Origin of the sequence: Actinotalea caeni, from assembly GCF_009733795.1 — a bacterium.
GTDB classification, from domain to species: Bacteria; Actinomycetota; Actinomycetes; order Actinomycetales; family Beutenbergiaceae; genus Pseudactinotalea; species Pseudactinotalea caeni.
Map to the genome: position 1 here is coordinate 1 of NZ_WNXX01000024.1, position 48,631 is coordinate 48,631.

General features: G+C 74.0%; 50 protein-coding genes. 12 read left to right on the plus strand and 38 right to left on the minus strand.

Going from position 1 to position 48,631, the window contains the following annotated elements; all coding sequences use genetic code 11:
* The 18 genes from GPA02_RS18855 to GPA02_RS16095 all read right to left on the minus strand — a co-directional run.
* The coding region (locus GPA02_RS18855) for a hypothetical protein (protein WP_420809367.1) at positions 1-839 on the minus strand (839 nt) is incomplete at its 3' end.
* Positions 840-924: 85 nt separating this feature from the next.
* Positions 925-2,457, minus strand: a complete 1,533-nt coding sequence (locus GPA02_RS16015) for an ATP-dependent DNA ligase (protein WP_240134095.1) — start codon at positions 2,455-2,457, stop codon at positions 925-927.
* Positions 2,458-2,763: 306 nt separating this feature from the next.
* Positions 2,764-3,759, minus strand: a complete 996-nt coding sequence (locus GPA02_RS16020; protein WP_156201447.1) for a polyprenyl synthetase family protein — start codon at positions 3,757-3,759, stop codon at positions 2,764-2,766.
* Complete coding sequence (gene nuoN / locus GPA02_RS16025) at positions 3,756-5,324, minus strand: NADH-quinone oxidoreductase subunit NuoN (RefSeq protein ID WP_156201448.1); 1,569 nt, start codon at positions 5,322-5,324, stop codon at positions 3,756-3,758. The genes GPA02_RS16020 and nuoN overlap by 4 nt, the downstream gene beginning before the upstream one ends.
* Positions 5,324-6,877, minus strand: coding sequence for an NADH-quinone oxidoreductase subunit M (locus GPA02_RS16030; RefSeq protein WP_156201449.1), 1,554 nt, complete (start codon positions 6,875-6,877; stop codon positions 5,324-5,326). Before GPA02_RS16030 ends, nuoN begins: the two co-directional genes overlap by 1 nt.
* A 29-nt stretch (positions 6,878-6,906) precedes the next feature.
* Complete coding sequence (gene nuoL / locus GPA02_RS16035) at positions 6,907-8,817, minus strand: NADH-quinone oxidoreductase subunit L (protein WP_156201450.1); 1,911 nt, start codon at positions 8,815-8,817, stop codon at positions 6,907-6,909.
* Between the two features lie 9 nt (positions 8,818-8,826).
* Positions 8,827-9,126 (minus strand): NADH-quinone oxidoreductase subunit NuoK, encoded by a 300-nt coding sequence (gene nuoK / locus GPA02_RS16040; protein WP_156201451.1) that lies wholly within the window; start codon positions 9,124-9,126, stop codon positions 8,827-8,829.
* On the minus strand, positions 9,123-9,953 hold the full coding sequence (locus tag GPA02_RS16045; RefSeq protein ID WP_156201452.1) for an NADH-quinone oxidoreductase subunit J: 831 nt from the start codon (positions 9,951-9,953) through the stop codon (positions 9,123-9,125). Before GPA02_RS16045 ends, nuoK begins: the two co-directional genes overlap by 4 nt.
* Entirely contained in the window at positions 9,950-10,714 is a 765-nt protein-coding gene (nuoI, locus tag GPA02_RS16050; RefSeq protein WP_460361411.1) for an NADH-quinone oxidoreductase subunit NuoI, read from the minus strand. Before nuoI ends, GPA02_RS16045 begins: the two co-directional genes overlap by 4 nt.
* Entirely contained in the window at positions 10,711-12,144 is a 1,434-nt protein-coding gene (gene nuoH, locus GPA02_RS16055; RefSeq protein WP_420809368.1) for an NADH-quinone oxidoreductase subunit NuoH, read from the minus strand. The genes nuoI and nuoH overlap by 4 nt, the downstream gene beginning before the upstream one ends.
* A gap of 5 nt (positions 12,145-12,149) precedes the next feature.
* Positions 12,150-14,807, minus strand: a complete 2,658-nt coding sequence (locus GPA02_RS16060; protein WP_156201454.1) for an NADH-quinone oxidoreductase subunit G — start codon at positions 14,805-14,807, stop codon at positions 12,150-12,152.
* Positions 14,804-16,126, minus strand: coding sequence for an NADH-quinone oxidoreductase subunit NuoF (gene nuoF / locus GPA02_RS16065; RefSeq protein ID WP_156201455.1), 1,323 nt, complete (start codon positions 16,124-16,126; stop codon positions 14,804-14,806). Before nuoF ends, GPA02_RS16060 begins: the two co-directional genes overlap by 4 nt.
* Positions 16,123-17,049, minus strand: coding sequence for an NADH-quinone oxidoreductase subunit NuoE (nuoE, locus tag GPA02_RS16070; RefSeq protein ID WP_156201456.1), 927 nt, complete (start codon positions 17,047-17,049; stop codon positions 16,123-16,125). The genes nuoF and nuoE overlap by 4 nt, the downstream gene beginning before the upstream one ends.
* Entirely contained in the window at positions 17,046-18,407 is a 1,362-nt protein-coding gene (locus GPA02_RS16075; RefSeq protein ID WP_156201457.1) for an NADH-quinone oxidoreductase subunit D, read from the minus strand. Before GPA02_RS16075 ends, nuoE begins: the two co-directional genes overlap by 4 nt.
* Positions 18,404-19,147 (minus strand): NADH-quinone oxidoreductase subunit C, encoded by a 744-nt coding sequence (locus tag GPA02_RS16080; RefSeq protein ID WP_156201458.1) that lies wholly within the window; start codon positions 19,145-19,147, stop codon positions 18,404-18,406. The genes GPA02_RS16075 and GPA02_RS16080 overlap by 4 nt, the downstream gene beginning before the upstream one ends.
* Positions 19,144-19,701 (minus strand): NADH-quinone oxidoreductase subunit B, encoded by a 558-nt coding sequence (locus GPA02_RS16085; RefSeq protein WP_156201459.1) that lies wholly within the window; start codon positions 19,699-19,701, stop codon positions 19,144-19,146. Before GPA02_RS16085 ends, GPA02_RS16080 begins: the two co-directional genes overlap by 4 nt.
* 10 nt (positions 19,702-19,711) lie before the next feature.
* Complete coding sequence (locus GPA02_RS16090; protein ID WP_156201460.1) at positions 19,712-20,074, minus strand: NADH-quinone oxidoreductase subunit A; 363 nt, start codon at positions 20,072-20,074, stop codon at positions 19,712-19,714.
* A gap of 31 nt (positions 20,075-20,105) precedes the next feature.
* The gene (locus GPA02_RS16095) at positions 20,106-21,425 is read right to left on the minus strand and encodes a geranylgeranyl reductase family protein (protein WP_156201461.1); all 1,320 of its coding nucleotides are present in this window, start codon (positions 21,423-21,425) and stop codon (positions 20,106-20,108) included.
* Between the two features lie 330 nt (positions 21,426-21,755).
* Between GPA02_RS16095 and GPA02_RS16100 the strand changes: the two genes are divergently transcribed.
* Together GPA02_RS16100 and GPA02_RS16105 are read left to right on the plus strand one after the other, a co-directional pair.
* Complete coding sequence (locus tag GPA02_RS16100; RefSeq protein WP_156201462.1) at positions 21,756-22,337, plus strand: AAA family ATPase; 582 nt, start codon at positions 21,756-21,758, stop codon at positions 22,335-22,337.
* Entirely contained in the window at positions 22,334-23,134 is an 801-nt protein-coding gene (locus tag GPA02_RS16105; RefSeq protein ID WP_156201463.1) for a CPBP family glutamic-type intramembrane protease, read from the plus strand. The genes GPA02_RS16100 and GPA02_RS16105 overlap by 4 nt, the downstream gene beginning before the upstream one ends.
* On the opposite strand, the gene GPA02_RS16110 is transcribed toward GPA02_RS16105, so the two are convergent.
* Positions 23,074-23,772: a demethylmenaquinone methyltransferase gene (locus GPA02_RS16110; RefSeq protein ID WP_156201464.1), complete on the minus strand. Its 699-nt coding sequence runs from the start codon at positions 23,770-23,772 to the stop codon at positions 23,074-23,076. The genes GPA02_RS16105 and GPA02_RS16110 overlap by 61 nt on opposite strands.
* Positions 23,773-23,868: 96 nt before the next feature.
* Between GPA02_RS16110 and GPA02_RS16115 the strand changes: the two genes are divergently transcribed.
* The 3 genes from GPA02_RS16115 to GPA02_RS16125 all read left to right on the plus strand — a co-directional run bounded on the left by GPA02_RS16115 (position 23,869) and on the right by GPA02_RS16125 (position 27,250).
* Positions 23,869-24,774 (plus strand): transglutaminase-like domain-containing protein, encoded by a 906-nt coding sequence (locus GPA02_RS16115; protein WP_156201465.1) that lies wholly within the window; start codon positions 23,869-23,871, stop codon positions 24,772-24,774.
* Between the two features lie 77 nt (positions 24,775-24,851).
* The gene (locus tag GPA02_RS16120; RefSeq protein WP_156201466.1) at positions 24,852-25,901 is read left to right on the plus strand and encodes an alpha-hydroxy acid oxidase; all 1,050 of its coding nucleotides are present in this window, start codon (positions 24,852-24,854) and stop codon (positions 25,899-25,901) included.
* Between the two features lie 80 nt (positions 25,902-25,981).
* Complete coding sequence (locus GPA02_RS16125) at positions 25,982-27,250, plus strand: isochorismate synthase (RefSeq protein WP_156201467.1); 1,269 nt, start codon at positions 25,982-25,984, stop codon at positions 27,248-27,250.
* A 138-nt stretch (positions 27,251-27,388) separates the two neighbouring features.
* On the opposite strand, the gene GPA02_RS16130 is transcribed toward GPA02_RS16125, so the two are convergent.
* A complete protein-coding gene (locus tag GPA02_RS16130) occupies positions 27,389-28,744 on the minus strand; it encodes a S1C family serine protease (protein WP_204986653.1) in 1,356 nt (451 codons plus the stop codon).
* Between the two features lie 378 nt (positions 28,745-29,122).
* Between GPA02_RS16130 and GPA02_RS16135 the strand changes: the two genes are divergently transcribed.
* Complete coding sequence (locus GPA02_RS16135) at positions 29,123-30,025, plus strand: hypothetical protein (protein WP_156201468.1); 903 nt, start codon at positions 29,123-29,125, stop codon at positions 30,023-30,025.
* Positions 30,026-30,028: 3 nt separating this feature from the next.
* Here GPA02_RS16135 and menD read toward each other — a convergent pair whose 3' ends face one another.
* Together menD and GPA02_RS16145 are read right to left on the minus strand one after the other, a co-directional pair.
* Positions 30,029-31,621, minus strand: coding sequence for a 2-succinyl-5-enolpyruvyl-6-hydroxy-3-cyclohexene-1-carboxylic-acid synthase (gene menD / locus GPA02_RS16140; RefSeq protein WP_240134097.1), 1,593 nt, complete (start codon positions 31,619-31,621; stop codon positions 30,029-30,031).
* The gene (locus tag GPA02_RS16145; RefSeq protein WP_156201469.1) at positions 31,618-32,580 is read right to left on the minus strand and encodes an o-succinylbenzoate synthase; all 963 of its coding nucleotides are present in this window, start codon (positions 32,578-32,580) and stop codon (positions 31,618-31,620) included. The genes menD and GPA02_RS16145 overlap by 4 nt, the downstream gene beginning before the upstream one ends.
* Before the next feature lie 126 nt (positions 32,581-32,706).
* Here GPA02_RS16145 and GPA02_RS16150 point away from each other — a divergent pair, with 126 nt between their 5' ends.
* Complete coding sequence (locus GPA02_RS16150) at positions 32,707-32,967, plus strand: DUF6458 family protein (RefSeq protein WP_156201470.1); 261 nt, start codon at positions 32,707-32,709, stop codon at positions 32,965-32,967.
* Here the strand turns inward: GPA02_RS16150 and GPA02_RS16155 are convergent.
* Together GPA02_RS16155 and GPA02_RS16160 are read right to left on the minus strand one after the other, a co-directional pair.
* On the minus strand, positions 32,943-33,707 hold the full coding sequence (locus GPA02_RS16155) for a metallophosphoesterase family protein (RefSeq protein ID WP_156201471.1): 765 nt from the start codon (positions 33,705-33,707) through the stop codon (positions 32,943-32,945). The two genes, GPA02_RS16150 and GPA02_RS16155, sit on opposite strands and share 25 nt — an antisense overlap.
* Positions 33,708-33,747: 40 nt before the next feature.
* On the minus strand, positions 33,748-34,065 hold the full coding sequence (locus GPA02_RS16160; RefSeq protein WP_156201472.1) for a hypothetical protein: 318 nt from the start codon (positions 34,063-34,065) through the stop codon (positions 33,748-33,750).
* 32 nt (positions 34,066-34,097) lie between these two features.
* Here GPA02_RS16160 and GPA02_RS16165 point away from each other — a divergent pair, with 32 nt between their 5' ends.
* Positions 34,098-35,054, plus strand: a complete 957-nt coding sequence (locus GPA02_RS16165) for a 1,4-dihydroxy-2-naphthoyl-CoA synthase (RefSeq protein ID WP_156201473.1) — start codon at positions 34,098-34,100, stop codon at positions 35,052-35,054.
* Here the strand turns inward: GPA02_RS16165 and GPA02_RS16170 are convergent.
* From GPA02_RS16170 to GPA02_RS16190, 6 genes are all read right to left on the minus strand, one after another.
* Entirely contained in the window at positions 35,045-35,566 is a 522-nt protein-coding gene (locus GPA02_RS16170) for a carboxymuconolactone decarboxylase family protein (RefSeq protein ID WP_156201474.1), read from the minus strand. The genes GPA02_RS16165 and GPA02_RS16170 overlap by 10 nt on opposite strands.
* 115 nt (positions 35,567-35,681) lie before the next feature.
* Positions 35,682-36,227 carry a sigma factor-like helix-turn-helix DNA-binding protein gene (locus GPA02_RS19150; RefSeq protein ID WP_204986654.1) on the minus strand — a complete coding sequence of 182 codons (546 nt, stop codon included), beginning with the start codon at positions 36,225-36,227 and terminating at the stop codon, positions 35,682-35,684.
* Between the two features lie 2 nt (positions 36,228-36,229).
* Positions 36,230-36,634 (minus strand): sigma factor, encoded by a 405-nt coding sequence (locus GPA02_RS19610; protein ID WP_420809369.1) that lies wholly within the window; start codon positions 36,632-36,634, stop codon positions 36,230-36,232.
* Between the two features lie 56 nt (positions 36,635-36,690).
* Complete coding sequence (locus GPA02_RS16180; RefSeq protein ID WP_156201475.1) at positions 36,691-36,939, minus strand: hypothetical protein; 249 nt, start codon at positions 36,937-36,939, stop codon at positions 36,691-36,693.
* Positions 36,940-37,077: 138 nt separating this feature from the next.
* Positions 37,078-37,851 (minus strand): LLM class F420-dependent oxidoreductase, encoded by a 774-nt coding sequence (locus tag GPA02_RS16185; RefSeq protein WP_156201476.1) that lies wholly within the window; start codon positions 37,849-37,851, stop codon positions 37,078-37,080.
* A gap of 42 nt (positions 37,852-37,893) precedes the next feature.
* Positions 37,894-38,961: a DUF3048 domain-containing protein gene (locus GPA02_RS16190; RefSeq protein WP_240134098.1), complete on the minus strand. Its 1,068-nt coding sequence runs from the start codon at positions 38,959-38,961 to the stop codon at positions 37,894-37,896.
* Positions 38,962-39,387: 426 nt separating this feature from the next.
* On the opposite strand from GPA02_RS16190, the gene GPA02_RS16195 reads away from it, so the two are divergent.
* Both GPA02_RS16195 and GPA02_RS16200 read left to right on the plus strand, forming a co-directional pair.
* Positions 39,388-40,500 (plus strand): AMP-binding protein, encoded by a 1,113-nt coding sequence (locus GPA02_RS16195; RefSeq protein ID WP_156201478.1) that lies wholly within the window; start codon positions 39,388-39,390, stop codon positions 40,498-40,500.
* A gap of 31 nt (positions 40,501-40,531) precedes the next feature.
* Positions 40,532-41,440, plus strand: a complete 909-nt coding sequence (locus GPA02_RS16200) for a 1,4-dihydroxy-2-naphthoate polyprenyltransferase (RefSeq protein ID WP_420809370.1) — start codon at positions 40,532-40,534, stop codon at positions 41,438-41,440.
* Here the strand turns inward: GPA02_RS16200 and GPA02_RS16205 are convergent.
* Positions 41,396-41,692, minus strand: a complete 297-nt coding sequence (locus GPA02_RS16205) for a DUF4229 domain-containing protein (RefSeq protein ID WP_156201480.1) — start codon at positions 41,690-41,692, stop codon at positions 41,396-41,398. The genes GPA02_RS16200 and GPA02_RS16205 overlap by 45 nt on opposite strands.
* Before the next feature lie 41 nt (positions 41,693-41,733).
* Between GPA02_RS16205 and GPA02_RS16210 the strand changes: the two genes are divergently transcribed.
* Complete coding sequence (locus tag GPA02_RS16210; RefSeq protein ID WP_156201481.1) at positions 41,734-42,108, plus strand: PLD nuclease N-terminal domain-containing protein; 375 nt, start codon at positions 41,734-41,736, stop codon at positions 42,106-42,108.
* A 139-nt stretch (positions 42,109-42,247) separates the two neighbouring features.
* Here the strand turns inward: GPA02_RS16210 and ccsB are convergent, their stop codons facing one another.
* The 6 genes from ccsB to GPA02_RS16240 are packed head-to-tail and all read right to left on the minus strand — an operon-like array spanning position 42,248 to position 47,491.
* Positions 42,248-43,261: a c-type cytochrome biogenesis protein CcsB gene (gene ccsB, locus GPA02_RS16215; RefSeq protein ID WP_156201482.1), complete on the minus strand. Its 1,014-nt coding sequence runs from the start codon at positions 43,259-43,261 to the stop codon at positions 42,248-42,250.
* On the minus strand, positions 43,254-44,963 hold the full coding sequence (gene resB / locus GPA02_RS16220; protein ID WP_156201483.1) for a cytochrome c biogenesis protein ResB: 1,710 nt from the start codon (positions 44,961-44,963) through the stop codon (positions 43,254-43,256). The genes ccsB and resB overlap by 8 nt, the downstream gene beginning before the upstream one ends.
* Positions 44,963-45,670, minus strand: a complete 708-nt coding sequence (locus tag GPA02_RS16225; RefSeq protein ID WP_156201493.1) for a cytochrome c biogenesis CcdA family protein — start codon at positions 45,668-45,670, stop codon at positions 44,963-44,965. Before GPA02_RS16225 ends, resB begins: the two co-directional genes overlap by 1 nt.
* Positions 45,671-45,723: 53 nt before the next feature.
* The gene (locus tag GPA02_RS16230; protein ID WP_156201484.1) at positions 45,724-46,350 is read right to left on the minus strand and encodes a TlpA family protein disulfide reductase; all 627 of its coding nucleotides are present in this window, start codon (positions 46,348-46,350) and stop codon (positions 45,724-45,726) included.
* Complete coding sequence (locus tag GPA02_RS16235) at positions 46,347-46,985, minus strand: histidine phosphatase family protein (RefSeq protein ID WP_156201485.1); 639 nt, start codon at positions 46,983-46,985, stop codon at positions 46,347-46,349. The genes GPA02_RS16230 and GPA02_RS16235 overlap by 4 nt, the downstream gene beginning before the upstream one ends.
* A 38-nt stretch (positions 46,986-47,023) precedes the next feature.
* Positions 47,024-47,491 (minus strand): MarR family winged helix-turn-helix transcriptional regulator, encoded by a 468-nt coding sequence (locus GPA02_RS16240; RefSeq protein ID WP_156201486.1) that lies wholly within the window; start codon positions 47,489-47,491, stop codon positions 47,024-47,026.
* A gap of 89 nt (positions 47,492-47,580) precedes the next feature.
* Between GPA02_RS16240 and GPA02_RS16245 the strand changes: the two genes are divergently transcribed.
* Positions 47,581-48,114, plus strand: coding sequence for a YceI family protein (locus tag GPA02_RS16245; RefSeq protein WP_156201487.1), 534 nt, complete (start codon positions 47,581-47,583; stop codon positions 48,112-48,114).
* A gap of 150 nt (positions 48,115-48,264) precedes the next feature.
* On the opposite strand, the gene GPA02_RS16250 is transcribed toward GPA02_RS16245, so the two are convergent.
* Positions 48,265-48,501, minus strand: coding sequence for a glutaredoxin family protein (locus GPA02_RS16250; RefSeq protein ID WP_156201488.1), 237 nt, complete (start codon positions 48,499-48,501; stop codon positions 48,265-48,267).
* Positions 48,502-48,631: the final 130 nt, after the last annotated feature.

Consider the following 48,631-nt stretch of genomic DNA (forward strand, 5'->3'; position numbering starts at 1 on the left):
GGCCGGGAGCGCGCCCGCGCGAGGCCCTGGGTGAGCGCGACGCCCGCCTCCGCCCACGCCGCGGCGGCCTCCGGCAGCCCGGCCGGCCGGTCCACGAGGTGCAGGCACCGCCGCAGCGCCGACGCGTGGTCGCGCAGCGCGGGGCCGGCGACCGCCTGGCTGCTCACGGGCAGCGCGAGGGCCGTGGTCGTGACGTCGTGCACCCGTTCGACGGCGGCGAGTACCGAGTGCCGCATGAAGGGCGGCAGCGCCGCAGCAGCCGCGGCGAGCGTGTCGTGGCCGCGTCCCTGCAGCCCGACGACGTCGCCGAGCCCCGCCGCGGCCACGGGGCCCGGGCCGCCGGCAGCGGTCCGGACGGCGGCGAGCACCGCGTCGCGCACGGCGTCGCCGTCGGCGTCGGCCGCCCACCCCGGTGCGATCCTGACCACGCAGCCGGCGGGCCCGGGCGCGACGGCGACCGGCCGGGAGGTGTCGCCGTCGGCCGGCACGACGAGGGGGCCCGCCGCCGGCGGCGTGGGTCGCACGGGGCTCGCCGCGTCGGGACGCGGCAGCGCGGAAGCCCAGTCCCCCGTGCGGATCTCCGCGGCGCGCGCGAGCGCGTCGGTGACGGCGGCGCCGAGACGCTCCGGCGGCAGCGCGTCACGCCAGTGCGCGTCGAGGTCGAGCCGGACGACGTCGCCCTCCCGGTCGATGCCGACGTGGACCACGCCCTCGTCGTCGCTGCCCATCGCCAGCCGCGGCAGCGCCGCCCGGCCTGCGGCGAGGTCGCTCACGACGGTCTCGGCGACGGCGCCGAGCCTCCGGAGGGTGGACGTCGTCGTCTCTCGTCTCGAGCTCACACCCCGGTCCTCCACGCACGCCGCGACTTCCCGGTCACGGTAGGTCCGGCGGTCCGCGCGGTCGAGGGCAGACGTGCCCATCGGCTCAGCGCAGCAGCGCCCGCAGCGTGTCGATCGTGTCGGCCTCCTCGGCGGGCTTGGCGTCGGCGCCGGTGCGGTAGCGCTTGACGCGCGCGAAGCGCAGCGCGACGCCGCCCGGGTAGCGCGTGGAGCGCTGCACGCCGTCGATCGCGATCTCGACGACGGTGGTCGGCTGCAGCCACACGACGCCGGGCGTCTCGTGCGTCGCGATCGTCGGGAAGTGCTCGGTCTGCCACCGCAGCAACGCGTCGGTGAGGCCCTTGAAGGTCTTGCCGACCATGACGAAGCCGCCGGGAGGGCCGAAGGCGCCCTCGGGGTCGCGCGCGCCGAGGTGCAGGTTGGACAGCCACCCGGTCCGGCGCCCGTACCCCCACTCCGCGGCGAGCACCACGAGGTCGTAGGTGAGCACCGGCTTGACCTTCAGCCACCGCTTGCCGCGGCGACCGGCCTCGTAGGGGCTCTCGATCGCCTTGACGACGACGCCCTCGTGGCCGGCGGCCAGCGCCTCGTCGAGCACCCGTTGCCCGACCGCGGGGTCGGCGGTGACCTCGCCCGGCACCAGGTGCGGCCCGACGCGCTCGGCGAGGAGCTGCCGGCGGCGCCGCAGCGGCACGTCGAGCAGGTCCTCGCCGTCGGCGTGCAGCAGGTCGAAGAAGAACGTGGACAGCCCGGTCTGCGCGGGGTGCTCGCCGAGCCGGCCGAACCGGCTCATCGTCTCGGCGAACGGCTTGGCGCGGCCGTCCTCGTCCAGCCGCAGCGTCTCGCCGTCGAGGACGAGGTCGCCGCCGGGCAGCCCCGCGACCAGCTCGACGACCTCGGGCACCCGGGGCGTGATGTCGGCGAGGCTGCGCGTGTAGGCGCGCACGACGCCGTCGACCCGGTGCACCTGCAGGCGGGCGCCGTCGAGCTTCGCCTCGACCGACGCCTCGCCGGTCACCTCGACCGCCTCCCCCGCGCTCGCCGCGGTCCCGGCGAGCATCGGCAGCACCGGCGTGCCGGGCGTGAGCCCGATCGCGGTGAGGTCGGCGCCGGTGAGCGCCAGCCGGGCGGTCTCGCCCGGGTCGCCGGTGAGCATCGCGGCCCGGCGCACGACGGCCGCGGGGACGCCGGCCGCGGCCGCGACGGCGTCGAGCACGACCGCCTCGAGCGCACCGGTGCGCACGTCGCCCAGGATGACCCGGCTGAGGAAGTCCTGCTCGGGCGCGGTCGCGGCACCCAGCAGCGCGCCCAGCGTCGTGGCGCGGGCGGCGGTGGAGCCTGCGCCTGCGGCGGCCGCGAGGGCCTCGAGGGCGGCGTCGACGTCACCGACGGTCAGTGTCGGCGCCGGGCTCGGCGCAGGCCGCACCGACCGCAGCGTCTGCACCCCCACGCCCGTGCGCCCCTGCCTCGGCTTGCCGACCAGCATGCCGACGGCAGGGACGACCTCGGCGGGGTCGAGCTCGCCCAGCAGCCCCGCGAGCGCCGTCACCTTCGCGCGCCGCCCCGACGTCGCGGCGACCTCCTCCGCGACCTCGACCACCCGCGCCAACGCCGTCACGGCCCTACTGTCGCATCCCCCACCCACACAGGGTTTCAACCCACTCCTGCCCCCAGAAGTAGTTTCAACCCACTCCTGCCCCCAGAAGTAGTTTCAACCCACTCCTGCCCCCAGACGAGGTTTCAACCCAGTCTCGCCACCGGACGGGTTCAACCTGCTGTCGGCCACCTTCCCGGGACTCGTGCCCCTCGCTGCGAGAGGCGCTCGGCCGCTGAGACCACCCCAGCGCCGGCACAGAAGCGAGACGCTAGAAAGGGGCAGAACTGGGTTGAAACCCTTCCCGGGGGCAGAAGTGGGTTGAAACCGTCAGGCGAGGCGGTCGACGAGGAGGTCGGCGAAGGCGGTCAGGGCCTGCTTGGCGGCGGACTCGGGCAGCGGGTCGAGCTCGGCGACGGCGTCGGCGGCCCAGCCGCGGGCCATCGAGCGGGCCTCGTCGAGCACGGGGTGGCTGCGCAGCCGGTCGAGGGTCGAGGCGCGCACGTCCTCGTCGTCGGAGTCGAGGTCGCGCAGCACGCTCGCGCCGACCTCGTCGAGGGTGCCCGCGGCCGCGCGGGCGCGTAGCAGCAGCACCGGCATCGTCGCGACGCCGGCGCGCAGGTCGGTGCCCGGCTCCTTGCCGAGCGTCGAGGCGTCCGACACGAGGTCGATGACGTCGTCGGCGAGCTGGAACGCGACACCGACCTTCTCGCCGTAGGCGATCGACGCCGTGACGGCGGCCTCGTCGGCCCCCGAGAACAGCGTGCCGTAGTGCGCGGCCGCCGAGATCAGCGACCCCGTCTTGTCGGCCAGCACCCGCAGGTAGTGGTCGACCGGCTCCTCGCCCTCGCGCGGGCCGATCGTCTCGTGCAGCTGGCCGAGCACCAGCCGCTCGAACGCCTCCGCCTGGATCCGCACCGCGACCGGCCCCAGCTCCGAGACCATCCGGGACGCCTTCGCGAACAGCAGGTCGCCGGTGAGGATCGCGATCGAGTTGCCCCACAGGTGCTGCGCGCTCGGGGCGCCGCGCCGCAGCGGCGCGTCGTCCATGACGTCGTCGTGGTACAGCGTCGCCAGGTGCGTCAGCTCGGTGGCGACGGCGGCCGTGCGCACCTGCTCGTTGATGCCGCTGCCGAAGTGGGCGGTGAGCATGACGAGCACCGGGCGCAGCCGCTTGCCGCCCGCGTCCATGAGGTGACGCGACGGCGTCTGCACGAGCGGGTCCGCGTTCGACGCGGCATCGGTCAGCCGCCGCTCGACGTCGTCGAGCTCGCCGAGCACGACCTCCTCGAGGCCGGCGTCGCCGAGATCCAGGGTCGAGGTCACAGCAAGAACTTAGACGCCTGCGCCGTGATCGCAAGAATCGCGCTCGGGACCACACCCAGCAGGACGGTGCCGACGGCGCACACGACGACCGCGACCGCGGTCAGGCCCTCGGTCCGCACGACCGTCGTCGACGAGCCGTCCTCGGCGACCGGCGGCTCCGTGAAGAACATCAGGACGATGATCCGCACGTAGAAGAACGCCGCCGCAGCCGAGGCGAGCACGGCCACCACCACGAGCGGCCAGGCACCTCCTGCGACCGCCGCCGAGAACACCGCGAACTTGCCGGTGAAGCCCGCCGTCAGCGGGATGCCCGCGAACGACAGCAGGAACAGCGCGAACGAGACCGCGAGCACCGGGCTGCGGCGGCCGAGGCCGGCCCACTCCGACAGGTGCCCCGCCTCGGAGGTGACGTTGCCGTCGGCGTCCTTGGTGCGCACCAGCGACACCAGCCCGAAGGAGCCGACCGTCGCGAGGCCGTAGGCGAGCAGGTAGAAGATCACGCCGCCGATGCCGCGCTCGTCGAGCGCGATCACGCCCAGCAGCAGGAAGCCCGCGTGCGCGACCGAGGAGTAGGCGAGCGTCCGCTTCATGTCGGTCTGCACGATCGCCAGCACGGTGCCGACCACCATCGTGAGGATCGCGACCGTCCACAGGAAGGGCGCGAGATCCCAGGTCAGCCCCGGGGTGACGACGTAGACGAACCGCAGCAGCGCCGCGAACGCCGCGACCTTGGTGCACGCCGCCATGAAGCCGGTGACCGACGTCGGGGCGCCCTGGTAGACGTCCGGCGTCCAGGCGTGGAACGGCACGGCGCCGACCTTGAACAGCAGCCCGACGATGACGAGCGCGCTGCCCGCGAGCAGCAGCCCGTCCATGCCCGCCATGGCCGGCACCGCGACCGCGAGCTCGTCCAGCCGCACCGAGCCGGCGTAGCCGTACAGCAGCGCCAGCCCCATGAGGAAGAACGCCGAGGAGAAGGCGCCGAGCAGGAAGTACTTCAGCGACGCCTCCTGCGACAGCAGGCGGCGGTAGCGCGCCAGCCCCGCGAGCAGGTACAGCGGCAGCGAGAGCACCTCGAGCGCGATGAACATCGTCAGCAGGTCCGCGGCCGCCGGGAACACCAGCATGCCGGTGACGGCGAACATCGTCAGCGGGAAGACCTCGGTCTGGGCCAGCCCCGCACGGCGGGCCTGGTCCTCGTACTCCGAGCCCGGGACGGCGGCGGCGGTCGGTGCGAAGCCGTCCTCGCCGCGGGAGCGGTCCGCGATGACGAGCAGCGCGAGCAGCGACAGCACGAGCAGCACGGCCTGCGCGAGCAGCGCGGGGCCGTCCTCGCGCAGCGCGCCGGCGACGAGCTCGCGCGGCCCGCTGCTCTGGACGACGGTCCAGCGCCACGTCACGGCGACGAGGGCGCCGGCGACCGCGAGCGCGGACAGCGCGAGCTGCACGAGCCGGCGGGACGCCCGCGGCACGAAGGCCTCGACGAGCACGCCGATCACCGCCGCGCCCAGCAGGATGAGGACGGGGGTGAGAGCGGCCCACTCGATGTGCGGCGCGACGAACATCAGGCGACCCCTCCGACGAAGAAGGTAGAGACGGCGTCAGCGACCGGCGTCAGCGCGTCGAGCACCGGGGCCGGGTAGAAGCCGAGGAACAGCATGGCGGCGACGAGGACACCCATGACGACCTTCTCGCGGCCGCCGAGATCGGGCATCCCCGCGTGGGTGGTCGACGGCGGTCCCGTGAACACCCGCTGGTAGGCCAGCAGGATGTACAGCGCCGCGAGCACGACGCCGAAGACCGCGACGATCGCCATCCACGGGGCGTGCTGGAAGGTGCCGAGCAGCACCAGGTACTCCGGCACGAACCCGGACAGGCCGGGCAGCGCGAGCGACGCGAGACCGGAGACCAGGAAGGTGCCGGCGATCAGCGGGGTGACGCGCTGCATGCCGCCGTAGGCGGACATGTCCTGGGTGCCGCCGCGCTGGGTGAGGAACCCGCCGACGAGGAACATCGCGGCGGTCGAGACGCCGTGGGCGACCATGTAGATCATCGCGCCGGTCATCGCCGTCGACGTGCCGACGAAGATGCCGAGCACGATGAAGCCGAAGTGCGACACCGACGTGAACGCGATCATCCGCATGAGGTCGTTCTGCCCGATCGCGAGCAGGCCGCCGTAGATGATCGAGACCAGCGCGAGCACGATGATCACCGGCGCCGCGGCCCGCGAGGCCTCCGGGAACAGCGGCAGGCAGAGCGCGATCATGCCGAAGGTGCCGACCTTGTCGAGCACGCCGACGAGCAGCGTCGAGGTGCCCGGCGGGGCCTGCTGGGCGGCGTCCGGCAGCCACGTGTGCACCGGCCACATCGGTGCCTTGACGGCGAACGCGACGAAGAAGCCGAGGAACAGCGCCAGCTCGGTGCCGTACGGCATCGCGAGCGGCTGGGCGCCGTCGAGCAGGAACGCCTGCGGGCCCTGGTCGGTGCCGACGAAGAAGTACCCGACGACCGCGGCCAGCATCAGCAGACCACCGGCGAGGGAGTACAGCAGGAACTTGATCGCGGCGTAGCGGCGGTTGGGCCCGCCGTAGACCCCGATGAGGAAGTACACCGGGATCAGCATCGCCTCGAAGAGGACGTAGAACAGGAAGACGTCGCGGGCGGCGAAGACCGCGATCATGAGCGCCTCCAGCACCAGCACGAGCGCGACCCAGCCGGCCTGCCGGTAGGCGAGGGCCTTGGCGGCGGCCGACTCGTCGTCGTCGGCGACGCCGGCGGGCAGCGTCACCTCCTTCCAGCCGGCGACGATCACCAGCGGCACCAGGAGGGTGGCCAGCAGGATCATCGTCAGCCCGAGGCCGTTGACGCCGACGGCGTAGCTCGCCCCGAACGCAGGGATCCAGCCGTTGGTCTGCAGGTACTGGGTCTCGGAGGCGGCTCCGAGGTCGAAGCCGGCCGCCAGCGCGACGGCACCGGCGAGGACGACGAGGCTGGTCGCGAGACCGATGGGTCGCGCGAGCCGCCGCAGCGGCGGCACCAGCCACACGACCGCGGCCACGAGGGCCGGGACCAGGACGAGGACGGTCAGCGGGGACTGTCCGAGGATGTCTTGAGGCATCTGTTCTCTTCTCTGCGCTTCCCGCTGGCTCAGATCCGCGTCGCGAGCACGGCGACGAGGACAAGGACGACACCGACGGCCATGAGCGCGCCGTAGCTGCGGACGAAGCCGTTCTGGACCTTCCGCAGCCGCTCGCCCCAGCCGACGGCCCCGGCCCCGAGGCCGTTGACGGCGCCGTCGACGACGGCGGTGTCGGCGTAGGTCATGGTGCGCACCAGGTGCGTGCCCGGGCGGGCGAAGACCGCCTCGTTGACGACGTCCTGGTACAGGTCGCGACGTGCGGCCCGGGTGAGCACCGACCCGGCGGGGGCGGTGACCGGCACGCGCGCGGCCCAGTACTGGCGCCAGGCGAGGAAGACGCCCAGCGCGACGAGGACGAGGGTCGCGGCGATCAGGACCGGCACCGGCACGACCGGCTCGTGGTGCTCGACGTGCCCGGTGACCGGCTCCAGCCAGTGGAAGAACGACTCCCCCACCATCAGCACGCCACCGAGGGCGGCCGAGCCGAGCGCGAGGACGATCATCGGGACGGTCATGAGCGCGGGCGACTCGTGGGGGTGCTGCTCCGGGCCCGGCTGGTCGTTCTTCCCGTCGTTGAACCGCGGCTCGCCGTGGAAGGTCATGAAGAACAGCCGCGACATGTAGAACGCGGTGATCCCGGCGCCGATCAGCGCCGCGCCGCCGAGGACCCAGGGCTGCCAGCCCTCGCCCACGAACGCGGCCTCGATGATCTTGTCCTTGCTCCAGAAGCCGGAGAACGGCGGGATGCCGAGGATCGCGAGCCAGCCGAGGCCGAACGTGATCCACGTGACCCGCATGTACCTGCTCAGCCCGCCGAAGCCGCGCATGTTGACCTCGTCGTTCATGCCGTGCATGACCGACCCGGCGCCGAGGAACATCCCGGCCTTGAAGAACCCGTGCGTGAACAGGTGGAAGATCGCGAACGCGTACCCGATCGGGCCGAGCCCCGCGGCGAGCATCATGTAGCCGATCTGCGACATCGTCGACGCCGCCAGCGCCTTCTTGATGTCGTCCTTGGCGCAGCCGACGATCGCACCGAAGAGCAGGGTCACGGCACCGACGACGGCGACGACGAGCTGCGCGGTCGGGGCCGCCTCGAAGATCGGGCCGGAGCGCACGATGAGGTAGACGCCGGCGGTGACCATCGTCGCGGCGTGGATGAGCGCCGAGACCGGGGTCGGGCCCGCCATCGCGTCGCCGAGCCAGGCCTGCAGCGGGAACTGCGCCGACTTGCCGCACGCGCCGAGCAGCAGCGCCAGCCCGATCGCGGTGAGCCAGCCCTCGCTGAGGCCGGGCACCGCGGCGAACACCTCGTCGAACTCGACCGAGCCGACGGTCGCGAACAGGGCGCCCATCCCGATGAGCAGACCCATGTCGCCGACGCGGTTCATGACGAACGCCTTCTTGGCGGCGACCGCGTAGTCGGTGCGCTGGTTCCAGAACCCGATGAGCAGGTAGGACGCCAGACCGACGCCCTCCCAGCCGACGAACAGCAGCGCGTAGGAGTCCGCGAGCACCAGGATCAGCATCGCGGCGACGAACAGGTTCAGGTAGGCGAAGAACCGGCGCCGGTCGTCGTCGTGCTCCATGTACGCGACCGCGTACACGTGGATGAGCGTGCCGACGAAGGTGATGAGGATGAGGAACGTCACCGACAGCGGGTCCACGAGGAACCCGGCGTCGACGCTCAGCTCACCGGCGGGGATCCACGAGAACAGGTGCACGCCCACCGAGCGGTCCTCGGCCGGGGAGCCGAGCAGCGAGAGCAGCAGCAGCACCGACAGCACGCAGGACGCGGCGGAGGCCGCCACCCCCAGCCAGTGGCCGAAGCCGTCGGAACGACGGCCCAGGAGCAGCAGCACACCCGCGCTGAGCAGCGGGATCGCGACGACGAGAGTCGCGGCCAGATCGACGGACATCCGAGCGCCTCAGCTCTTCAGCAGGCTGGCGTCGTCGAGGGACGCCGACCCGCGGGTTCGGAAGATGGACACGATGATCGCGAGCCCGATGACGACCTCCGCCGCGGCGACCACCATCACGAAGAAGGCGATCACCTGCCCGCTGAGGTCGCCGTGCATGCGGGCGAAGGTCACGAGGGTCAGGTTCGCGGCGTTGAGCATGAGCTCGACGCCCATGAAGGCGACGATCGAGTTGCGGCGCACGAGCACCGCGGCCGACCCGATCGCGAACAGGATCCCCGCGAGGACCAGGTAGTTGACGAGGCTCACGCGTCGATCTCCTTCGCCTGAGTGCCGGTCGGGGCCTCGACCGCCGGGCTGCCGTAGGGGTGACCGGCGTCGGCCAGCTCCTCCGCGCTGGGGAGCTCACGCTCCTGCCCGCGCACCCGCAGCACCGTGGTGATCGACTCCTCGACCGGGTTGCCTGCGGCGTCGACGGCGGGCATGTCGGCCGAGTTGTGGCGCGCGTAGACGCCCGGGCCGGGCCGGTTGACGACGAGCGTCGCGTCGCCGCCGGCGCCGTAGCGCTTGAGCTTGGCCTCGGCGAGCGTGCGCTGGTCGACCTTGATGCCCAGCCGCACCCGGTGGGTCAGCGACAGCGCGCCGACCGCGGCGGTGATGAGGAGGGCGCCCGTCAGCTCGAACGCGAACACGAAGTCGCTGAACACCAGCCGTGCGACGGCGACCGGGTTCGAGTCGGCGTTGGCCGCGGCCAGCCCGACGGGCTCCGGGAGCACCGCGCGCGTCACGACCGCGCCGAGCAGGATCGCGAGGCCGAGCGCCGACAGCGCCGCGAGCCAGCGCTGCCCGCGCAGCGTCTCGGTGAGCGACTCGGTCGAGTCGACACCGACCAGCATGATGACGAAGACGAACAGCATCATGACCGCGCCGGTGTAGACGACGACCTGCGCGACCCCGAGGAACGTCGCCTCGTTCGCGATGTACATGACCGCCAGGCCGACCATGACACCGGCGATCGAGACCGCGATGTGCACGGTGCGGCGGGCGAACAGCAGCGACAGCGCGCCCAGCACCATCAGCGGGGCGAGGATCCAGAAGAGGACCCCCTCGCCCGCGGAGATCGTCAGCCCGGTCACTGCTCGCCTCCCTGCGCGGCGCCGGCGCGGACCGAGCCCCGCTCGGCAGCGGCGGCGGCCGAGTCCAGCGTCGGGTCGTCGGGGCGGTGGCGCCGCACCCACTCGACCTGCTCGGGCGTGGGGCGGGTGACCTCGCCGCGGTAGTAGTCGCCGTCGGTGGTGCCCTCGACCATCGGGTGCGGGGCCGCGAGCATGCCCTCACGCAGCGGCGCGAGCAGATCCTCCTTGGTGAAGATCAGGTCGGCGCGCGAGCGGTCGGCGAGCTCGAACTCGTTGGTCATCGTCAGCGCGCGGGTCGGGCACGCCTCGATGCACAGCCCGCAGAAGATGCACCGCAGGTAGTTGATCTGGTACACGCGGCCGTAGCGCTCGCCGGGCGAGTACTGCGCCTCGGGGCTGTTGCTGGCGCCCTCGACGTAGATCGCGTCCGCCGGGCACGCCCACGCGCACAGCTCGCAGCCGATGCACTTCTCCAGGCCGTCCGGGTGCCGGTTGAGCTGGTGCCGGCCGTGGAACCGCGGCTCCACCGGCGCCTTCTCGCGCGGGTACTGCTCGGTGACGACCGGCCGGAACAGCGTGGCCATCGTGACGCCGAACCCCGCGACGGGCGCGACGAGCGCCTCGACCGCGTTGGCCGGCTCCGGCAGCAGGTCGGCCGCCGGGGTGCCGGGGATGTCGAGGGCACCCTGGCCCCGCACCGGCTCCCGCCGCTCGACCTCGCCGCCCTCGGGCGTCGGGGTGGTGGTCTCGTCGTCGCTCACTTCTCGTCCTCCCCTGCGCCGACCGTCGTCTCGCTCGACGACGGTGCGGCCGCTGGTGTGGTGACCCGCGCCTTGCGCGGCGACGGGGGCAGCTTCTGGCCGGGCAGCGGCGGCACCGGGTAGCCGCCGGCGAACGGGTCGAACGGCTCGGCGTCCGCCGCGGAGCCGGTGCCCGCCTTCGCGGTGCCGGCGGCGCGCTTCGTGCCCGTGGCGTCCTTGGCGTCCTTGGCGTCCTTGGCGTCGTCCTCACCCGGGAACAGCAGCATCAGCACCGCCGCGACCACGAGGCCGCCGACGACGCCGAGCAGCAGCTGGCGCCACTCGATCGTGAGCACGGTGCCGCCGAACGACAGCAGCGCGTCGGGACCGGTCGACAGACCCTTGAGGACCGCGTAGAACACGACGGTCGCGAGGCCGGCCGGGATCAGCACCTTCCAGCCGAAGTTCATGAACTGGTCGTAGCGGAACCGCAGCAGCGTGCCGCGGACCCACACGAAGAACGCCATCAGCAGCCACAGCTTGGCCAGGAACCACAGCACGCCCCACCAGCCGGTGTCGAGCGCGCCGTCGAACAGCAGGCCGATGCCGAACGGCGCCCGGTAGCCGCCGAGGAACAGCGTCGTGGCGACCGCGGAGACGTTGAGCATGTTGATGTACTCGGCGAGGAAGAACCAGGCGAACTTCATCGAGGAGTACTCGGTGTGGAAGCCACCGACCAGCTCGCCCTCGGCCTCCGGGAGGTCGAACGGGAGCCGGTTGGTCTCGCCGACCATCGAGATGATGTAGATGATGAACGCCGGCAGCAGCGTGAACGCCCACCAGGTGTTCTCCTGCGAGGCCACGATCTGCGACGTCGACATCGAGCCGGCCCACAGGAACACGCTGACGAGCGCGAGGCTCATCGCGAGCTCGTAGGAGATCACCTGCGCGGTCGAGCGGACCGCACCGAGCAGCGGGTAGGTGGAGCCGGAGGCCCAGCCGCCCAGCACGATGCCGTACACGCCGAGCGCCGTGATGCCCAGGATGTAGAGGACCGCGACCGGGAAGTCGGTCATCTGCAGCGGCGTCACGACGCCGAAGATGCTGACCTCGGGGCCGAACGGGATCACCGCGAACACCATGAACGCGCAGAACACCGAGATGATCGGCGCGACCAGGTAGATGATCTTGTCGGCCGCCTTGACGGTGATGTCCTCCTTGAGCAGGAGCTTCATCGCGTCGGCCAGCGACTGCAGCAGACCCTGCGGGCCGTTCCAGTTCGGGCCGATGCGCTGCTGGAAGCGAGCCACGAGACGGCGCTCGAACCAGATCGCGAACAGCACCGACAGCAGCAGGAACACGAGGATGGCGGCGCCCTTGAGGATCGTCACCAGGATCGTGTCGTTGCTGAAGTCGGCCGCGGTCGCGGACTGGGCCAGCACCGGCGCCATGCCGTTCATCGGGTGACCTCCGCGTCGGTCGGGTGGGCGGCGGCCTCGAGGCGGACGGCGTCGCCCGCGCCCGCGCCGAGCATCCGGTACAGCGAGGAGCCCGGCGAGTGCAGCGGCAGCCAGGCCACGTGGTCGGGCATCGGCGTCACGAGCGCCGGCAGCGTGACCGAGCCGAGCGGGCCGCGCACGGTGACCCGCTCGCCGTCGCGCACGCCGAGACCGGCGGCGGTCGCCGGCGAGATGCGCGCGACCGGGCGGTGCGCGGTGCCGGCCAGGTACGGCTCGCCGTCCTGGCAGCGCGCGGCGTCGATCATCATCCGCCAGGTCGCGAGCGTGTGCTCGCCCTCGCGGCGCTCGACACGACGACCCTCGACCTGCGGGGCGGGCACCCGGGCGCCGTCCCAGCCGGAGAGCTCGTCGACCTCGGCACCGGCGGCCGCGACCGAGTCTGTCCCGAGCCGCACGCCCATGCCCCGGGCGAGCATGTCGAGCACCTGGGCGTCGGAGCGCGCGCTGGTCGCGAAGACCGCCTCGAACGGCCGCGGACGACCCTCCCAGGTGAGGAAGCGGCCCGCCTTCTTCGTGGGCGGAGCGACCGGCAGCACGACGTCGGCGTAGCGCGACAGCGCCGAGCTGCGCACCTCGAGCTGGACGACGAACCCGGCGTCGCGGACGGCCTGCTCGGCCGCACCGGAGCCCGGCAGGTCCTCGACGTCGACGCCGCCGAGCAGCAGGCCGCCGAGCTCGCCGGCTCCGGCCGCGGCCAGGATGCCCGTGAGGTCGCGACCCGGCTCGGCCGGCAGCGACCCCTCGACGCCCCAGGCGCTCGCGATGTCGACGCGGGCCTCGGCGTCGGTGACCGGGCGACCGCCGGGCAGCAGGCCCGGGAGCAGACCAGCCTCGACGGCGCCGCGGTCGCCCGCACGCCGGGGCACCCACGCCAGCCGTGCACCGGTGGCCTCGGCCAGCGCGAGCGCCGCCGTCAGACCGCCGGGCACCTGCGCGAGCCGCTCGCCGACGAGCACGACGGCGCCCGGCGCGCTCAGCGCCTCGCGCAGCGGGCCGTGGTCGGCCTCGCCCGCGGCGATCGCACGCAGCGCCTCGGTCTCACCACCGGGTTCGGTGGTGACCACGGCCGCGCGCATCTTGACCGAGCCGCGGGTCGCGAACGGCGCGACCGTCGTCACGGAGGTCTTCTTCGCGAGCACGGCCTTGCGCAGCCGCAGGAAGATCGTGCCGGCCTCCTCCTCGGGCTCGAGCCCGACGAGCAGCACGTGCGGCGCGGCCTCGAGGTCGTTGAACGTCACGCCCATGCCCGTGCCGGCGACGGCGTGCCCCAGGAACTGCGCCTCCTCGGCGCTGTGGGCGCGGGCCCGGAAGTCGACGTCGTTGGTGCCCAGCACCACGCGCGCGAACTTCGACCAGGCGTAGGCGTCCTCGAGCGTCAGGCGACCACCGGGCAGCACGCCCACGCCACCGTTCTCGGCGGCCTCGGCCAGCCCCTGCGCGGCGAGCGCGATCGCCTCCGACCACGAGGTCGGGACGAGCTCGCCGGTCTCCTCGTCGCGCACGAGCGGTGCCTCGAGGACGTCCGGCAGCGACTGCCACGCGAACGCGAAGCGGTCCTTGTCGGTGATCCACTCCTCGTTGACCGCCGGGTCGTTGCCCGCGAGCCGGCGCAGCACGACGCCGCGACGGTGGTCGACGCGGATCGCGGAGCCGCACGCGTCGTGCTCGGCGACCGACGGCGTCGAGACCAGGTCGAACGGGCGGGCCCGGAACCGGTAGGTCGCCGAGGTCAGCGCCCCGACCGGGCAGATCTGGATCGTGTTGCCCGAGAAGTACGAGGCGAACGGGCGGCCGGTGGTGTCGACCTCGGCCGCGCCCACCGTGTAGGAGACGCCCGAGAGGAGGGCCGGGTCGCCGTCCGGGCCCGTCATCTGGTCGGTGACCGCGACGTCGCGCGGCTCGTCGCCGCCGAACGCGGAGAAGCCGAGGATGCCCTCGTCGAACGCGCCGATCTGCTGCGGCAGCATGCCGTGCTCGGAGCCGCCCGGGTGACCGCCGCCGCGTCCCTGCAGGTCGATGAACGGGTCACCGGCGATCTCCGCCTGGAACCGCGTGCAGCGCTGGCACAGGATGCAGCGGTCGCGGTCCAGGAGGATCTCGGTCGAGATCTTCACCGGCTTGGGGTAGGTCCGCTTGACGTCGGTGAACCGCGACGTCGCGCGCCCGTTGCTCATCGCCTGGTTCTGGAGCGGGCACTCGCCGCCCTTGTCGCAGACCGGGCAGTCCAGCGGGTGGTTGATGAGCAGGAACTCCATGACGCCGTGCTGCGCCTTGTCGGCGACCTCCGACGTCCGCTGGGTGTTCACCACCATGCCGGGCGAGATCTCCATCGTGCAGGAGGCCTGCGGCTTCGGCATCTGGCGGAGGTTGCCGTCGCGGTCGGGCGTCGACACCATCACCAGGCACTGGCGGCAGGCGCCCGCGGGCGCCAGCAGCGGGTGGTCGCAGAAGCGCGGGATCTGGATGCCCACCTGCTCGGCGGCGCGGATGATCAGCGTGCCCTTGGGCGCGGTGACCTCGACGCCGTCGATGGTCAGGGTGACGTCCTCCGGCTTCGCGACGGCGCCGGTGGCGGAGTTGGCGGTGGTGGTCATCGGGCGGCTCCGGCGAGCTCGGTGAAGAGGGCGTTGGCCTCGTAGGGGAAGAGCTCCCAGGCGGGCGTGTGCATGCCCTGCTCGAACTCCTCACGGAAGTGCTTGATGCCGCTCTTGACCGGCGTCGCCGCGGCGTCGCCGAGCGCGCAGAAGGAGCGGCCCTCGATGTTGTCGGCGATGTCGAGCAGCAGGTCGACGTCGCCCTCGCGGCCCTGCCCGGCCTCGAGCCGGTGCAGCACCTCGCGCAGCCAGTAGGTGCCCTCGCGGCACGGGGTGCACTTGCCGCAGGACTCGTGGCTGTAGAAGTCCAGCCAGCGCGTGACGGCGCGCACGACCGAGACCGTCTCGTCGAAGATCTGCAGCGCGCGCGTGCCGAGCATCGAGCCGGCCGCGGCGACCGAGTCGAAGTCGAGCGGGACGTCGAGGTGCTCGGCGGTGAAGATCGGCGTCGAGCTGCCGCCCGGCGTCCAGAACTTCAGCTGGTGGCCGTCGCGGATGCCGCCGGCGAGGTCGAGCAGCTCGCGCAGCGTGATACCGAGCGGCGCCTCGTACTGGCCCGGGCGCGCGACGTGGCCCGAGAGCGAGAAGAACCCGTGGCCCTTGCTCTTCTCGGTGCCCATCGAGGCGAACCAGTCCTCGCCGCCGCGGATGATGCCGGGCACCGAGGCGACCGACTCCACGTTGTTGACGACGGTCGGCCGCGCGTACAGGCCCGCGACCGCGGGGAACGGCGGCTTGAGGCGCGGCTGGCCGCGGCGCCCCTCGAGCGAGTCGAGCAGCGCGGTCTCCTCGCCGCAGATGTAGGCGCCGGCGCCCGCGTGCACGGTGATCTGCAGGTCGTAGCCGGTGCCCATGATGTTCGTCCCGAGCAGCCCGGCCTCGCGCGCCTCGCGCACGGCCGCGAGCAGCCGGCGGTACACGTGCACGACCTCGCCGCGCAGGTAGATGAAGGCGTGGTTGGCGCCGATCGCGAAGCTCGTGATCGCCATGCCCTCGACGAGCGCGTGCGGGTTGGCCATCATCAGCGGGATGTCCTTGCAGGTCCCCGGCTCGGACTCGTCGGCGTTGACGACGAGGTAGCGGGGGCCGCCGTCCGGCGGCGGCAGGAAGGACCACTTGAGGCCGGTCGGGAAGCCGGCGCCGCCGCGGCCGCGCAGGCCGGAGTTCTTGACGACGTCGACCAGGCTCGCGGGCTCCTGGTGGATCGCGTGCCGCCACGCCTCGTAGCCGTGGTGCTGCGTGTACGTCGCGAGGGTCCAGGGCTTCTCGGCGTCCCAGATGTCCGACAGGACCGGTCCCAGCATGGCGCGCTCGCTCATGACTCATCCTCCTCGGATGCCTGCTCGGGTGCCTCGCCGGCGCCCGACGGCGCGGCGGTCGCGTCGTCCGACGGCTCCTGCGCGGGCGCGGGCTGGTCGATCGCCTCGGTCTTCTCGGCGTCGGTGTCGGCCGCGGTGGTCGGCTCGTGCTCGGCGCTCGAGCCGACGTCGCCGACCGGCTCGGTGCCGGCCTGCTCGACGGCCGCCTCGGGGGCGTCGCCGCCCAGGCGCGAGCCGTCGATCGGGGGCGCGGTCCAGCCCTTCTCGCGCGCGAGCCGCAGCCCCGCCATCGTGGCGTCGCCGCCGGCGCCGCCCTCGTCGGCGCGGCCGTCCTCGAAGCCGGCGAGCACGCGCGACATCTCCTTGAAGGTCACGACCTTGTCGGCGCCGCGGGTGGGCGTGACGTCACGGCCCTCGAGGATCGCGTCGACGACCGCGAGCGCCGACTCCGGCGTCTGGTTGTCGAAGAACTCCCAGTTGACCATCATCACGGGCGCGTAGTCGCAGGCCGCGTTGCACTCGATCCGCTCGAGGGTGATCTCGCCGCCCTCGGTCGTCTCGTCGTGGTGGATGCCGAGCCGCTGGCTGAGCCGCTCGAAGATCGCGTCGCCGCCCATGACCGCGCACAGCGTGTTCGTGCAGACGCCGACGGTGTAGTCGCCGTTGGGGCGCCGCTTGTACTGGCTGTAGAAGGTCGCGACGGCGGAGACGTTCGCGCGCGAGATGCCGAGCACCTCGGCGCAGAACGCGATGCCCGCGGGCGAGACGTAGCCGTCCTCGGACTGCACGAGGTGCAGCAGCGGCATCAGCGCCGAGCGGGGCTCGGGGTAGCGCGCGAGGATCTCCTGGGCGTCGGCGTCGAGCCGCTCCCGCACCTCGGGCGGGTAGCCGTCGAAGCCGCGGTGCGTCGTCGGGCTGCTCATCGGTCGACACCTCCCAGCACCGGGTCGATCGAGGCGACCGCCACGACGACGTCGGCGAGCCCGCCGCCCTCGCACATGATGCCGAGGGACTGCAGGTTGTTGAACGACGGGTCACGGAAGTGCACCCGGTACGGGCGCGTGCCGCCGTCGGAGACGAGGTGGACGCCCATGATCCCCTTCGCGTGCTCGATCTGCTGGTAGACCTGCCCCGCCGGCACCCGGAAGCCCTCGGTGACGAGCTTGAAGTGGTGGATCAGGGCCTCCATCGAGGTGCCCATGATCTCCCGGATGTGGTCGAGGCTGTTGCCCTGGCCGTCGGACCCGACCGCGAGCTGCGCGGGCCAGGCGATCTTGCGGTCGGCGACCATCACCGGGTGCTTGCCGGAGCGCTCCTGCGCCTCGAGACGGTCGAGCACCTGCTCGACGATCTTCAGCGACTCGCGCGCCTCGGCGAAGCGGACGACGACGCGCGCGTAGGCGTCGGCGTCGGTGTGGGTCGGGACCTCGAAGTCGTAGGTCTCGTAGCCGCAGTACGGCTGCGCCTTGCGCAGGTCGTAGGGCAGCCCCGCCGAGCGCAGGATCGGGCCGGCGCAGCCGAGCGCCATCGCGCCGGCGAGCGGCAGGTAGCCGACGCCCTTGGTGCGGCCGATGAAGATCGGGTTGGCGAGCGTGAGCTTCTCGAGCTCGCCGATGCCGTTGCGGATGCGCGGGATCGCCTCGCGGATGCGGGCGGTCGTGCCGGGCGGCAGGTCCTGCGCGACGCCGCCGGGGCGGATGTAGGCGTGGTTCATCCGCAGGCCGGTGATGGCCTCGAAGAGCCGCAGGATCTCCTCGCGCTCGCGGAACGCGATCGTCATCATCGTGGTCGCGCCGAGCTCGTTGCCGCCGGTGCCGATCGCGATGAGGTGGGAGGCGACCCGGTTGAGCTCCATCATCAGCACCCGGATCAGCGTGGCCCGCTCGGGCACGTCGTCGGTGATGTCGAGGAGCTTCTCGACCGCGAGGCAGTACGCGGTCTCCTGGAACAGCGGGGCCACGTAGTCCATGCGGGTGCAGAACGTCACACCCTGCGTGAACGTGCGGTACTCCATGTTCTTCTCGATGCCGGTGTGCAGGAAGCCGATCCCTGCACGGGCCTCGGTGACGGTCTCGCCCTCGATCTCGAGGACGATCCGGAGCACGCCGTGGGTCGAGGGGTGCTGCGGGCCCATGTTGACGACGACGCGCTCGTCGCCGAGCCGCGCGGCGTCCGCCGCGATGTCGTCCCAGTCGCCGCCGAGCGCGGTGTACTCGCGCACGCCCTCGGTGCCTGCTGCTCCCGCGCCGCCTGTCGCGCGGGGCGTGGAGGTGCTGGTCATGAGTAGCTCCTGCGGTTGTCGGGCGCCGGGATCGTCGCACCCTTGAACTCGACCTCGATGCCGCCGAGCGGGTAGTCCTTGCGCTGCGGGTGGCCGACCCAGTCGTCGGGCATCTCGATCCGGGTGAGGGCCGGGTGACCGTCGAAGATCACGCCGAAGAAGTCGTAGGTCTCGCGCTCGTGCCAGTCGTTGGCCGGGTACACCTCGACGACCGACGGCACGTGCGGGTCGGCGTCGGGCACGGCGACCTCGAGCCGGATCGAGCGGTTGTGCGTCACCGAGTTCAGCGGGTAGATGCAGTGCAGCTCGCGGCCGGTGTCGTTCGGGTAGTGCACGCCGTTGACGCCCAGGCACAGCTCGAACCGCAGGTCCTGGTCGTCGCGCAGCGCCCGGACGACCGCGAGGAGGTGCTCGCGCGCGACGTGGATCGTCAGCTCGCCCCGGAAGACGACGACCTTCTCGACCGCGTCGTCGAACGCGATCCCCTGCTCGCCGAGCACCTCGGCGAGGATGTCGACGACCTCGTCGAAGTAGCCGCCGTAGGGCCGCTCGCTCGGGCCGGGCAGCGCCACCGTGCGGACGAGACCGCCGAAGCCGGAGGTGTCGCCGGTGCCGCGCACGCCGAACATGCCGGTGCGGACGTCGACGATGTCGATCGGGGCCCGCTCGGGGCGCGCGAGCGCGCCCTCGACGTTCTCGGGCGTCGCGCCGCCGTCGCTCTGGACGTTCTCCTCCGTCATGCCAGCAGGCCCTTCATCTCGTGGGTGGGCACGGCGTTCAGCGCGGCCTCCTCGGCCTTGCGGGCGATCTCACGGCGGTGCGGCCCGAAGGCCTGGTCCTTGATGACGTGCTTCTGCAGCTCGAGGATCGCGTGGATGAGCATCTCCGGGCGCGGCGGGCAGCCGGGCAGGTAGATGTCCACGGGCAGCACGTGGTCGACGCCCTGCACGATCGCGTAGTTGTTGAACATGCCGCCGGAGCTGGCGCACACGCCCATCGAGATGACCCACTTCGGGTCGGCCATCTGGTCGTAGACGGTGCGGATCACCGGCGCCATCTTGTGGCTCACGCGGCCCGACACGATCATCAGGTCCGCCTGCCGCGGCGAGGCCCGGAAGACCTCCATGCCGAAGCGCGAGCCGTCGAAGCGCGGGGTGCCGAACGCCATCATCTCGATGGCGCAGCAGGCGAGGCCCATCGTGACCGGCCACAGCGAGGCGCTGTGGGCCCAGCCGACGAAGTCCTCGACCTTGGCCAGCGCGAAGCCGGACGGCGTCTTCTCGTCGTAGCTCATTCCGGTCACCTCAGTCCCAGTCCAGGCCGCCGCGGCGCCACTCGTACACGAAGGGCACCGTGATCAGGAAGATGAATCCGAGCATCGCGACGAGCCCGAAGATCGCGAGCTCGGAGAACGCGACCGCCCACGGGTACAGGAACACCACCTCGATGTCGAAGATGATGAAGGTCATCGCGACCAGGTAGTACTTGATCGGGAACCGGCCCATGCCGACGGCGTGAGGGCTCGGCTGGATGCCGCACTCGTACGCGTCGACCTTGACCTTGTTGTAGCGCTTGGGCCCGATGACCGCGGAGGCGGCGATGCCGCCGACCGCCATCAGCAGCGCCAGCGACGCCATCACGATGATCGGGATGTAGGGGTTCGTCATCGGGTTCCTCGGATCTTCCTCGCCGCCGCCCTCATGCTGCGGGCACGATCTTGGTGAGAGCGGTGATGACGCGGTCGGAGATGTCCCCGCCACGGGTGTCGTAGCTGTCGGAGAGCAGCTTGAGCACGAAGTTCATCAGGTGCTTGCGCGGCAGCCCGTACGTGGTGCAGATGTGCATCACCTCGGGGCGCTCGATGAGCCTGACGAACTGCCGGCCGAGCTGGAAGTAGCCGCCGACGTCGTCGGCCATGCGGGTCGCGTAGGTCGCGAGCGTGCGCTCCCGCTCGGCGGCGGTGCCGCGCACCAGCGCCTGGCTGATGACGTCGGCCGCGATGCGCCCGGCCTGCAGCGCGTAGGCGATGCCCTCGCCGTTGAACGGCGAGACCATGCCCCCGGCGTCGCCGACGAGCAGCAGCCCGCGCTGGTAGATCGGCTTGCGGTTGAACGACATCGGCAGCGCCGCGCCGCGCACCGGGCCGATCTGGTTCTCGGGGGTGAACTCCCACTCCGCGGGCGCGTTGCGCATCCAGGCGGCGAGCAGCGCGCGGTAGTCGAGCTGGGTCGCGCGCGCGGTCGAGGAGACCGAGCCGAGCCCGACGTTGGCGGTGCCGTCGCCCAGCGGGAAGATCCAGCCGTAGCCGGGCAGCAGGGCGGAGCGTCGCGGCTCGCCCTCCCACAGCTCGAGGTGGGACTCCATCCACTCGTCGTCGTGGCGCGGGGTGCGGAAGTAGGTGCGCACCGCGACGCCCATCGGGCGGTCGTCGCGCTTGGCGATGCCCATCGCGGTCGCGAGCCGCGCGGAGACGCCGTCGGCCGCGACCACGACCGGGGCCCGCAGCTCGATCTCGGCGTCGGCGCCCTCGATCCGGCGGCCGCGGGCGTCGACCTGCCGCGCGGTCACGCCGACGATGCGGCCGGTGCGGTCGTCGACGACCGGGCCGGTGACGTTGACGCCCTCCATGAGCTTCGCGCCAGTGGTGCGTGCGTGGTAGGCGAGCGTCTGGTCCAGGCCCATGCGGGCCTTGGCGAGCCCGTAGGAGGGGTAGCGGTCGATCTCCGGCCAGGGCAGGTGGATCGTGTGGCCGCCGCCGACGACGCGCAGACCCTTGTTGCGCATCCAGCCGTCCTCGGGGCGCATCGGCACGCCCATCCGGACCAGCTCGGAGACGGCGCGGGGCGTCAGCCCGTCGCCGCACACCTTGTCGCGCGGGAAGGTGGCCTTCTCGAGCAGCAGCACCGAGCGCCCGGCCGCCGCGAGGTAGTGGGCGGCCGAGGCGCCTGCGGGTCCGGCGCCGACGACGATGACGTCGGCGTCGTCGTCCCTCGTCCGGGCCACGTCGGCACCTACCATTTCCAACACGTCGGAGTGACTAAAATCCTTGCGATTCCACGGTTCGTGCACGACTCCGACACAGCTCGCGCACCCCTCCCGACCTTAGCGTCGATCCGGGTGCAGCCCTGCACCGACAGGGCGTCCTCGGCGCCCTGAGGGCCGAGTTGGTGCCGGTTGGGACACCGTCCGGCAGGTGGACCGTGACGCACATCACGCCTGGACGCGCGAGCGGCCGGCGGACGCGCCGTGCCGGGCGCCCGCGGTCGTCGTCGCGAGGTCCGACCCGGGGGCTCTCCCCCGCCGGGAAACCCCGTGGACGCGACCGCGACCGCGCGGCAGGGTGGAGGCGTGGCGCAGCTCGTGACGATCGTCGGTCCCCTCGCCTCGGGCAAGGGCACGGTCGCGCACGCCGTCGCCGACCGGCTCGCCGCGCAGGGGCGCACCTCGGTCGTGGCCGACGTCGACGACGTCGCCGCGATGGTCGCCGGTCGCGGCGCCGGGGCGAGCGGGCTGTGGCCCGCCGCGCACGCCGCGCACGGCGCGCTGGTCGCCGGCTGGCTGGCCACCGAGGCCGACGTGGTGCTCGCGGTCGGCAACGTCTACGACGCCGACGAGCGGCGCGCGCTGGCGGCGTCGCTGCCGCCGGCCACGCCGGTGCTGCGGGTCGTGCTGGACGCGCCGCTGGCCGTGACGTGGGCGCGCGCGGTCGACGACCCCGCGCGCGGCCTCTCGCGGGAGCGTGGCTTCCACGAGCGCGCCCACGCGCGCTTCCGCGCCCTGCTCCCGACGATCCCGGCGGACCTGGTCCTCGACACCGCGACGCTCTCCCCCGAGCGCTGCGCGGACGCGGTGCTGACGAGGCTGACGAGGCTGACGACGCTCACCGGGCCCGTGGAGCGGGGGCAGGCCGCAGCCGAGGAGCCCCGATGAGCGTCGCGGTCTTCGTCGCGGTGACGACCGCGGTCTCCGCGCTGCTGTGGCTGCTCGGCGCGGCCGCGCCCGGAGAGCTCGTGGTCGCGGCGCTGCCGGTGAGCGCGCTGATGTTCGTGGCTCCGGGGATCGGGGCGGCGGTCGCCGTGCGCGTGCGCCGCCGCTCGGGACCGCCCGACGGCGCGTGGCCGGCCGCCGCGCGGCGGGCGCTGCGGTGGGCGGCGCTGCTGCCGGCCGTCGTGCTCGCGGCCGCCGCGCTCGACGCCTGGGTGGGGCCGACGACGCCCGACCCGGTGCCGTCTGCGACGGCGCTGGTCGTGGTGTCGCTCGGCCTGCTCGTGAGCGGGCTCGTCGAGGAGTCCGGCTGGACCTGGTTCCTGCGGCGAGCGCTCGGCGAGCGCTGGGCCGCCACGCTGCCGACCGTGCTCGTCGGGCTCCTCTGGGCGGGTCTGCACGTGATCCCCTGGACGCAGGCAGGGCGCTCGCCGGGCTGGGTGCTCGGGCAGGCCGCGTTCTCGGTCGCGCTGCGGCTGCTGATCGCCGACGTCGTCGCGCCCGCACCCGAGCGCGCGGCGGACGCGCGGACCGGGCTGCTGCTGGCGACCGTGCTGCACGCGACCTACAACATCGCGTGGGTCGCGCTGCCGGTCCTCGGCCTCGGGTACTCGCCCTGGCTGACGGCCGCGCTCACGCTCGTCGTGGTGCTGGCGCGACAGGTGCGCCGCGCCGCACGGCGTCAGGACGCCGGCTTGGCCGCCCGGTGGAGCGCGACGAGCCCGCCGGTCAGGTTGCGGTAGGCGACCTTGATCCAGCCGGCGGCGGCGATCCTGCGCGCGAGCGTGCGCTGGTCGGGCCAGTGCGCGATCGACTCGTTGAGGTAGGAGTAGGCGTCGCTGTTCGACGACACCAGCCGCGCCACCCGCGGCAGCACGGTCGCGTTGTAGAACCGGTAGCCCGCGCGCACGACCGGGTTGGGCGGCGTCGAGAACTCGCAGATCACCAGCCGGCCGCCCGGCTTCGTCACCCGGTACATCTCCCGGAGCGCCTTGTCGGTGTCGACGATGTTGCGCAGCCCGAACGAGATCGTGACGGCGTCGAACTCGGCGTCGCCGAACGGCAGGTCGGTCGCGTCGCCGACGACGAACGGCAGGTCGGGCCGGCGCCGGCGGCCCACCTCGACCATCCCGGGCGAGAAGTCGCACGGCACGACGTCGACACCCGCGTCGGCCAGCGGCTCGCTCGAGGTGCCCGTGCCCGCCGCGAGGTCGAGCACACGCTCGCCGGGCAGGGCGTCGATCGCCTGGATCGTCGCGCGCCGCCACCACCGGTCCAGACCGAGGCTGAGCACGTCGTTGGTGAGGTCGTAGTTCTTGGCGACCCCGTCGAACATGCCTGCGACGGCGGCGGGATCCTTGTCGAGGTCGGCGCGGGTCATGCGCCCATTCTCACCCAGGGGGTGCGCGCACGGCGCCACCGCTGCGGCGTCGGGATGTCCCTGGACGGTGTCGGCCCCGGGTGGCACGCTCCGAGCATGACCGAGCCCGCCGCCGTCGTCGACCACGCCGCCCACACGCCGTACACCCGGCCGGGCCGGTTCGCACCCCTGCTGGCGGCGCTGCCGATCGACCCGCCGGCGCTGTCGGAGGTCGCGCGCAACGTGATCGTCCACTACCGCTCTGCCGACCGGAAGCTGCCGCAGGAGACCGACGACGACATCGACCTGCGCTGGCTCGAGGACATCCTCGCGACCGACCAGCGGCGCCACGGCACCCCGCTCGCCGAGCACCGGGCGCCCGAGCAGCGGCTGCAGGGTTGCTGCCGCGACCACACCCTGCTGTGCGTCGCGGCGCTGCGCGAGCACGGGCTGCCCGCCCGCTCGCGCCTGGGGTTCGCCGGCTACTTCCAGCCCGGCGAGCACGCCGACCACGTCGTCGCCGAGGTGTGGCTGGAGGGGCGCTGGCGTCGTTTCGACCCCGAGATCGACGCGCCGCGCGAGGCGCTCCCGCAGCCGATGGACATGCCGACGGCGCAGCTCGGCTCGACCGGGTTCGTGACCGCGGCGCAGGCGTGGGTCGGGTACCGCCGCGGCGAGGTCGACCCGATGGACTACGGCGTCGCCGGGGTCGCGGAGCTGCGCGGGGTGCGGTTCCTGCTCGAGGAGGTGATCCAGGAGGTCGCGCACCGGTTCGGCGACGAGCTGCTGCTGTGGGACTCGTGGGGCCGGATGGATGCGCCCGGCACACCGGTCACCGAGGACGACGAGCGCTGGACGGACGAGATCGCCGCGCTGCTGCTCGCCGCCGACGCGGGTGACCTCGACGCCGAGCGACGCCTGCTCGAGAGGTACCGCAGCGATCCGGGTCTGCACCCCGGCGACACGATCGTGCAGGCCTCACCACGCGGGCGACCCCCGGTCCAGGTGCGGCTGCGGGACTGAGGCGCCACCGACCACCGCGGCGCCGCCGCCACGACACGGACGGCCCCGGCCGCGGGGCGGGACGGCACAATGGCGCCGTGCTCCCGGTGCTGCGAGACCTGGCGGCGCGTGCGGAGGCCGCGCTCGACCCCGGCTGGTTCGACTACGTCGAGACCGGCGCGGGTGAGGAGGTCGCGCTGCGCGAGGCCGCCGCGGCCTGGCGCGAGCACCGCCTGCGACCCCGGGTGCTGCGGGCCGCGGGCGAGCCGAGCACCGCCGTCGAGCTGCTCGGGACGGCGCTCGATACGCCGGTCGGGGTCGCGGCGACGGGTTACCACCGGGTGCTCGCGGCCGACGGCGAGGTCGCCACCGCCGCCGGCGCGCGCGACGCGGGCGCGCTGCTGGTGGTCTCGACGCGCGCCACCTCCCCGTTGGCCGAGGTCGCGGCGGCGGCCGGCCCGTGGTGGCTGCAGGTCTACCTCACCCGCGGGCGCGCGGTGATCGAGGGTCTGGTCGCCGAGGTGGTCGAGCTCGGCGCGAGCGCGCTCGTGCTCACCGGGGACACCCCGCTGCTGGGCACCCGCGCGCGGACCGGCCGCAGCGCGCGCGACGTGCCTCACGCGTGGCAGCTGGCCAACCTGGGCCGTCACCTGCCCGCGGGCGCCGACCCCTGGCACGCGGTCGCGCAGGACCCGGCCGCGTCGCTCGACGACATCGGGCGGCTGGCCGAGATCTCGGGGCTGCCGGTCCTCGTCAAGGGCGTGCTGCGCGCCGACGACGCCCGTGCGTGCGTCGACGCGGGCGCGGCCGGGCTGGTGGTGAGCAACCACGGCGGCCGGCAGCTCGACCGTGCGGTCGCCACCGCGCACGCGCTGCCCGAGGTCGCCCAGGCGGTGCGCGGCGAGGTGCCGGTGCTCGTCGACGGCGGCCTGCGCTCGGGGCTGGACGCGCTCGTCGCGCTGGCTCTGGGCGCCGACGCCGTCATGCTCGGGCGGCCGGTGCTGTGGGGGCTGGCGGCCGACGGCGCCGCAGGCGTGCGCACCGTGCTCGACGCGGTCACCGCCGACCTGCGGGAGGCGCTCGCGCTGCTGGGCGCCGCCTCGGTCGCCCACGTCGCTCGCGACGACGTGGTCGTGCCGCGCCGCTGAGCGGCGGTGTGGCGAAGCCGACGCCGCGCGGGCACCGCATCGGTTCGCGGGCGGGGTGCCGGGACCCTACGCTGAGCGCGATGTCTCTGCCGTTGCCCAGCACGCTCGTCGCGCGCACCGTCGAGGTGCGAGACGTCGGTGACCTCCTCGCGCTGCTCCCGTCGGCCGACCTGCGGGACGCCCTCACGTGGGTGCGTCGCGGTGACGGCCTGGTCGCGTTCGGCGAGGTCGCGCGGATCGAGACGACAGGCGCGGACCGGTTCGCCGACGCCGACGCCGCGTGGGCGGAGCTGGTGCGCGGCGCGGTCGTGCGCGACGCCGTCGAGCTGCCGGGCACCGGGCCGGTCTGCTTCGGCTCCTTCGCCTTCTCGCAGCACTCGCGCGACGGCGGCGTGCTCGTCGTGCCCGAGGTCGTCATCGGTCGGCGCGACGGCGTCACCTGGATGACGACGATGAGCACCGGGTCGCTGCCGCCGGGCCCCGCCCTCGCGGTCCCCGAGCGCACCGAGGAGCTGCGCCCCCGCACGACCGTGCGGTTCCGCGACGGCGCGCTCGACCCCGAGGCGTGGCAGGGCAGCGTCCGCGCCGTCATCGAGGTCATCCGCTCGGGTGCGGTGGGCAAGGTGGTGATGGCCCGCGACGTCGTGGCCGAGCTCGACTCCGAGCCCGACGCGCGTCGCGTGCTGGGCACCCTCGCCACCGGCTACCCGAGCTGCTGGACGTTCGCGGTCGACGGCATGATCGGCGCCACCCCGGAGCTCCTCGTGCGCCGCGAGCGCGGCCTGCTGTCGTCGCGCGTGCTCGCGGGCACGATCCAGCGCACCGGCGACGACGCGCGCGACCTCGCCCGCGCGGGCGCGCTCGCCCGGTCCTCCAAGGACCTCGAGGAGCACGAGTTCGCCGTCGACTCGCTGACCGAGTCGCTGCGCCCGTTCGTGGCGTCGACGTCGGCGCCCGAGACGCCGTCGGTGCTGCACCTGCCCAACGTCATGCACCTGGCGACCGACGTCACCGCGGTGCTCGACCCCGAGCACGCCGACATGAGCTCGCTCGCGGTCGCGGCCGCGCTGCACCCGACCGCCGCCGTGTGCGGCACGCCGACGCTGCCCGCGGCCGAGGTCATCGCCGAGCACGAGCGCATGGACCGCGGCCGCTACGCCGCCCCGGTCGGCTGGATGGGCGCCGACGGCGACGGCGAGTGGGGCATCGCGCTGCGCTCCGCGGCGGTAGTGGCACCGACGACGCTGCGGCTGTTCGCGGGCTGCGGCATCGTGGCGGCCTCCGACCCCGCGGCCGAGCTCGCCGAGTCCGAGGCGAAGCTCGAGCCGATGCGCACCGCCCTGAGCTGAGCCGCGCCACCCGCGGCCGGGCCGTGCGCAGCGTCACGAGGGGGCGCGACGGCTACCGCGTCCCGTGCTGCCCGGTCGAGCACGACGTCCCGCCCGCGGTGCGCACGGGCGGGACGCCGCACGGCTCCCGGCGCGCCCTCAGCCCTCCTCGCGCGTCGCGAGCGTCACGGTGATCTCGAGGCTCTCGCCGTCGCGGATGACCGTGAGCGTCACCTCGTCGCCGGCCGCGTGCTGGCGGACGTAGCCGGTGAGCGACTCGGCGCCGCTCACGGTGCGGTCGTCGATCCCGACGACGACGTCGCCCGGCTGCACGCCGGCCTCGGCGGCCGGGGTGTCGGGCGCGACCTCGACGACCTCGGCGCCCTGACGGCGCACGCCGTCGGCGCTCGCCTCGCCCGGCCGCAGCGTGACGCCGAGGTAGGCGTGCTCGGCCGCGCCGTTCTCGATGAGCTGGTTGGCGATGCTCGTGGCCAGGTCGATCGGGATCGCGAAGCCGAGCCCGATGTTGCCGGACATGCCGCCCGGCAGGGTCGCGATCGAGGACGTGATGCCGATCACCAGCCCCTGCGCGTCGAAGAGCGGGCCGCCGGAGTTGCCGGGGTTGATCGCGGCGTCGATCTGGATCGCGTTCGTGACCGACGTGCTCTGCGAGGTCTGCGACGAGGCCGCGACGGGACGGTCCAGCGCCGAGATGATGCCGGTGGTGACCGTGCTGGCGAGGCCGAGCGGGTTGCCGACCGCCATCACCGGTTCGCCGACCTCCAGGTCGTCGGAGGTGCCGAGCGTCGCCGGCTCGAGGTCGCTGGGCGGGTCGACGAGGCGGATGACCGCGAGGTCCGTGGTCGGGTCGAGGCCGACGACCTCGGCCTCGTAGAGGCGGCCGTCCCACAGCATCACCTGCACCTGCCGGGCGCCCTCGACGACGTGGTTGTTGGTGAGGACGTGCCCCTCGGCGTCGAGGATGACGCCGGAGCCCGCCGCGCCGCCGGCGGCGGTCGCGACGTCGATCGCGACGACGCTCGGACGTGCTGCGGCGGCGACGGCCTCCCAGTCGGGGCTGCCGTCGGCGGCGGCCGAGACGCCCTGGACCTGGGTCACCGGGTCACCGCTGGAGGCCGCGGCGGAGGTGTCGTCGCGCAGCAGCGCCGCCGTGCCTCCCGAGGCGAGCGCCGCCGCGAGCACGGCCGCCGTCACGGCGGTCAGCACGGTCCGCGGCTTGCGGGGCGGGGCGGGCTCCGCGCCGCCGTCCGGGCGGTCGGGGTCGGTGGGCGGCGGCGCGGCCGGGCCGGCCGGCGTCGCGTACGGCGTGCTCGCGGGGGCGTAGGAGGTGCCGGGCCCCCTGCCCGTGGCGGTGCTCGAGGGCGCGCCGTAGGCGTAGCCCTCGAAGGCCGTCGGCGGCGGGAAGGTGCGGGTGCTGCCGGTCTCGGCGGGGCTGCGCCAGCCGAGCGGCACCGTCACCGGTTCCGGCTGGGTGTTCTGCTGGGGTGTGGTCATCGTTCCTCCTCGGGGCGTCTCGTGAGCCATGGCACCGCGGGGACCTCGGAGGCGGCTCCAGCGGACCTGGGAGATCGCTGGGAGTCCTCCTGCGGCGCGGCCGCACGAGGTGTGGTCGAGACCGGGCGGCCGGCGACGACGGCGGGTCGGCGGTGGCGCCCCGCGTGTCCGCGACGGACCGACCGGTCGTCATCCATGATGCGCCGTCGGATCAGCGTCGGGGGGCGGCACAGGTCGCGCCCTGGTCGCGGCGCCCGGACCCTGCCAGGGTAGGAGCCGGGCCCGGCGTGTCTCAGGGAGCGTCGCCGCCGCTCCTTCGTGACGAGGCGTGCACCGGGCACGCCGTCGGGGGCACCTCGAGGTGGAGGGAGACAGGTCGTGACGACGGCGACCGCGCAACGGACCGACCGACCCGCAGAGGTCGAGGAGTACCGCAACGAGCTGCAGGCCACCTACCGGTACCTGCGGCTCGGGATCATCCTGCTGACCCTCACGCTCGGGTTCTCGGTCGGCATGCAGATCGCGGCCGACGGCGGCTCCGTGCTGCCCTCGGTCAGCGCCTACTACTACACGCCTGCGCGCGCGGTGTTCGTCGCGAGCCTGGTCGCCGTCGGCACCTGCATGGTGATCCACCGCGGCCGCAGCGACACCGAGGACGTGCTGCTCAACCTCGCCGGCTACCTCGCGTTCTTCGTCGCCTTCGTGCCGACCGCACGGGTCGAGGCCACCGAGGGCGAGGCCGCCGCGGCGATCCCGCCCGACTTCGTGGCGGCGGTCACCAACAACACCTGGGCGATCTTCGTCGTGGGGCTGGGCGCGTTCGCCGTCGAGCTGCTGGTCGTGCCGCAGCGGGAGCGCAACATCGACAGTCGCAGCAGCCGGGTCGCGTTCGCCGTCACGGTGCTCGCCTACCTCGGGCTGCTCGCCTTCTTCCTGCTCGCGCGGCAGACCTTTCTCGAGTGGGGCCACGGTGTCGCCGCGATCGGGCTGTTCATCTGCATCGTGTGCGTCGTCGGCATCAACGGCGTCGCGCTCGTGCGGGCGCGCCGCGCGGCCGGTGCCACCGGCGCCGCGCCGTGGCTCAACCGGTACACCTACGGCTTCCTCGGGATGGTGCTGTCCGCGGCCCTGGTGATCGGCGTCGTGCGTCCGCTGCTCGAGCAGTGGATCTTCGTGCTCGAGGCCGCGCTGATCCTGCAGTTCCTCGGGTTCTGGATCACCCAGACGGTCGAGCGCTGGACCGTGCCCGAGCCGCCCCAGGACCACCTGGTCCCGGGCTGAGGGTCAGCGGCCCGCCGCGAGCGGCACCTCGACGACCGAGCGGCCCTCGACCGGCGCCGCGAGCACCTCGGCGAGCTGCGCCGTCGAGGTCACGCGGCTGTGGGCGGCGCCGAAGCCGGCCGCGAGCGCGCCGACGTCGAGCTGCTGGGCGGTGCCGAAGAACCGCGGGTAGACCTCGGCGTGCTCGGGCCGGCCGTGCTCGAGGGTGGCGAAGATGCCGCCGCCGGCGTCGTCGAGCACGACGACCTGCACGTCCGGCTCCGCCTCGTGCACGCCGCGCGCGAGCCCGCCGACGTCGTGCAGGAACGTGAGGTCGCCCACGACGACCCGCACCGGGCGCCGGGTCGCCAGCGCGAGCCCGGTCGCGGTCGAGATCGTGCCGTCGATGCCGGCGAGACCGCGGTTGGCGACGACCCGCGCGGGCGTGAAGTCGTCGCCGGTCGGTGCGGCCAGGTCCGCGTGGCGGACGGTGAGCGAGGAGCCGAGCACGACCGTGTGCGGCTGCGCGGCGGACAGGACGGACCGCAGCACCCACGGCCCGGTCGGGCCGCTCGGGTCGCTCGCCGCGAGCAGCTCGCGCACCGCGCGCTCGCCCGCCTCCTGCCACTGCCGCAGCCAGTCGGCGTCGGTCGCGCCGCGCGCGGCGACGCCGCGCGCGACCACCGCCGCGGTCCCGGACACGTCGACCCACCCCGGCCCGGGGGCCGCCACCACGACGGGGACGTCGGTGCGCGCCAGCAGCGCCGAGACGTCGCGGCTGAGCGTCGGGCGGCCGAGCACGACCACCTGCTCGATCGCGGGACCCAGCTCGGCGAGCACCCGGCGGTAGGCGGCGACCGCGTGCGGGCTGCGCCGCACGCCCGAGGACGGCTCGGCCAGCAGCGGCCAGCCGGCGCTCTCGGCCAGCCGGGCGGCGTCCGCGCCCGCACCGTCGCCGGCGACGACGACGCCGCGCCTGGTGCCGTCGACCAGCGCCTGCCCGCCGCCGTGCTCGGTGCGCGGCAGCTGCGGCACCGCAGCGGGTGCCGCGCCCGGGTGCCACGGCGCCGCCGGCACCAGCGGGTCCCGGAACCCCACGTTGACCTGCACCGGCCCCGGGTCGCCGCTGCGGGCACCGGTGGCGGCCACGACCGCCCGGGTGACGGCCGAGCGCACGCCGCGCGGTGCGCCGTCGGCCGCCGGGACCTCGACGGCGAGGCGCACCGCACCGCCGAAGATGCCCGGCTGGTCGGTGGTCTGGTTGGCGCCGACGCCGCGCATCTCGTGCGGCCGGTCGGCGCTGAGGACGACGAGCGGCAGCCCGCTGTGGTGCGCCTCGAGCACCGCCGGGTGGAGGTTGGCCACCGCGGTGCCCGACGTCGTCACGACCGCGGCCGGCCGCTCGCGCGCGATGCCGAGCGCGACGAACCCCGCCACCCGCTCGTCGACCCGCACGTGCACCCGCAGCCACCCTGCCCGCTCGGCCGCGGCCAGCGCGTAGGCGAGCGGCGCGGAGCGGGAGCCGGGTGCGAGCACGACGTCCTGCACGCGGTGCGCGACGAGCGCGGTCACGACCTCGCGCGCCGCGAGCGCGCTCGGGTGCTCGGCGGCGGTCACGGGCGCTCTCCGGCCGCGACGGCACGCACGCGCTCGTACCAGCGCCGCTGGGTCTCGCCGTCGGCCCGCGTCGCCGCGAGGGCGTCGGTGCTCGGCGCCACCCGCCGGACGGGCAGGAAGCCCTGCACCGGGAGCAGCGGGTCGTCGGTGACGTCGCGCTCGAACAGCTGCACGGTGGCCAGCCCGCACGCGTACGGCAGCTCGGGCAGCGCCGCCGCGAGCGCGACGCCCGCCGCGATGCCGACCGAGCTCTCCAGCGCCGACGACACGACGACCGGCAGCCCGGTCTCCTCGGCGACGCGCAGCGCCGCCCGCACGCCGCCGAGCGGCTGCACCTTGAGGACGACGACGTCGGCGGCCTCGGCGCGCACGACCGCCATCGGGTCCTCGGCGCGGCGGATCGACTCGTCGGCGGCGACCGGCACGTCGACCGCACGCCGCACCGCGGCCAGCTCCTCGACGCGCGCGCACGGCTGCTCGACGTACTCCAGACCACCTGCCGCGCGGTCGAGCAGCCGCAACCGCGCGACCGCGGTCTCGACGTCCCAGGCGCCGTTGGCGTCGATGCGCACCCGGCCCGTGGGTCCCAGCGCCGCCCGGACCGCCTCGAGCCGTGCCGCCTCCTCGCCGGCCGACTGCCCGGCCTCGGCGACCTTGACCTTCGCGGTCGTGCAGCCGCCGGAGGCGCGCACGATCTCGGCGGCGCGCTCGGGCCCGACGGCGGGCACGGTCACGTTGACCGGCACCCGGTCGCGCACCGGCGGCGGGAAGCCGTCGTCGGCGGCCTCGCGTGCCGCGGCCCACCAGCGCCGCGCCTCGTGGTCGGAGTAGTCCCAGAACGGCGAGAACTCGCCCCAGCCGGCGGGGCCGCGCACCAGCACGCCGCTGCGGACCTCCAGCCCCCGGAACCGCGAGCGCAGCGGCGTGGACCACACGTGCGCACCGGGGAGGGAGACCACGGAGCCAGCCTAGGCCGCCCGCCGGATCGCCCCGACCCCCACCGTTGCGACCCTGCCCGCGGCGCTGCGGCCCTACGCTCCCAGGAACGGACGGTCACCGGACCGCCAGGACAAGGGAGCGCAGACATGGGTTACGGGTTCGGCATCTTCCTCATCGCCGCCGGGCTGATCCTCGCCCTCGCCATCTCGGACCGCATCGAGGGCATCGACCTCGGCCTCATCGGCTGGATCCTGGCCGGGGCGGGCGCGCTCGTCGTCGTCATCACCGCGATCCAGGCGAACGCCCGGCGCAGCGCCACGACGACCGCGACGACGACCCACCCCGACGGCTCCCAGGTCACCGAGCAGCGCACCACCGAGCGTCAGGACCCGCCGCCGGTCGCCTGACCCTGCAGCCCGCGGTAGCGGGCGGTCCGCAGCTCGACCTCCCACACGTCGGTCGCGGGCATGCCGACGGCGTGCGCGACCGCGACCTCGGCGTCGACGTCGTAGGGCACCCGCACGACCTGGATCCCGAACGGCGCGGGTGCGGTGCCGTCGACGACGCCCTCGAGCACCACGTAGCTCGAGACCGGCTCGTCGAGCGGGTTCCCGACCGAGCCGGCGTTGACGAGCGTGCGCCCCTCGCGCGTGCGCACGTAGGCGTCGTGGATGTCGCCGTAGACGACGACGTCGGGCGTCGGCCCGTCGCCGGTCATCTCGGTCGCGGCGAACATCCCGTCGAACTCCTCCTCGGTGTGCTCGGCGAACACGCGCACGTGCGGGCTGGTGGCCGAGGCGTGGAAGAGCCGCACCCGGCGGCCGCTGACCAGCAGGTCGTGGCTGAGCGGCAACGACGTCAGCCAGTCGCGCTGGTCCGGCCGCAGCTGGTCGCGCCACCACCGCGTCGCGGCCGGCGCGTCGTCACCCACGCGGGGCAGCGCATCGTCCCAGTTGCCGCGCACGGTCACCTCGCACACCTCGCGGCAGCGGTCGACGGCGGCGGCGCCCCGCGGGCCCTTGCCCGCCACGTCGCCGAGGTTGAGCACGCGACGGATGCCGCGCCCGGCGATGTCGTCGAGGACCGCCTCGAGGGCCGTCAGGTTGCCGTGGACGTCGGAGATCAGCGCGAGGCGGTCGGTGCTCACGCCCGCCACCGTAGGACCCCTCGCCCCCGGTACGCCGGGGTCAGCGGATCCCCGCGCGCTCGTCCAGCTCCTGCAGCAGGTCGTGCGCGGCCAGCTCGACCGCCTTGTGGCGCCACTCCGCCGCCCGGTAGACGCACGCGATCAGCGCCGTCCGGTGCACGCGCCGGAAGTCGCCCACCACGAAGGCGTAGCGGGCCTTGGTCTCCTCCGTCGCACCGACCGTGAGCCCGAGGTGCCAGGCCGCGTACTCGGCCCACGAGTGCCGTTCGAGGTAGGCGTTCTGCGCCGCGGCGTCCGGCTGCACCTCGCCCCAGTCGCTGTCGAGGACGTACTGCCGCGCGGCGGCACCGCACGGCACGCGCGAGCCCCCGACCCGCCTACCCTGGGCGGGTGACCGACGTCCCCGTTCCGAAGCGAGTATCGGAGATCTTCGACCCGCAGCGCTGGCGCGACGTCGAGGGCTTCGATCTCACCGACATCACCTACCACCGCGGCGTCGAGCGCGGCCCCGACGGCGTGCGCGACCTGCCGGTCGTGCGCGTCGCCTTCGACCGCCCCGAGGTGCGCAACGCCTTCCGCCCGCACACCGTCGACGAGCTCTACCGGGTGCTCGACCACGCCCGCATGAGCAGCGACGTCGCGTGCGTGCTGCTCACCGGCAACGGGCCCAGCCCGAAGGACGGCGGCTGGGCGTTCTGCTCGGGCGGCGACCAGCGCATCCGCGGCCGGGACGGCTACCGCTACAGCGTCGAGGGCGGGGGCGAGACCGCGGACGCGATCGACCCGGCACGTGCCGGCCGCCTGCACATCCTCGAGGTGCAGCGGCTGATGCGCACGATGCCGAAGCCGATCATCGCCGTCGTGCCCGGCTGGGCCGCCGGCGGCGGGCACTCGCTGCACGTCGTCGCCGACCTGACGATCGCCAGCCGCGAGCACGCACGGTTCATGCAGACGGACGCGAACGTCGGCAGCTTCGACGCCGGTTACGGCTCCGGGCTGCTGGCCCGCCAGGTGGGCGACAAGCGCGCCCGCGAGATCTTCTTCCTCGCCCGCGAGTACTCCGCCGAGCAGGCCGAGCGCTGGGGCGCGATCAACGAGGCGGTGCCGCACGCCGAGCTCGAGGACGTCGCGCTCGAGTACGCGCGCATCATCGCGACCAAGTCGCCGCAGGCGATCCGCATGCTCAAGTTCGCCTTCAACCTCGTCGACGACGGCCTCGCGGGCCAGCAGGTGTTCGCGGGCGAGGCGACGCGGCTGGCGTACATGACCGACGAGGCGGTCGAGGGACGCGACGCGTTCCTCGAGCGCCGCCCGCCGGACTGGTCCGCCTTCCCGCACTACTTCTGACCGACGGCGGCGGGCTCCCACTCGCCGGCCCGCCGGTGCAGCTGCGCGAACATCCCGGGCTGGTAGAGCCCGGCCGGCTGCCGGGTCATGACGTTGACGACGTTGAACGCGTTGATCGTCGCGATCTGGCACACGAGCGCGGTCAGCTGGTGGTCGTCGTAGTGGCGGGCCGCCTCCTCCCAGACCTCGTCGGGGACCTCGCCGCGGTCGGCGATGCGGGTGCCGGCCTCGGCGAGCGCGAGCGCGGCGCGCTCGGCGTCGGTGAAGACGGTCGTCGCCTCCCGCCAGGCGGCGACGAGGTTGAGCCGCTGCGCGGTCTCGCCGGCCGCGGCCGCGTCCTTGGTGTGCATGTCCACGCAGAACCCGCAGCCGTTGATCTGGCTCGCGCGGATCCGCACGAGCTCCAGCGTGCTCGCCGGCACCACGTCCCGCAGCGGTCGCTCCGCCGCGATCAGGTGGCGCACCGCGCCGGTGGCGACGTCGTCGGTCATCAGGTCGATCCGGGGTCCCATGCCTGTCTCCTCCTCGTAGCGGGGAACCGTTCACCCCTTCCGACGAGACGGCGGCAGCGGATGTCAGGTGCCCGGTGCCCGGGCGTGTCCCGACGGCCCCGCTGCGGGGAGCGCGTCAGGCCCAGACGGCGAGCTTGTCCGGGTTGCGCACCGTCCAGATCGTGCGCACCCGGCCGTCGACGACGTCGAGCGCGACCACCGACACCACGCGGCCGCCGACACGACACACCAGTCCGGGCCGGCCGTTGACGACCTCCTCGACGACCCGCAGGTCCGGGTTGTGCTCGATCACCGTGAGCAACCCGCGCGCGACCTCCTCGGCACCCTGCGCGACGTGCGCGAACACCGGGACCTTGCCACCGCTGTCGGCCAGCGACGTCACCCGCGCGTCGAGCAGCCCCACGAGCGCCGCGACGTCCTTGCGCTCCCAGGCGTCTCGGAGGTCTCGCACGACCTCGGCGGTGGCTGTGGCCGGGTCGGGCCCGCCCGGCGCGGCCTCGCGCAGCCGCCGCCGGGCCACGCTGGCCAGCTGGCGGCACGCCGCCGGGGTGCGGTCGACGACGTCCGCGATCTCGGAGAAGGCGTAGCCGAACACGTCGTGCAGCACGAACGCCACCCGCTCGGCCGGCGTCATCGCGTCCAGCACGACGAGGAAGGCCATCGTCACCGACTCGTCGAGGCCGATCTTCTCGGCGGGGTCGCCGTGCTCGACGACGGGGCGGCGTGACCACCGAACCGCTCCGCGCCGCCGGGCACCGGTTCCGGGATCCACTCCCCCACGTACCGCTCGCGGCGCACGCGCGCCGACCGCAGCTGGTCGAGGCAGAGCCTGCTCGCGACCGTCGTCAGCCAGGCGGCGGGTGAGTCGACCGCGGCCCACTGCGCCTCGGTGAGCCCGTACCAGCGCGCGTAGGTCTCCTGCACGACGTCCTCGGCGTCGGCCAGCGAGCCGAACAGGCGGTAGGCGACGCCGGTCAGGCGGGCCCCGCTCGGCCATGAGCAGGTCGAGCCGGTCGTCGGCCGCGTCGTGGCCGGTGTCGAGCATGGGCACCCTCCCGAGACGTCGATGCTATGACGACGGGGCGGGCTCGCGCGGTGTCAGGTCCGGCGTCGGCCGGCCCCGGTCACCGGCTGAGGAACCACTCGGCCACCGCGCTGACGGCGGTGCCGGCACCGACGGCGAGCAGCACCATCGTGCCGATGAGCAGCACCAGCGACACCGTGACCGCGGCGGCGGTGCGGGCGAGCGTGCGCTCGTCCGGGCCGGGGACGTCGTTGCGGGGGCTGTGGTCGTCCTCGACCCGCCCCTCGACCGGTGCGGCGGGCGCGGTGCGACGGGGACGGACGACGGGGTGAGCAGTGATCGAGGCCATGTCTCAAGGCTGCTCGCACGCCGCCGCCGGCACATCGGACGGGGGCCCGAATCGTGGGCACGCCTGCGGGATGAACGGCCCCCGCCGCCGTCCACCCACGGGATGACGCCGCCGCGTGCGGAGTCATCCCGCCGCGGCTCAGCCCTGCGCGTCGCGCCAGGCGAGGGCCTCGCGCACCTGCGTGAGGTCGTAGTCGGGCCCGGGCGTGCCGATCGTGAACAGGGTGACGCCGGCGTCGACGAACCCCTGCGCGGCGTCCACGCCGGGCCAGGAGCTCGACCGCTCGATCGCGGCGGGGTCGGTGCCGACCTCCGCGCAGTGCTCGGCGAGGATCGCCGACTTGCGGGTGAGCGTCTCGAGGTCGCCGAAGGCGTGCCAGATGTCGGCGTGCTGGGCGACGAGGCGCAGCGTCTTCTTCTCGCCGCCGCCGCCGATCAGCACCGGGACGCTGCCGGGCGCGGCCGGGTTGCCGACCGCGAGGCGGTGCTCGATGCGCGGCAGGTACTCGGCCAGCAGCCGCAGCCGCGAGCCCGGGGTACCGAACTCGTAGCCGAAGCTGTCGTAGTCCTTCTGGTTCCAGCCCGCGCCGATCCCGAGGATCAGCCGGCCGCCGCTGATGTGGTCGACGGTGCGCGCCATGTCGGCGAGCAGGTCGGGGTTGCGGTAGCCGCCGCCGGTGACGAGCGCGCCGATCTGCACGCGCTCGGTCTGCTCGGCCCACGCACCGAGCATCGTCCAGCACTCGAAGTGCGCGCCGTCGAGGTCGCCGTTGAGGGGGTAGAAGTGGTCCCAGTTGAAGATGATGTCGACGCCGGCGTCCTCGGCACGCAGCACGGCGTCACGGATGAGGCCGTAGTCAGGGGCGTGCTCGGGCTGGAGCTGGACGGCGATGCGGACTCGACGGTCGGTCATCCCTCCAGCGTAGGTGCAGCCGCGGGTGCGGCGGTCGCCGCGTCAGGAGACGGAGACGGACGACCCGCTCACCGGCACGAGCTCGACCCAGGTATTGCCGGGCGCCAGCAGCACGGGTGCGTCGTCGGCGGTGGTGAGCTCCAGCACCGACCCGACCTCGGACTTGCTCCAGGTGGCCTCGACCTGGTGCCCGCCGGTGAGGACGATCGCGGACCCGGAGCCCGTGAGCACGGTCTCCGGGACCGGGTTGCCGCCGGGGTCGTGCGCGCCGGTGTCACGCACCTGGACGCGCAGCACGACGACGTTGACCGCGGTGATGCGGCCGCCGTCGGTCGTCGTCGCCGGCTGGCCGGTCTCCGAGCGCTGCCAGACGTCGCCGTCCCAGGACCAGCTCGGGTCGGCCGCGGGGAACGCGATCGCGACCGAGCGCGCCGGCTCGCCGTCGAGCGCGGTCGCCTGCTCAGGCGTGCGCGCGAACCGGAACTGCTGCTCCGGCGGGCCCTCGCCGGCACCGGCCCGCAGGAAGGTCTCGGTGTCGCCGTAGACGTTGTGCGGGGCGACCCGGTCGCTCGTGCGGTAGAACCCGGCGTCGCCGCCGTCGTGGGAGAGCATCGTCAGACCGGTGGCGGCGACCTGGTTGACGAACCGCGCCTGGCCTCCCGAGAACACGAACAGGCCCCCGAAGGGCGCCGAGATCGCGGCGTCCATGGGGCGCAGCGAGCGGATCGGGCCGAGGGTGGCCGGCACCGAGGAGTGGAAGACGGCGTTGAAGCGCGTGATGCCGCCCTCGACCATCTCCTCGAACACGACGTCGGCGTCGCCGAGACCGGTCTGCGGGCGCGCCTCCCGGGAGTTCTCGATCTTCACGCTCATGGCGGGGCGCTCCGCGACCTCGTCGGTCGCGACACCGGTCAGCGGCCAGGTCACCGGGACCGTGGGCTCCGGCACCGCGCCCTTGTCGGCGGGCGCGACGGTCGCGTCGGGGGTGACCGTCACGAAGATCGTCTTGTTGCTCGACGGGCCCGCGCACCCCGCCAGCAGCGCCACGGTCGCGACGGCTGCGGCGAGCGTCGCGCGTCGCGTCCTTGCTGTGCTGGTCGTCCTCGCCACCGGGCCATCGTAGGGGCCCCGCGCGCTCGCGAGCCCCACGGTCGACGCCGCGATCCGCGGCATCTCAAGGGTTCTCGCGGGTGCGCGGCGGGCGTGGGGGGGCGCGACGGGCGCGACGGGAAAGGGCTCTCCCGGCGAGTCGTGCCCGGTTCGGCGACCACCCCGCGCCGAGGTCCCGGAAGCCTTGACCGGTGCCGGAGCGGTTGCTAGCGTCGTCGCCGTTCGTCCAGCGTTGAAAGTCGTTCATCATTCGACAGTCCCCCCTGCGAGTCCGACGAAGCTGACGAACCCCGGCCCTGCGCCGGGCGGCCCGGCGGCGCATCCCCTACGTCGCCGGGCCCTCTCGCATCCTGCGCCGCAGCCGGCCCGTCCGGGCCGCTCCGGTGCCGTCGAGCAACCGCCTCACGGGCTTGTAGCGTGGCGGCCGTGAGGACCGGTGGAGACCCGGCGCAGCGCCGGGCCGAGGACGCCACCGCGCTCGCGCGTGCGCTCGCCGACGCGCTCGCCGGCGGCCCGCCCGTCGTGCTCGGCGACCCTCCCCCGCGGCCGGTCCCCGCGGGCGTCGCGCTCGTGCTGCGCACGTCGGGGTCGAGCACGGGCGTCGGGCGTCCGGTGGCGCTGCCGGCGCAGGCCCTGGCGGCCAGCGTCGCCGCCACCCACACGCGCCTGTCGGGACCGGGTCGGTGGGTCCTCGCCCTGCCGCCGGTGCACGTCGCCGGCGTGCAGGTGCTGGTGCGCTCGGTCCTCGCGGGCACCGAGCCAGTCGTCGCCCCACCCGGACCGTTCGACCCCGACGCGCTCGCGGCGACGCTGGGCGCCGCGCCCGACGACGCACCGCTCTACCTCTCCCTGGTGCCGACCCAGCTGCACCGGGTGCTCGCCGAGGGCGGAGCCGCGCTCGAGGAGCTGACGCGCTGCGCGGCGGTGCTGGTCGGCGGCGCGGCGACGCCGCGCACCGACCTGGAGCGCGCCCGTGCCGCCGGCGTCCGGGTCGTCACGACCTACGGCATGACCGAGACCTGCGGCGGCTGCGTCTACGACGGCGTCCCGCTCGACGGCGTCCGTGTCCGGCTGCGCGAGGGCCGGGTGCTGCTCGGCGGCCCCACGCTGGCCGCCGGCTACCTCGACGACGGCCCGCAGCCGTTCGAGGCCGACGCCGACGGCCGCTGGTTCGTCACCTCCGACGCCGGCGAGCTCGACGCCGACGGCCGGCTCCGCGTGCACGGCCGCGTCGACGACGTGCTCGTCACCGGGGGCGTCAACGTGCACCCGGCGCACGTGGAGCGGCTGCTGGAGCCCGTGGCCGGCGAGGTGCTCGTCGTCGGCGTGCCGGACCCGGAGTGGGGCGTGCTGCTGACGGCGGTCGTCACGCGCGACGTCCCGCTGGAGGCGCTGCGCGACGCGGCCGGGCACGGCCCCCAGGCGCCGCGCGCCGTCGTGGTCGTCGACACGATCCCGACCCGCGGGCCCGGCAAGCCCGACCGCCGGGCCGCCGCCGCGCTGGCGGCCGCGGCGCTCGCCGGGCGCACCGAGCGCTGACGCAGCCGCGGCCCTCGGTCGGTACCCTCGCCTGGTGCCCGAACCACGACCCGACCGCGCGAGCCTGCGGGACTGGCTGACCGGGGCCCGCGTCCGGACCCTCCCGGCCGCCGTCGCCCCCGTGCTGGCCGGCACGGGCGCCGCAGCGGCCGTCGACGGCGCGCACGGCGTGCGCGCGCTGCTCGCCGCCGGGGTGGCGCTCGCCCTGCAGGTGGGCGTCAACCTCGCGAACGACTACTCCGACGGCATCCGCGGCACCGACGACCACCGGGTGGGGCCGACCCGTCTGACGGCGTCCGGCGCGGTGCCGCCCGCCACCGTCAGGCGGGCGGCGTTCGCTGCCTTCGGTGTTGCGGCGGTGCTGGGGCTGGCGCTGTGCGCGGCGGCCGGCACGTGGTGGCTGCTCGCGGTCGGCGCGCTCTGCGTCGTCGCCGCCTGGTACTACACCGGTGGGCGCAACCCGTACGGCTACCGCGGTCTCGGCGAGGTCGCCGTCTTCGTGTTCTTCGGGCTGGTCGCCACCGTCGGGACCACCTACACGCAGGCGCTGCAGGTGACCACGGCCTCGGTGCTCGCGGGAGCCGGTGTCGGTGCGGTCGCGTGCGCGCTGCTCATGGCCAACAACATCCGCGACATCCCCACCGACACCGAGGCCGGCAAGCGCACGCTCGCGGTACGGCTCGGCGACCGACGGGCGCGGTGGGGCTACGTCGGCCTGCTGGCGGCCGCGCTCGTGGCGGGCGCCGCGAGCCTGCCGGCCGCCGGGGTGGCGCCGGGGTGGCTCGCGCTGCTGCTGCTGCCGCTCGCCCTGGCCGCGCCGCAGGCCTCGCGCGTGCTGCGCGGCGCCTCGGGGCGCGAGCTCATCACGGTGCTGCGCGACACCGGGCTGCTCGAGCTAGCGCTCGGTGCCGTCCTCGGTCTGGCCCTCTGGCTCGGCTGAGGCGTCCAGCGCGGCGTCCTCGGCCTGGGCATCGGCATCGGCCCGCTCGCGCTCGGGCCGGCGCTCCGCGAGGCCCTGCAGCGTCCCGGCGGCCCGCTCGCGCGGGCCCTTGAGCAGCAGGTAGGACAACATCGCGCCGACGACGACCGCCATCACGACGAGCAGCAGCCCCCGCATGCCGGCGAGGTAGAGCACACCGCCGGCGGCCACGACGAGCAGCATCCGCAGCAGCGTGTAGACGAGGAGGGCCACGCGACCACCCTAGGTGGTCGGCGACGACGTAGGCTCGGGGCATGCGCGTGCTGCTGACCCTGCTGGTCCTCGCGGTCACGGTCTACGGGATCGTCGACTGCTCGCAGGCCGACGCCCGGACGCGCCGGAACGTGCCGCTGTGGGTCTGGGTGCTGCTCATGGTCGCGCTGCCCGGGGTCGGCGCCGTCATCTGGCTCGTGCTGTCGCGCCTGACGACCCCGGGACCGGAGGTGCCGCGCAGCCGCCCGGTCGCACCGGACGACGACCCGGAGTTCCTGCGTGAGCTCGAGCGGCGCAACCGCGAGCGCGCCCGCGGCGAGACCGGCGCACCGACCGACGCGCCCCAGGATGGCCCGGACCAGACGGACCGTGAGGCCGGCAACGACACCGACCGGCCCTGGGGCGGGCGCTCCTGACGGACGCGCGGAGCCGGCACCGCCCGGACGACCGGCCGGGGAGAGGCACCGGGAGGGCACCGACCCAGCCCTGACGGCTCACGGACGCCGTCCGCGACCCTCGCGCCGTCTGGCCGCTGAGGGCCGACGGCGGCGCGGCTCAGAGACCGCTGTAGCTGTGGCGCCCGGCGAAGAAGACGTTGACGACGTAGAAGTTCGCCATCAGCGCCACGAACCCGGCGAGCGCGAACCACGCGAACCGGTTGATCGTCCAGCCGACGGTCGCGCGCATGTGCAGGTAGGCGGCGTAGACGAGCCAGATCACCAGGGACCAGGTCTCCTTGGGGTCCCAGCCCCAGGGTCGGCCCCAGGCGGCCTCGGCCCAGATCGCGCCCGCGACCACCGTGAGGGTCCACCCGACGAACGCGACGGCGTTGAGCCGGTACGCGAAGCGCTCGAGGCTCTCCGAGCCGGGCAGCTGGGCCATGAGGCGGCCGGCGAAGCTCGACGGGCGGCGCGGCGACGTGCCGCCCGCGGAGCCCGCACCGGAGGTCTCGACGCTCTCGGCGGTGTCGACGGTGTCGAGCTCGACGGTCTCCAACGTGCCCACGGCACCCGCGGCGACCGGGACCGGGGCGGCGACCGCGGCGCGGGCCTCGACCTTGCGCTCCTGCCGGTGCTGCAGGAGTTGCAGCGCCGAGGCGGCCGCGGCGACCGAGAACAGCCCCGTGGACGCGGCGGCGACGGAGACGTGGATGCCGAGCCAGTAGGAGTCGAGGATCGGCTGCACCCCGTCCGCCTCGACATAGAGCTGCCAGAACGCGACCGTCAGCACGCACACGACGAGGAACGAGACGAACACGCCCAGGTAGCGGATGTCGCGCACGCGGTTGATGACGAGGAACGTCCCCATCGCGACGATCCCGAACGTCAGGCTGAACTCGTACATGTTGGCCCACGGCACCCGGCCCGCGGCGAGCCCGCGGAGCACGAGGCCGACGGCGTGCATCCCGAAGCCCAGCCAGGACACCGCGACCGCGATGTTGGCGGCGCGACGCACGGTGCGGTGGGGCGCGTGGCCACCCAGCGCCGAGATGTCGACCGCGAAGCTGATCAGCGCCACCGTGTACGCGACCAACGAGCCGAGCACGAGCACCGTGCTGATCTCACCCATCGTCCCTGGCCTCTCGTTCCGCAGCCGCACCCCGCGGCGTCGGTGTCCTTCTCGGCGCCCGCGTCGCGGGCGTCGTCGTCGTGCTCCGCCGGCGCGCGTCGGGCGCCACGGCGGCCACGACGCGATCGAGCTCGCGCTGCAGACCGGGGTCGTCGCCGCGCGCGAGCGCGGCGACCTGCACCACGCTACCGCCCGACGCGGGTCGGACACGCAGCCAGACGCGACGTCGCGGCAGGAACAGCGACGCCGCGAGCCCCAGGAACGCGATGCCGGCGAACAGCCCCATCCACGGCACCGAGGGGTCCCACCGCACGTCGAACGCGGCGAAGCGCCGCAGCTCGGAGAACGTCACGCTGCCCTGGCCGTCCGGCAGCTCGACCGACTCGCCCGGGCGCAGCACCAGCTCCAGCGGCACCTCGGTGCCGTCGGCGGTCTCGGTGGTCGCCTGGGTGAGCCCGGTCGTGTCGAGCACGAACAGGTTGCGGGGGGCGCCGTCGTCGAGGCCGAGGTCGCCGGTCCACAGGTTGAGGATCAGTACCGGGTCGTCCGGCTGCGGGAACGTCGAGCCGAGCACGGTGCCGTCGGCCGCGTACAGCGCGGTCGGGAACAGCTGACCGCGGAAGCCGAGCTGCGGGTCGCCGCCGTTGGCGTCCGGCACCAGCACGACACCGGTCGAGGTGTAGGCGGTGTCCTGCGGCAGGAACAGCACCGGCCCGGAGAACGCGACGTCACCGGCCGCGTCGGTGACCGTCAGCACCGGTGCGTACCCGTTGCCGGTGAGGTAGACGCGCGCGTTGCCGACCGACAACGGGTCGTTCGGCGAGATGGTGGTGGCGGTCTCGCTGCCGTCGGGCCGGCTGAGGGTGACGTCGGCGGTGAAGGCGTCCGGTCGGCCCGCCTCGGTGAACACCGACGTGAAGTCGTCGAGCCGCAGCCGGAACGGCTCCTGGGAGTCGACGTCGTACCAGGCGCCCGCGTCGAACGTGTCGTAGTCGACCGCGGAGTTGACCATGCTGCTGCCGACGACGACCACGGCCTGGCCGCGGTACTGCACCAGCTGCCCCCACGCCGTCACGACCAGCAGGCCGACGAGCGCCAGGTGGAACGCGAGGTTGCCGGTCTCGCGGCCGTAGCCGCGCTCGGCCGAGATCTCCAGCGTCTCGACGTCGCCGCGCTGCACGCGGCCGGTGCGGCGCTTGTAGCCGCGCCCGAGCGCGCGCTCGGCGGCGGCGACCACCTCGCGCGGGGTGCGCGCGACCTCGAGCTCGTCCCGCACGGGGAACCGCGCGAAGCTGCGCGGCACCCGGCTCGGCCCTGCCCGCATCGCCTGGGCGTGCGCCCAGGTGCGGGGCACGATGCAGCCGATGAGGGAGACGAACAGCAGCAGGTAGACCGCCGAGAACCACGGCGAGGCGTAGACGTCGAAGAAGCCGAGCCGGTCGAGCAGCTCGCCGCTGCCGGGGTTGGCCTCGAGGTAGTCCGCGACCGCGGCCGGGTCCTGCGGGCGCTGCGGGAAGAACGCGCCCGGCAGCGCGACCACCGCGAGCATCAGCAGCAGGATCAGCGCCACCCGCATGCTCGTCAGCTGGCGCCAGCCCCAGCGCAGCCAGCCGCGCAGGCCGAGACCGCGCGGCGTGCCGGAGGGCGCGGGCGCGCCGCTCGGTGCGGAGCCCTTGAGACCCTCGGGTGCGTAGCGCGCCATCAGATCACCGTGCTCGTGTCGGCCAGCAGCAGCTGGAGAGAGCTCATCAGGCGGCCCCACACGCCCGTCACCATCGCCAGCCCGATGAGCACGAGCATGCCGCCACCCACACGCATGACGGCGAGCCGGTGCCGGCGCAGGAACCCGAGCAGCCGGTCGGAGGCGCGGACGCCGAGCGCGACCAGCAGGAACGGCAGCCCCAGGCCCAGGCAGTAGGCGAGGGTCAGCGCGACGCCGCGCTCGGGCGCGAAGGCCCCGAGCGCGAGCACGGCGGCGAGCGTCGGCCCGATGCACGGCGTCCAGCCGAGCCCGAAGGTGATGCCGAGCACCGGCGCGCTCCACAGCCCGGCGCGCGGCCGCAGGTGCAGCCGCCGCTCACGCTGCAGGAACGGCACCCAGCCCATGAAGCCGAGACCGAGCACCACCACGACGACGCCGAGCACGCGGAACAGCACGTCCTGCCAGCGCAGCAGCGCCACCCCGAACGAGAACACCGCGGTGACCGCGACGAAGACCGCCGAGAAGCCGAGCACGAACAGGGCCACGCCCAGGACGAGGCGTGGGCGGGAGGCGCGGGACGCCGTCGAGCCGGCGGTCCCGACCATGCCGCCGATGTAGCCGAGGTACCCGGGGACCAGCGGCAGCACACAGGGGGAGGCGAACGAGACGAACCCGGCCAGCAGCGCGACCGGGACGGCGACGAGCATCGGGCCGGAGAACGCCGCGTCCGCGAACGACTCCCCCAGCCCGCCGAGCCAGGTCACGACTCCGCCAGCACCGTGCCGACCATCGCCGACAGCGTGCTGCGCTCGACCATCCCGATGATGCGGGCGGCGACCCGGCCCTCGGCGTCGAGCACGACCGTGCTGGGCATCGCCTGCAGCGGCACCACGCCCTGCAGCGCGGCCACGCCCTCGGCCTGCGCGTCGTGCAGCGTCGGGTAGGGGATGTCGAAGGTGCGCTCGAACGCCTGCGCGGTCGCGGGCTCGTCGGTGTGGTTGACGCCGAGGAAGCGCACCCCCTCCGGCTCCAGCTCGCGCGCGAGCTCGGCGAGGTCGGGCGCCTCCTTGCGGCACGGCGGGCAGGCGGCGTACCAGAAGTTGAGGACGACCGGGGCGCCCCGCCACTCGGCGAGGTCGACGGGGTCGCCGGCCATCGTCACGCCCGCGAGCGCGACCGGCTCGGTTCGCGCGTCGGGCGCCCACTCCTGGACGCTGCCGTCACCGGCGACGTAGCTGGTGTCGACGCCGTCGGAGGTCGCGGGTGCGCCGCCGTCGTCGCTGCACGCCGACAGCAGGCCGACGCCGAGCGCGGCCGCCCCCAGCAGGAGGTGCCGTCGCGTGGGCAGGAGAGCGGGCGAGGTCGCCCGCGGCGTGCGTGCGCTCATGTGATCGCGACCGCCCCCACGAGCAGGTCGGCGGCGGGCTCGGAGTAGTCGAGACCGACGAGCGTGGCGCCGTCGAACGTGAGCGTGGTCACCGAGGCGAGCGTGCACTGGCGGCGACGCGGGTCGTGCAGCACGCCGCGCCCCTCGAGCGCGAGCCGGGTCATCCAGATCGGGCTCTGGTGCGAGACGATCACGGCGTCGTGGCCCTCGGCGGCGGCGCGCGCGACCCGGATGGCGTCGGTCATGCGCGCGACCTGCTCGCGGTAGGGCTCGCCCCACGAGGGCACGAACGGGTTGAGCAGGTGCTTCCAGTGGCGCGGGTGCGCGAGCTGGCGGGGGTTCGGCGCGAGGTCGAGGCCCTCGAAGACGCTGTCGGCCTCGATGACCCGCTCGTCGGTGCGGACCGGGATGTCGAGCGCTCGCGACAGCGGCTCGATCGTCTCCTGCGCCCGCTGCAGCGGCGAGGCGACGAGGTGCACGACGTCGAAGCCGGGGCCGGTGAAGTGCTCGGCGAGCCGCTGCGCCATCGCCCGGCCGCGCTCGCTCAGGCGGTAGCCGTCGAGCCGGCCGTACAGGATGCCCTCGGGGTTGTGGACCTCGCCGTGCCGGACGAGGTGGACGCGTGTGCGGGGCATGGGCTCAGTCTCGCAAAGAATTCCGGGGGCTCTCGACGTCAGCTGGGCGGGTTCTCGGTGATGCGCTCGGCCACACGCTCGAACGCCTCGCCGATCGTGGCCAGCTCCTCGCGGGAGACGACGTCGACCAGCCGGTCCCGGACCGACTGCACGTGCAGCGGCGCCGCCGCGACCAGCACCTCCCAGCCCTTCTCGGTCATCGCGCACTCGACGCCGCGGCCGTCCTCGGAGCTGCGTTGCCGGCGCACGATGCCCTGCTCCTCCATGCGGCGCACCGTGTGCGTGACGCGCGAGCGGGAGTGCACGAGCCCCTCGGCGAGCACCGACATCCGCAGCGTGCGGTCGGGGGCCTCCGAGAGCCGGACCAACACCTCGTACTCGTTGAGCGCGAGGCCGGTGGCCGCCTCCAGGTCGTGGTTGAGCGCCGCGAACAGGGCGCTGGTGCCGGTCAGCAGCGCACGCCAGTGCCGCTGCTGGCTCTCGTCGAGCCATCGGGTGGTGGGCATGTGTGACCGTCCTCTCCTTGACACAAGCCTAGTTGAATGTTGTACTACTGGTACGAGGTTCCACCACCGACCCCCTGGAGACAGACTTCATGAGCATCCCCGCAGGCACCTACCAGATCGACGCGAGCCACAGCGAGCTCGGTTTCACCGTGCGTCACACCGGCATCGCCAAGGTGCGCGGTCGCTTCACCGGCGTCGAGGGCACCTTCACCGTCGCCGAGCCGTTCTCCGACTCCCGCGTCGACGTCACGATCGACGCCGCCTCGGTGAGCACCGGCAACGAGCAGCGCGACGCCCACCTCACCTCCCCCGACTTCTGGGACGCGGCCACCAAGCCGACCTGGAAGTTCGTCAGCACCGGCGTCCAGGGCGAGGGCGAGGAGTTCACGCTGCTGGGCGACCTGACGATCAACGGCGTCACCCGCCCGGTCGAGCTGGCCGTCGAGTACAACGGCGCGGCCAACGGCCCCGACGGCGTGCTCCGCACCGGCTTCTCCGCCACCGGCGAGATCTCCCGCAAGGACTTCGGCCTGACCTGGAACGTCGCGCTCGAGGGCGGCGGCCTCCTGGTCGGCGACAACGTCAAGCTGGGCCTCGAGATCGAGGCCGTCAAGCAGGACTGACCCGCAGCACCTCACGGCGCCCCGTACCCCGGTGCGGGGCGCCGTCGTGCGTCCGGGCCGCGTCGCACGGCGGGGCGTCCAGGCGCGCGACGTCGCGTGCACGAACCGTGGCCGCACGCCGACCACGAGGGCCCGCCGGTCGGCGGGCCCTCAGCGCAGCGCGGCACGGATCGCGTCGCCGCTGATGCGCCAGAAGCCGACCTGCACGTTGTCGACGAGGACGACCGGCACGAGCTCGCCGTAGCGGGCCTGCAGCGTGGGGTCGGTGTCGATGTCGATCTCCTCCCACCCGACGCCGTCGGGCTCGCACACGGCCCGGACCGCGCGACGTGCCGCGTCGCACAGGTGACACCCCTGGCGGCTGAGGAGCTGCACGCGTTCAGCCATGCCCCGAGCCTAGTCATGGGCACTCGGCGCACGTCCGCGGGCCGCGCCAGGCGGCGGGCGGTGGTCGACGGCGAGCGGTGGCCGCGCGCCCGTCCGCGGGCCGTGCCCGGCGGCGGGCGGCCGGTGGCCG

Bases quoted from the DNA above. Each gene is read 5' to 3' on its own strand.
- GPA02_RS16230 (WP_156201484.1), bottom strand. From the start codon at position 46,350: ATGAGCGCACGCACGCCGCGGGCGACCTCGCCCGCTCTCCTGCCCACG.
- ccsB (WP_156201482.1), bottom strand. From the start codon at position 43,261: ATGGGTGAGATCAGCACGGTGCTCGTGCTCGGCTCGTTGGTCGCGTAC.
- GPA02_RS16075 (WP_156201457.1), bottom strand. From the start codon at position 18,407: ATGACCAGCACCTCCACGCCCCGCGCGACAGGCGGCGCGGGAGCAGCA.
- GPA02_RS16090 (WP_156201460.1), bottom strand. From the start codon at position 20,074: ATGACGAACCCCTACATCCCGATCATCGTGATGGCGTCGCTGGCGCTG.
- GPA02_RS16225 (WP_156201493.1), bottom strand. From the start codon at position 45,670: ATGCTCGTCGCCGTCCCGGTCGCGCTGCTGGCCGGGTTCGTCTCGTTC.
- GPA02_RS16185 (WP_156201476.1), bottom strand. From the start codon at position 37,851: ATGACCGACCGTCGAGTCCGCATCGCCGTCCAGCTCCAGCCCGAGCAC.
- GPA02_RS16060 (WP_156201454.1), bottom strand. From the start codon at position 14,807: ATGACCACCACCGCCAACTCCGCCACCGGCGCCGTCGCGAAGCCGGAG.
- GPA02_RS16030 (WP_156201449.1), bottom strand. From the start codon at position 6,877: ATGCCTCAAGACATCCTCGGACAGTCCCCGCTGACCGTCCTCGTCCTG.
- GPA02_RS16105 (WP_156201463.1), top strand. From the start codon at position 22,334: ATGAGCGTCGCGGTCTTCGTCGCGGTGACGACCGCGGTCTCCGCGCTG.
- GPA02_RS16130 (WP_204986653.1), bottom strand. From the start codon at position 28,744: ATGACCACACCCCAGCAGAACACCCAGCCGGAACCGGTGACGGTGCCG.
- GPA02_RS16210 (WP_156201481.1), top strand. From the start codon at position 41,734: ATGCGCGTGCTGCTGACCCTGCTGGTCCTCGCGGTCACGGTCTACGGG.
- GPA02_RS16170 (WP_156201474.1), bottom strand. From the start codon at position 35,566: ATGGGACCCCGGATCGACCTGATGACCGACGACGTCGCCACCGGCGCG.
- nuoL (WP_156201450.1), bottom strand. From the start codon at position 8,817: ATGTCCGTCGATCTGGCCGCGACTCTCGTCGTCGCGATCCCGCTGCTC.
- GPA02_RS16115 (WP_156201465.1), top strand. From the start codon at position 23,869: ATGACCGAGCCCGCCGCCGTCGTCGACCACGCCGCCCACACGCCGTAC.
- GPA02_RS16125 (WP_156201467.1), top strand. From the start codon at position 25,982: ATGTCTCTGCCGTTGCCCAGCACGCTCGTCGCGCGCACCGTCGAGGTG.
- nuoE (WP_156201456.1), bottom strand. From the start codon at position 17,049: ATGAGCAGCCCGACGACGCACCGCGGCTTCGACGGCTACCCGCCCGAG.
- GPA02_RS16080 (WP_156201458.1), bottom strand. From the start codon at position 19,147: ATGACGGAGGAGAACGTCCAGAGCGACGGCGGCGCGACGCCCGAGAAC.
- GPA02_RS16180 (WP_156201475.1), bottom strand. From the start codon at position 36,939: ATGGCCTCGATCACTGCTCACCCCGTCGTCCGTCCCCGTCGCACCGCG.
- GPA02_RS19150 (WP_204986654.1), bottom strand. From the start codon at position 36,227: ATGGCCTTCCTCGTCGTGCTGGACGCGATGACGCCGGCCGAGCGGGTG.
- nuoF (WP_156201455.1), bottom strand. From the start codon at position 16,126: ATGAGCGAGCGCGCCATGCTGGGACCGGTCCTGTCGGACATCTGGGAC.
- GPA02_RS16240 (WP_156201486.1), bottom strand. From the start codon at position 47,491: ATGCCCACCACCCGATGGCTCGACGAGAGCCAGCAGCGGCACTGGCGT.
- GPA02_RS16235 (WP_156201485.1), bottom strand. From the start codon at position 46,985: ATGCCCCGCACACGCGTCCACCTCGTCCGGCACGGCGAGGTCCACAAC.
- nuoH (WP_420809368.1), bottom strand. From the start codon at position 12,144: ATGGCGCCGGTGCTGGCCCAGTCCGCGACCGCGGCCGACTTCAGCAAC.
- GPA02_RS16245 (WP_156201487.1), top strand. From the start codon at position 47,581: ATGAGCATCCCCGCAGGCACCTACCAGATCGACGCGAGCCACAGCGAG.
- GPA02_RS16150 (WP_156201470.1), top strand. From the start codon at position 32,707: ATGGGTTACGGGTTCGGCATCTTCCTCATCGCCGCCGGGCTGATCCTC.
- nuoN (WP_156201448.1), bottom strand. From the start codon at position 5,324: ATGTTCGTCGCGCCGCACATCGAGTGGGCCGCTCTCACCCCCGTCCTC.
- GPA02_RS16250 (WP_156201488.1), bottom strand. From the start codon at position 48,501: ATGGCTGAACGCGTGCAGCTCCTCAGCCGCCAGGGGTGTCACCTGTGC.
- resB (WP_156201483.1), bottom strand. From the start codon at position 44,963: ATGGCGCGCTACGCACCCGAGGGTCTCAAGGGCTCCGCACCGAGCGGC.
- GPA02_RS16095 (WP_156201461.1), bottom strand. From the start codon at position 21,425: ATGGTAGGTGCCGACGTGGCCCGGACGAGGGACGACGACGCCGACGTC.
- GPA02_RS16085 (WP_156201459.1), bottom strand. From the start codon at position 19,701: ATGAGCTACGACGAGAAGACGCCGTCCGGCTTCGCGCTGGCCAAGGTC.
- GPA02_RS16110 (WP_156201464.1), bottom strand. From the start codon at position 23,772: ATGACCCGCGCCGACCTCGACAAGGATCCCGCCGCCGTCGCAGGCATG.